Consider the following 57,671-nt stretch of genomic DNA (forward strand, 5'->3'; position numbering starts at 1 on the left):
ATCAGCGCCCAGGCCTGGCATTGGGTCGACGCGGAACGCCGCACCCGACTCGCCTTCGACGCGCTCGCCCCCGGCGGCCTGTTCGCCCCGTTCTGGAACGTCTTCCTCATCCCCGACGAACGACTGCACGCCGAACTGGCCGCGGTCGACGCCCGGCACGGCTTCACCGAGGGTGGGCAGACACCCCACTCGCTGCTGCTCAGTGCCGTACCCGCGACGCCGGTGATGTTCGCCGACGAGTGGCCGACCATGGCCGACGTGCCGGAACACTTCACCGAGACCACCACCCGGCGATACCGGTCGGCGCTCACCTTCACCTCCACCGGATACCGCGAATACCTGGAGTCGATCTCGCTCTACCGGATGCTCGACGACACCGCGCGGACCGCCGCCATCGACGACACCGTCGCGGTGATCGACGCCCACGGCGGGGTCATCGAACTGACCGTCTTCACCGACGTCGCGCTCGCCCGGCGCCCCCGATGACCATCCGGCGGCCCTGGCTCGCCGTCGCCCTGGCGGCAGCCGTCGCGGTCCCGGCCTGGCTGGGCCTCTGGTGGCTGGCGATACCGCGGTACGAGGTGTGCGCAATGGTCATGCCCGCACCGGCCGGCTGCCGGGGCGCCGCCCGGGTGCCCGCGGCGGCGTTCTGGAGCGCGGCCATCGCGGCCCTGTTCCTGGGCGCGGCCGCCGGGGCCCTCACCGGCCGGCGGCGTCCGTGGGCCACGCTGACGGCGGCCCTGTTCGTGGTGTCCGTGACCGGCTTCCTACGGGTCCTCTACTGGCCCTGAACCCCCGTCGCCTCTCGTCACCAGCGCCCCAGCCGAGCGGCCAGCACCGACAAGGCCGCGACACCCGCCGTCGAAGTGCGCAGCACCTCACTCCCCAGCCTCACCGGAACCGCGCCGGCCACCCGGAAGACCTCCAGCTCGGCGTCACTGATCCCACCCTCCGGCCCGACGATCAAGGCGATCGCACCGGTCGACGGCAGAACCGCCGCGCTCAACCGCTCGGTGGCCTCCTCGTGCAACACGAACGCCGCCGCGACCCCGGACAGCCTGGCCGCGACCTGCTTCGTCGAACAGTCCGGCTCGCCACCGACCACCGGCAGCCACGAACGGCGGGCCTGCTTGGCCGCCTCCCGAGCAGTCGACGCCCACTTGTCCCGGGCCTTGAACCCCCGGTCACCCCGCCACTGCGCCACCGACCGGGACGCCGCCCACGGCACGATCTCGTCCACCCCGACCTCGGTCATGGCCTGGACGGCGAGCTCACCCCGATCCCCCTTGGCGATGCCCTGAACGACGATCAGGCGGGGATCCGGGGCGGGCTCGGCGGCCGTGCTGAGCACCGCCACGTCGACGCTGCCTTTGCCGACCGCGGTCACTTCACCCCGCGCGGTGCCACCACGCCCGTCAGCAAGGATCAACCCCTCACCGACCCGAAGCCGCTGCACGGTGGCGGCATGATGCCCTTCCGGCCCGTCCAGCCGAAACGACAGGCCGACGGGAAGACTCTCAACCAAGAACAACGGCGCGGACACCCCGAAACGCTACCGCCATCCCCGACCCGGCCCCGTCGACCCCCACACGACCGCCCCACCGCCTCGCAAAGCCCGTACGACCACCCCACTGATCCCCCGCCCGCACGACCACCCCATCTGATCCCCAGCCCGCACGAAGGGCCCCACCTTCTGCCGCGCCCTCGTACGAAGCGCCCCGCCATCTGCCGCGCCCTCGTACGAAGCGCCCCGCTTCCGTCGCCGCCCCTCGCGGGCCGGGTCGCGGACCCGCCCGCCGGGTGTACTCAGCGACGCACCACGTTGACCCCGTCAGCCGGTCCAGACCGACCACTCACTACCTCACCCACCTACCCCAAGACAGAACGTTCTCCCCCACGCCCCACCCCAAGACAGAACGTTCTCCCTCAAGCCCCACGCCCAAGACAGAACGTTCTCCCCCACGCCACACCCTCAAGACAGAACGTTCTCCCCCACGCCACACCCTCAAGACAGAACGTTCTCCCCCACGCCACACCCTCAAGACAGAACGTTCTCCCCCGCGCTCAACCCCCCAAGACGGACCGCCCAGCCCAGTTCTTGAAGGATTTACCACCCGAAAGAGTCTTCTTCTCGGCTGCTGGCCCGCTCGCGGTCAATTCCTCGCGCGAGTGTCCGCCTTCCAGCCTCCGCCCTGGCGATCTTGGTGGATTTACCACCGAAAACGGTGGTAAATCCACCAAGGTCTCTACTGAGCGGGCCGCCCGCGTGAGGGACTGACCGCAAGTGATCAGACTGCCGAGAACAAGACTCCAAACGGTGGTAAATCCGCCAAGATCGGCCGGATTGAGAGCAGGGAGCGGACACTCGCGCGGGGAAGTGACGGCAAACGGGCAAGGCCGCCGAGCAGAAGGCTCAATCGGGCGGAAGGCGACCCAGGGTGGGAAACGATCCAGGACAGAAGCGACCCAAGACGGAAGCGCCCCAAGACGCGAAGCAACCCACGACGGGAAGCAACCCACGACGGGAAGCAACCCACGACGGGAAGGGACCCAGGACGGGTGGCACGAGCGCCGATCACGAACGGATCAGGATGTCGGCGCACGCGCGCCCACTAACGCACATTTGTCGCTTTTCGCGAGCAGGCGCGGCGACTGGAGCCGCCGCGCCTGTCAGTAGCGAGCCGAACGATCTCAGTGACCACCACGAGGCTTCCCAGAGACCGCGCAAGGCGTCTCAGTGACTGCCCAAGGCGTCTCAGTGACCGTTGAAAGCGTCCCGCATGCGGCTGAAGAAGCCGCCCTGCTTGCTCAGTTCGGCTACGTCCTCGCCGCGTGTCTTGGCGAACTCGCGGAGCATCCGTTCCTGGTCGGCGGTGAGTTTGGTCGGCGTCTTCACGTCCAGGTGGACGAAGAGGTCGCCGCGGCCCTGACCGCGCAGGTGGGGTACGCCCTTGCCACGGATACGGAGCGTGCTGGCCGGCTGGGTGCCCGGCTTGACCTCGATGTTCTCTTCGCCGTCCAGGGTCTTGATGGTCATCCGGGTGCCGAGGGCGGCGGCGGTCATCGGGAGTGTCACCCGGCAGTGCAGGTCGTCGCCCTTGCGGGAGTAGACGTCGTGCGGGCGCTCGTGGATCTCCACGTACAGGTCGCCGGCCGTGCCGCCGCCGGGGCCGACCTCGCCCTGCTGGGCCAGGCGGATCCGCATGCCGTCCTCGACGCCTGCCGGGATCTTGACGGTCAGGGAGCGGCGGGTGCGGATGCGGCCGTCGCCGGCGCAGGTCGGGCACGGGTTCGGGACGGTCGTGCCGTGGCCCTGGCAGTTCTGGCAGGGGCGGGACGAGACGACCTGGCCGAGGAACGTGCGCTGCACCGACTGGACCTCGCCCCGGCCGGAGCAGACCTCACAGGTGGCCAGGTGGGTGCCGGGCGCGGTGCCGGCGCCGGAACACTGGGTGCAGAGCACCGCGGTGTCGACGGTGATCGGCGCCTCGACGCCGAAAGCGGTCTCCACCAGGTCGAGTTCGAGACGCAGGATGGCGTCGGCGCCGGGGCGGGTGCGCGGGCGCGGGCCTCGGGAGCCACCGCCGGCGGCCGTGCCGAAGAACGCGTCCATGATGTCCTGGAAACCGACGAACGGTCCGGCTCCACCGGCGCCGCCGGGCATGCCACCACCGGGCGCGAGCGGGTCACCGCCGAGGTCGACTATCTGCCGTTTCTGCTCGTCGGAGAGCACCTCGTACGCCGCGTTGATCTCTTTGAACTTGTCGTGCGCCTCGGGATCCGGGTTGACGTCCGGGTGGTACTGCCGAGCGAGTTTGCGGTAGGCGCGCTTGATCTCGTCGTCGGTTGCCTCCCGGCTCACACCGAGAATTCCGTAATAGTCCTTGGCCACGGGGTTTGGAGTCCTCAATGTCTGCGCGAATCCGTCAATTCTGTGCCAACAGGTCGCCAACGTAGCGTGCCACTGCACGAACGGTAGCGATAGTGCCGGGGTAGTCCATCCGGGTGGGGCCCAGCACGCCGAGCCCCCCGACGATAGTGGTACCCGGGCCGTAGCCACTGCTCACCACGGACGCCGACCGCAGGTTGTCGATCTGATTCTCGTCGCCGATCAGGACCCGTGTGGTGCGGGGCTCCAGATCGCCGATGAGTTTCAGCAGGATGACCTCCTCCTCGAGGGCTTCGAGGACCGGCCGCAGTGTGCCCTGGAAGTCCAGCACACCGCCTCGTGTCAAGTTTGCCGTCCCCGCGAGGGCGAGGCGCTCCTCACTCCGCTCGACGAGTGTCTCCAGGAGCACCGAGGCCAGGCAGGTCATCGCGGCACGGCGCTCGGGGTCGCAGTCCTCCACCAGTTTCTGCACCAGGGGTGGGGTGTCGGCGAGCCGCTGACCGGCCAATTTCTCGTTGACCCGGCGGCGCAGCTCCCACACGTCGCCGTCCTGCACCGGGCCGGGCATCTCGACCAGGCGCTGCTCGACCCGGCCGGTGTCGGTGATCATCACGAGTGTGAGCCGGGTCGTGGACATCGGCACGATCTCCAGATGGCGCACGGCGGAGCGGGACAGACTGGGATACTGCACCACGGCGACCTGGCGGGTGAGCTGGGCCAGCAGGCGCACCGTGCGGTGCACCACGTCATCCAGGTCGACGGCGCCGACCATGAACCGCTCGATGGCGCGGCGCTCGGCCGGGCTGAGCGGTTTGATCCGGGTCAGGCGGTCGACGAACAGGCGGTAACCAGCGTCGGTGGGCACCCGGCCGGCGCTGGTGTGCGGCTGCCGGATGAAGCCCTCCTCCTCCAGCACCGCCATGTCGTTGCGGACGGTGGCCGGAGAGACGCCGAGCTTGTGCCGGTCCACCAGGGCTTTGCTGCCGACCGGCTCCTGGGTCTCGACATAGTCCTCGACGATCGCCCGGAGCACCTCGAGCTTGCGGTCATCCAGACTCATATGACCCCTCCCTCCGTTGGCACTCCCGCTAATAGAGTGCCAGTCTACGTCCCCGGCGGCGGCAATGCGATGATCGAAAGTACGTAGCGGGCTCAGATCTTGAGGTGGCACCGCCCTCGACCGGTTCGAACCGGGGTCCTAGCGTGTGTTTCATGACTGAGCCGCCCCGCCCGCCGGACGACGATCCGACCGCTCCGTACAACGCGCCGGGAGGCTATCCGCCACCGCCGCCGTACACCCCGCCGCCCACCTCCGGCGCCGGCGGATACCCGCCGCCCACGTCCGGCGCCGGGGGATATCCGCCGCCTCCGCCGTACGGCGATCCCTACGCCCAGCAGCACTACGGACCGCCCCAGTACGGCCCACCCGCCTCCGCCGAGGAGCGCACCTGGGTGCTCGTGGCGCACTTCGGCGGGGCGGCCGCGGCCTTCTTCGGTGGGGTGTTCCTCGGCTGGATCCCGCCGCTGGTGGCATATCTGGCCCGCGGCAACCAGTCCCCGATCGTGCGAGCCGAATCACTCAAAGCGCTGAACTTCCAGCTGGTCTGGACCATCGTGGGCGTGATCGGTTACGTGCTGATCATCTGTGCCGGGCTGGGCCTGCTGGTCACCGGCGCGGCCTGGCTGGTGTCGACCATCTTCGGCGTGATCGCGGGGATCAAGGCGCTGAACAACGAGCCGTACAACTACCCGATGACCTATACCTTCATCAAGTGATCAGAGCACGTCACGGATGACCGCGTCGGCGAGCAGGCGGCCGCGCAGCGTGAGCACGAGACGCCCGTCCTGGTACGGTCCCGGCTCCAGCAGCCCGTCCGCCAGCGCCCGCGCGGCACCCGTGGCGTCCACCCGGCTCAGCGGGATGCCCTCCCGCAGCCGGACCCGGAGCATCACGTCCTCCATGTGCCGGTCGTCGTCGCCGAGCAGTTCGCGCCCTTGGCCGGGTGAGGTGCCGGCGGCGAGGCGTCTGGCGTACGCCGACGGGTGCTTGACGTTCCACCAGCGCACCCCGCCGACGTGGCTGTGCGCGCCCGGCCCGAGCCCCCACCAGTCGGCGCCGGTCCAGTAGAGCATGTTGTGCCGGCATCGGGCGTCGTCGCCGCGGGCCCAGTTGGACACCTCGTACCACTCGAATCCGGCCTCGGTGAGGGCCGCCTCGGCGGCCAGGTAGCGGTCGGCGGCCACGTCGTCCTCCGGGAAGGGCAGCTCACCCCGCCGCATCCGGCCGGCCATCCGGGTGCCGTCCTCGACGATCAGCGCGTACGCGCTCACGTGGTCCACTCCGGCGTCCACCACGGCTCGCAGCGATCCGGCGAAGTCGTCCGCCGACTCACCCGGCGTGCCGTAGATCAGATCCAGGTTGACGTGCTCGAACCCGGCCTCCCGGGCTTCGATCGCGGCCTGTGGCGCCCGGCCCGCGGTGTGTTTGCGGTCCAGCACGCGCAGCACGTTCGGCGCGGTGGACTGCATGCCGAGCGAGATCCGGGTGAAGCCGGCCCGGCGCAGCCGCCGCAGGTACGCCGGGTCGACCGACTCCGGGTTGGCCTCGGTGGTCACCTCGGCACCGGGGGCCAGCCCCCACGTCCGGTCGATGCCGTCCAGGATCCGGCCCAGGTCGTCGGTGCTGAGCAGGGTGGGGGTGCCGCCGCCGACGAAGACGGTGTCGACCGGGCCGGGCTCGATCACCCGGGCGGCCAGGGCCAGCTCGGACAGGACGGTGCCGGCGTACTCGTCGCGGCTCGCCCCGCCGCCCAGCTCGCTCGCCGTGTAGGTGTTGAAGTCGCAGTATCCGCACCGGCTGGCGCAGAACGGGACGTGCACGTAGACGGCGAAGCCGTTCTTGCCCACCTCATGGGTGGCCTCGTCGGGGAGGGACCCGTCGTCGGGTACGGGTTCACCATCGGGAAGAGCGCCGGCCATGGGTCAAGTGTGCACGGCATAGGGTTCCGGGATGGATCTGGTCCAGACCGTCACCGCCGCCGGCGTGACCACGATGACACTCGACAACCCGAAGAGCCGTAACGCGCTCTCCACCGCCCTGCTCGGAAAGCTGCTGACGGATCTCGCCGCGGCCGCCGCCGACCCGGAGTGCCGGGTGGTGGTCCTCTCCCACACCGGCCCGGTCTTCTGCTCGGGTGTCGATCTGCGGGAGACCGCCGCGGCCGGCCCGGGCGACCGGCTGCCCGCCGAGATGCTCGCCGACGTGCTGGCCGTGCTCTGGGAGTTCCCGAAACCGGTGGTGGCCCGGATCGGCGGGCCGGCCCGCGCGGGTGGGCTGGGCCTGATCGGCGCGGCCGACATCGCGGTCTGTGTGCGCTCGGCCACGTTCGCCTTCACCGAGGTGCGGCTGGGCGTCATCCCCGCGGTGATCAGCGCCACCGTGCTGCCGCGCCTGGCGCCGCGGGCGGCCGCCGACCTGTTTCTCACCGGTGACGTCTTCGACGGGGCGCGCGCCGCGGCGATCGGCCTGGTCACCGCGGCGGTCGGGGAGGACGAGCTGGACGGCGCGGTGTCCGGATACTGCGCGTCGCTTCTGCGTGGCGGCCCACTCGCGCTCGCCGGGACCAAACAACTTCTCCGCCGTACGGCCGATCCCTCGATCCGGGTCGACCTGTCGGATCTCGCGAACCGGTCGGCAGGTCACTTCAAATCCGCCGAAGGGCGGGAAGGGGTGGCCGCGAGCAGGGAGAAGCGTGACCCGGACTGGGTTCGATGATCGTCAGGCACAATGATCATCAAGGTCTCGAGTGACGCGGGGGCATGAGCGCTCGTTGTCCAGGCTTGGCGGGAGAGGTGAAGAGAGACGGTGAGAGTGCGCACGCGAACGATCGTGGGTGTGATCGCCCTGCTCTCCGTCGCCGCCGTGGCCGGCGTGGTCGTGCTGATCGACAACCTGGCCGGCCGGATCCAGCTGCCCCGCTTCGATCCGGAGTGCACCGTCGTCGCCGACGGCCGGGTGACCCTCGACTCGGCCCAGATGGCCAACGCGGCCACCATCGCCGCGGTCGGCGTCCGGCGCGGGCTGCCCGAGCAGGCGGTCGTGGTCGCGCTGGCCACCGCGTTCCAGGAGTCCAAGCTGGAGAATCTGGACGACGGTGACCGCGACTCGGTGGGCCTCTTCCAGCAGCGCCCGAGCCAGGGCTGGGGGACGTTCGAGCAGATCAAGGACCCGCGGTACGCCGCCGGCAAGTTCTACTCGGCCCTGCGGAAGGTCAAGGGCTGGGAGGAGATGCGGATCACCGACGCCGCCCAGGAGGTGCAGCGTTCGGCGTACCCGGAGGCCTACGAGAAGTGGGCCGACGAGTCCCGGGTGCTGGCCGCGGCGCTGACCGGGCGGGCCACCGGGGCGGTCGAGTGCAGCGTTCCGGACGATCCGGCGATCCGTGGCGCGGAGGCCGCGGCGGCGCTGCTGACCAGTCTGAAGCTGGACTGGGGCAAGAAGCTGGGCGGGCAGGCCCGCAGCGCGCAGGCGGCCGGGCTGACCGTGGAGGTGGCCAGTTCGGACACCGGTTGGCGATTCGCGCACTGGCTGGTGGCGCACGCTTCCGCCACCGGACTCGAACGGGTACGTTTCGGTGATCTCGAGTGGCACGCCCCCAAGGGAAAGTGGCTTCCGGTCACGGACGGCAGCGGGGGCGGTCAGGCTCAGGTGGTCGCCGAGGTGTTCCGTTGAGACTTCGTCGCAAGTATCGGTGACTACCCGTAATGTCCACCTTGCCCACCGGCAGGTTGCGCTCTGTATATATCGACATGGACAGTCCGCAACCGCCCTGGTACTAAGTAGGTCGTGCTGACGGCGATCGTGTGGGCCCTGCTGGGGGCGGGAAGCGTCGGCGCCATCCTCATCGGTGTGCGCCGTCACCGCCCGATCCGGCGCGCCCCCTGGCTGCTGCTGGCCGGTTCGCTCGCGGCACTGTCCGTCGGTGACGTGCTGTACGAGTACGACCGCCTCCCCGCTCTCGCCGACACCGTCTACCTGGCGATGTTCGCCCTGGTCGCGATGAGCCTGATCCAGTTCACCCGGGCCGGTTCACTGCTTCCCGACCGGGCCCGGCTGATCGACCTGGTCGCGTTCGCCTGCGCCGCGATGCTCGTCCTCTGGGTCTTCGCGATCGGCTCCGGCACCCGGTTCCAGACCGTCCCCGCCGCCGACGTGATCGGCGACCTGCTGCTGATCGCGGTGGCCCTGCGCCTGGTCGCCGCCGACCGGCGCAACGTCTCGGCGTACCTGCTGGTGGGTGGCGGGCTGGCGATGCTGGCCGGCGACGTCCTCTACCCGCTCACCCATGAGAGCCCGGTCGCCGAGTCCGCGTTCGCGCTGCTCTACCTGGCGTGGGGCGCGTCCGCGCTGCACCCGTCGATGGCCCGGCTCACCGAGCCGCACCCGGCCCGGCTGGCGCCGTGGCGGTTCCGGGACACCACGCTGCTCGCCGTCTCCGCCGCCGTCCCGCCGCTCGTGCTGGTGATCGAGGCCCTGTCCGGCCCGGTCCGCAACGGCGTCGTCATCGCGGTGACCGGCGCGGTCACCCTGGTCCTCACCATCACCCGGCTCGCCGACTCGGCCCAGCAGCACAGTCAGGCCCTCACCCGGGAGCGGGCGCTGCGTACCGCGAACACCGCGCTGGTCGCCGCCGCCGACCCGCCCGCCGTGGAGGCCGCGGTCCAGGCGGCGGTCACCCGCCTGCTGCCGGCCGGTGCGGTCCGCCGGGTCGCCCTGGCCACCGACGACGCCGGGCTGACCCGGGAGGGACTGCCGTCGGCGCCCGCCGGTGGCGGCACCCGCAGCTGGTGGACCGGCGCCGCCGAACCCGACGAGCGCACCCTGATCTGCCCGCTCCGGCTGGAGCCGCTCGCGGTGGCCCGGCCCAGCGGCGGGGCGCTGATGGTCACCGGCCGCCGGGAGGCCCTGGTGGCCGGCCGGGACGCGCTGGAGGTGCTGGCCGGTGAGGCCGCCCTGGCCCTGGACCGGATCACTCTGGTCGAGGCGGTCGGCCGGCGGGACAGCGATCTCTATCTGCGGGCGGTCACCGGCAACACCGCCGAGATCATGGCGGTGGTCGACTCCGACCACCGCATCCGGTACGCCAGCCCGGGCCTGCGCAGCCTGACCGGGGTCGCCGAGATGCCGCCGCTCACCGCTTTCGACGAGCTGGTCCACCCCGACGACCAGGAGGCGGTACGCCGGGCCCTGCGCACCGAGGGGGACGGCAAGGTGTTCTGCGCCCTGCCCCGGCCGGACGGCACCCAGGTGCTCGCCGAGGTGCGGTACCGGGATCTGCGCGCCGACCGGCTCGTCCAGGGGCTGGTCGTCACCCTGCGGGTGGTCGCCAGCCGCAGCGACGTGATCGAACCGGCCCCGCATCACGAACATCAGGGTGGATTGCCGGCCTGGGTGAATCGGCGCAGTGCACAGCACAAATTCCGCTATTGATCTTCCGGGCCTTATAGAAAGATCCGCTTATGCCATTCATCTTCTGAAAACGCGAAATGCCGGCACCCCAGGGGGCCGGCATTCGCGTTTTATGGAGTTGTCGAACCGCGGGTCAGCGGGTCAGGCGGCGACGGCCACCGACACCAGCGACCAGGGCGACACCGATGGCGGCCAGAGCGACCTGGAAGGCGAACTCGATCCAGTCGAAACCAGCGGTGTCCGCGACACCGGCAGCGCGGGCGATCACCGTGCCGAGCAGCGCGGCGACCACACCGACGACCATCGTCAGCCACAGCGGGATGTTCTGCTTGCCGGGTACCACGAGCCGGCCGAGCGCGCCGATGACCAGACCGACGATCAGGGCGACGATGATGCCGGTGAGCGTGAACTCCATGGGAATCCTCCTCGGGGGGTGGAGCTTTATGGTTGCGTCCGTCGAGCAACTGGATTCCCGACCCCCCGAGAAATCAAACCGCCCTATTTTTTAGTCGTCCCCTTGGTGTCACCGGCGTCGGAAGTGGACAGCGCGGCGATGAAGGCCTCCTGGGGAACCTCCACCCGGCCGACCATCTTCATCCGCTTCTTGCCTTCCTTCTGCTTCTCCAGCAGCTTGCGCTTCCGGCTGATGTCACCGCCGTAGCACTTCGCCAGCACGTCCTTGCGGATGGCGCGGATCGTCTCGCGGGCGATGATCCGGGAGCCGATGGCCGCCTGGATCGGCACCTCGAACTGCTGCCGTGGGATCAGTTTCTGCAGCTTGGCCGCGATCGTGGTGCCGTAGGTGTACGCCTTGTCCTTGTGCACGATCGCGCTGAACGCGTCGACCGGCTCGCCGTGCAGCAGGATGTCCACCTTCACCAGGTCGGCGACCTGCTCACCGGAGGGCTCGTAGTCGAGTGACGCGTACCCCTTGGTCTTGCTCTTCAACTGGTCGAAGAAGTCGAAGATGATCTCCGCGAGAGGCAGCGTGTAGCGCAGTTCCACTCGTTCGGAGGACAGGTACTCCATGCCGAGTAGGCTGCCCCGGCGGCTCTGGCACAGCTCCATCACGGCGCCGACGTACTCGTTCGGCACCAGCACCGTCGCCCGGACCACCGGCTCGTGGATCTCGGCGATCTTGCCGGACGGGAACTCGCTCGGGTTGGTGACGATCGAGTCCTTACCGTCCTCGGTGAACACTTGATAGACCACGTTCGGCGCGGTGGAGATAAGGTCCAGGCCGAACTCGCGCTCCAGCCGCTCACCGATGATCTCCAGGTGCAGCAGGCCGAGGTAGCCGACACGGAACCCGAAACCGAGCGCCGCCGACGTCTCCGGCTCGTAGGTGAGCGCCGCGTCGTTCAGCTTCAGCTTGTCCAGGGCGTCCCGCAGCGCCGGGTAGTCCGAGCCGTCGATCGGGTACAGGCCCGAGTAGACCATCGGCTTCGGGTCCTTGTAGCCGCCGAGCGCGTCCTTGGCCGGACGGTTGTTGCCGGTGACCGTGTCGCCGACCTTCGACTGGCGGACGTCCTTCACACCGGTGATCAGGTAGCCGACCTCGCCGACACCCAGCGCCTTCGCCTTCTCCATCTCGGGCGAGACGACACCGATCTCCAGCAGCTCGTGCACCGCGCCGGTGGACATCATCTTGATCTTGTCGCGGGCCTCGATCCGGCCGTCCACCACCCGGACGTAGGTGACCACGCCGCGATACACGTCGTACACCGAGTCGAAGATCATCGCCCGGGCGGGGGCGTCCGCGTCACCGACCGGCGGCACGAACTGGCGGACGATCTCGTCCAGCAGGTGATCCACCCCGACACCGGTCTTGCCGGACACCCGGAGCACGTCGGACGGCTCACAGCCGATCAGCTTCGCCAGCTCCTCGGCGTACTTCTCCGGCTGCGCCGCCGGTAGGTCGATCTTGTTGAGCACCGGGATGATGTGGAGGTCGTTCTCCATCGCCAGGTACAGGTTGGCGAGGGTCTGCGCCTCGATCCCCTGCGCGGCGTCGACGAGCAGCACGGCGCCCTCACAGGCGGCCAGGCTGCGGGACACCTCGTAGGTGAAGTCCACGTGACCCGGGGTGTCGATCATGTTGAGGACGGCGGTCTCGCCCTGCTTGTCACCCTCCCGGACCGTCCACGGCATCCGAACGGCCTGCGACTTGATGGTGATGCCGCGTTCGCGTTCGATGTCCATCCGGTCCAGATACTGCGCACGCATCTGGCGCGGGTCGACCACCCCGGTGATCTGCAGCATCCGGTCGGCCAGCGTCGACTTGCCGTGGTCGATGTGGGCGATGATGCAGAAGTTGCGGATGCGGCCGGGATCGGTCGATCCGATCACGTTCACGCCGGGGTCGAGCGGTCCAGGCACGGTCTTCCGTTCTTCTCGGGCTGCGGGCGCTCTCTCGGGCCGCAGGTGGACGCCGGAGCCAGGCCGGCGCGGGGTGATGCCGGAGCCAGGCCGGCGTCCCCTATCGTCCCACGTCCGCGAGGGAAGCTCCGATCACACCCGTCAGGGGCGCTCACATCGGCGGCTCCAGGAAGAGCGCGGACAGCTTGGGCAGGCGGCGGCGCATCTCGTCCTCGTCGTCGAAGTCCCACAGATCGGCCACCTCCGGCCGGGTCCGTGGTCGCTCCCCCACCGGCATCGCCGCGCCGGTGGCCTGCTCGTAGGCCCGCGCCGCGATGCCCAGCACCTCCTCGGCCTCGAAGACCGCCCCGGTGTCGGCCGCCGCCTTGATCACCGCCACGTTGGCGAGCACGTCGGGCCGCTGCACCGCCGCCGCCACCGCCTTGCGCCCGTGCGCGATCAGCCAGCCCCGGAACGCGTCGAACCCGGCCTCGTCGGCCCCACTGTTGATCAGATAGGCGGCGGCCCAGAGATCCTCGGTGCCGGAGGCGACCATCACCTTCTCCAGGTGCCGCCCCCAGGCGACGATCTCCTCGGGATCGCAGCCGGCCAGCTCGGCGACGGCACGCTCGGCCACCGCGGCGGGTGAGGCCGGCCGGTCGGCGGTGGCACGGTCGATGACCGCCCAGAAATCGTCGGTTCGCATACCGAGATCCTGCCAGTGGGGTACGACAATTCCACGGACGGCAGGATGGGGACATGCGGCCGATCACTCTGCCCGAGGTTCCGTACGACGCCACCGCCGTACGCCCGCAATGGTCCGACCTGCCGGAAACCGTGCGCGAATCGATCACCGCGCGCCTCGGCTCGCCGGTCTCCGTGGCACGCGGCGCCGGCGGCGGATTCACCCGGGCCTTCGCCGCCCTGCTGGAGACCGAGGACGGGACCAGGGCGTTCGTGAAAGCGGCGCCGTCGAACGACCCGACCGCCGAGTGGTACGCCCGGGAAGCCGCCCTCACCGCCGCCCTCCCCGCCGAGGTGACCGCCGCGCGCCCGCTCTGGACCATGACCGCGTCTGATCACTTCGTGCTCGCCCTGGAGCCGGTCGACGGCCGGATCCCGGCGCTCCCCTGGTCGCAGGCCGACCTGGACACCACGCTGCGCACCTGGTCGTCGGCGGCCACCGCGCTCGCCTACCCGTCACCACGGCTGCTGGAGATCGGCATGCCCACCCTGCCGGACATCCTGCGCGACGAGATGTCGTGGTGGTCACTGATCGCCAAGCGGCGGGAACCGATGCCCGAGGCGGCCCGCGCCACGATCGCCCCGGACCGCCTCGCCGACCTGGCCCGCCTCGAACGTGCCCTGCCGGAGATCGCCGCAGGCGACGGGATGTGCCACGGCGACCTGCGGGTCGACAACGTGCTGATCGACACCGGCGGCCGGGCCTGGCTCTGCGACTGGACCTGGCCGTGCCTGGGCGCGCCGTGGTTCGACACGGTCACACTGCTGGTCAGCGCACACGCCAGCGGCCTGGACACGGACGCGGTGCTGCGGGCGTGGGGCGCGCCGGACGAGGGGGTGGACGGCGCGCTGGCAGCCCTGGCCGGGTACTGGCTGGTCCGGGCCTCCGGCGGGCCGAGCAGCGCGTCCCCGCACAGCCGTCAGCACCAGCGGTTCAGCGGCGGGCAGGCACTCGCCTGGCTGTCCGAACGCCGCGGCTGGACACCCGGCAGGCGCCGCTGGCTCCGGCGGTGATCCCGGCCGTTTTGGCGGCTCGGAGGGGTGCTGGTAGTCTGATTCCTCGCGTGTGGTGACACGCTGTTGTTTCCTGCCCCGGCCTAGCCGGGTGAGACGGCCGCGCGGTGACCACTCGTTTGGACCATTTTTCCGAACTAGTCAGGACAAGGCTGTCGCGTGGCGAACATCAAGTCCCAGATCAAGCGCAACCGGCAGAACGAGAAGGCCCGTCTGCGCAACAAGTCGGTCAAGTCTTCGCTGAAGACCGTGATCCGCAAGCTGCACGAGGCGAGCGACTCGGGCAACGTCGAGTCGGCCACCGCGCTGCTGCGTGACGCCTCGCGTCAGCTGGACAAGGCTGTCAGCAAGGGCGTCATCCACAAGAACCAGGCGGCCAACCGCAAGTCGGCCATCGCCAAGAAGATCGCCACGCTGTCCGCCTGATCCTCGCCGGATCAGATCGGCCGCCGCACTGTTGCGGTCGGTGATCTAAAGCCCGCTTCCGTAGCGGGCGGCTTCAACGAACCCGGGCACCGCCGGACCTTCCACGGTCCACAGCGGTGCCCGGTGGCATTTCCCACCAGAACCCGATTGCCGCGGTACGCCACCCCAGCCTCCCGCCGCCCACCTCACCACCACCCGCGGGCCTCGTCCCCGGCCCCGCCGGCACACTCCCACAGCCGTCGCCCGGCATGGCGCCCCAAGTCACGACAGCTGCCTCCCGAGTAGCCGCACCGCGATGCCGCGCCCCTGACAGCCGCCGCGCCACAAGCCGCACCTCCCGGCAGCCGCCGCGCCCACAAGCCGCACCTCCCGGCAGCCGCCGCGCCCACAAGCCGCACCTCCCGGCAGCCGCCGCGCCCACAAGCCGCACCTCCCGACAGCCGCCGCGCCCACAAGCCGCACCTCCCGACAGCCGCCGCCCACCGCCATCCGGCAACCGTCGCGCATCGCGGACACGGCCACTCACAGCCTCCGCGTCTTGTCTTGCCCCGTTCACAGAGCTCCCGCAACCGCCTCGATCACCGGCCCGATCGCCATGAGTCTTGTTCTCCACGGTCGGCCCGCGCGGCCAGTTCCCCACACAAGCGCCCGATCTCGGGTGATTCATCACCCTTCTGAGCATTCCTCTCGGTCGGCGGCTCGCTCACCGCCGACGCTTCACAAAGGCGACCGCAAACTCTGCAACCTCGGCCGACTCACCACCAATACGAGTCTTCGCCCTGGCCGCCGACCCGCTCACGGTGCCACTGGCCGCCAGCCCCACTCACGGTGCCACTGGCCGCCAGCCCCACTCACGGTGCCACTGGCCGTCGGCCCGCTCGCGGTCCACTCCCCGCGCGAGTGGCCGTCTTTCCGGCCCCACCCTGGCCGATCTTGGTGGATTTTCCGCCGCTTTCGCGGCTTGTTTCTCGGCTGCCTGATCACTTGCGGTCAATTCCTCGTGCGGGCGACTCGCTCAGCCGAGATCTTGGGGGATTTACCACCGTTTCCGGTGGTAAATCCCCCAAGATCGGCCAGGGCGGAGCCGGAAGGCGGACACTCGCGCGGGGAATTGACCGCGAGCGGGCCAGCAGCCGAGAAGAAGGCTCCATCCGGTGGAAAATCCGCCAAGATCTGCCAGGGCCAGGGCCAGGGTCGGGGCCAGGGCCAGGGCCAGGGCCAGGGTCGGGGCCAGGGTCGGGGCCGGGGCCGGAAGGGGGACACTCGCGCGGGAACTGACCGCGGACGGGCCAGCAGCCCAGAGGAAGACTCTTTCCGGCGGTAAACCCACCAAGATCTCGGCCGAGCAGCTCGCCCGCGTGAGGGATTGACCGCGAGTGATCCGGCGACCGAGCAGACGCCAGCCGGAGTGTCGGCCTATCAATCGGCCGAGCAGCTCACCCGCGTGAGGGATTGACCGCGAGTGATCCGGCGACCGAGCAGACGCCAGCCGGAGTGTCGGCCTATCAACCAGCAGCCGGGCGACCGGAATGCCCGAAGTGCCGACCGGTCATTCGTAGCGACGGGCCGCGGCCTGCCGAGCCACCTGCTGCCGGACGTCGAGTTGATCCGCCCATGGTCGGCGAGCAGCCGTGTTACCGCCGGACGGCCGGGGCTCCCCGCCCTGGCCGTCGTGTGGAGCTCCACCGGACGGGGCGTAGGGATGCCCGTATCCGGACGCCCCCGCCATGAACGTGCCCGGTGCGAGGGTGCCCGCCGCAGGCACATCGGCCAGCCCGTCGTTCCGGTACCCACCGGTCATGAACTCGGGCGACACCGTCGGCCCGTATCCCACCGCCGCCGGATCCCGCGAGACGATCGGCGCGAGTCTCGCCGGCCGGCCGAGGTCGTCATTCCTCGTGACAGACGGCTCCTCGTAGCCTCTTGCCGCGGCGGGCTCCGCATACCCCCGCGTGGTAGGCGGCTCCGCAAACCCGCCGCCCGGGCCGGAGAACGCCCCGTATCCACCGCCGGCCTGCTCGAGACCGCCGGCAGTCCCGGAAGACATCCCGTAACGCCCACCCTGCCCGGCGAACTCCTCGGGAGAAGCCCCGTATCGGCCGCCACCCTGCTCGGCGAATTCCTCGGGCGAAGCCCCGTATCCCACGCCGGCCTGCCCGGCGAACTCCTCGCGCGCTCCAGGAGAGGTCCCGTATCCCCCAGCCGGGCCGGTGGACGCCTCACGACCGGTCTCTCCGGCGGGCACCCCGTAACGCCCGGCTTGACCGGCGGACGCCCCGGCACCACCCCGGGCGAAGATCGAGGTGACCGCCGTCTCCGCCCCCGGGTCATCGGCCGGGCTGAAGGAGTAGGTCGTCCCCCTCCGCGCCCCGTCACCGGACGGCCGAGTGGCCGGCCAGTCTCGGGGTGGCGAACCCACCGGGCGCCCGCCGGAGGCAACCCCGGGCGGGGCGGAATCGGTGGCACCCCGCGCGGCATACCCCTCGGAATCGTTGAAATCCGACGCCGCATAGCCCTGGGAGCCGGTGGAAGCCGACGCCGCATAGCTCTCAGAGCCGGTGGAAGCCGACGCCGCATGACCCTCGGAGTGCGTGATCCGGGCCGGGCGCAGCACGGCGGCACGAGCCGACGCCGTCTCGCCGGCCACCGGGCGTGGGGTGAACGCACCGGCGACCAGATCGTTGAACTTCACCATCAGTGCGACCGTGAACGGCAGGACCAGCACACCCCACCAGCTGACCAGCTCGGCCAGGGCCAGCAGGACGCCGAGCACCAGCGCGCCCTCCAGGAAGACGAAGCAGAGCAGTCCGCTGGGTGCGAGGTGACGCAGGCGCAGCACCCGAGCGTACAGCGGCTGGCCCGCGATGGGCTGGGACCGAACCGTCCGGGTCATCGGGATCCCCCGCCCTGCCGGGCCGCCGCGATGGCGAAGACCGTCTGCTCCAGGGCGTAACCCCGGTCCTCGGCACCGCCCTTGACGGCGGCGTTGCAGTCGGCGGCCGCGCGCATCGCGTCGACCAGGCCCTCGGGGGTCCAGCCGCGGCTGCGGGCCTGTGCCTTCTCGATCTTCCACGCCGGCATGCCGAGAGTGCCGGCCAGCTGGTACGGGTTGCCGCGCCCGGCTGACGCCACCTTCGCGACGGTCCGCACGCCGTCGGCGAGGGCGTCGGCGATCGGCACCGGATCGACGCCGACGTGCAGTGCCCAGCGCAGGGCCTCCAGCGCGCCCGGCAGGTCGCCGACCATTGCCGCGTCGGCCACCGCGAACCCGGTGACCTCGGCCCGGCCCTTGTAGTAGCGCGCGACCACCGCCTCGGTGATCTTGCCGTCGGTGTCGGCGAGCAGCTGCGAACAGGCCGCCGCGATCTCCCGAAGGTCGTTGCCGACCGCCTGGAGCAGCGCGGACGCGGCCGAGTCGTCGCAGCGCGCCCCGTTGCGGCGGAACTCGTTGCGGACGAAGGCGATCCGCTCAGCGTCCTTCTTCAGCTTCATCACCGGGACGACGGTGGCGCCGGCCGCCCGGAGACCGTCGGCGAACGCCTTGCCCTTGGCCCCGCCCACGTGCGTCACGATCAGGGTGACATCGGGGTCGGGGCTCTTCGCGTAGGCCAGCAGGGTGGCGCTGAGGTCCTTGCGCACGTCCTGCCCGTTACGGATAGTGAGGACCCGGCGTCCGCCGAACAGCGAGGGGCTCAGCATCTCGGCGACCTCACCGGGCACGAGGGAACCGGCCTCGTACTCCCGGACGTCCGCTCCCGGGTCCGTGGACCGCGCCGCGTCGACCGCCTCGGCGACGGCTCGGGCGGCGAGTAGCTCCTCATCACCTTGGACGAGCAGCAACGAGGGGGGCGGCGCGGCATTCACGTGCAACATCGTCGCACGGGGGACCGACAGTTCCGCGAGCCTCACTCGTTAGCGCAGACGGCTGATCACCAAACACGAAACCAGACATATCGGCAACCTGATATCCCTTCACGCCCGTAGAGTCGCCTGCTCAGGCCTAACACACTCGTCAGCGACTTGTACTATTTCGCCCTTTATTGAGACTTATCAGGGGTAAACTCGACCTCGATCGCGTTACTCCTCCGGCGTGTCGCACCCCTCATGGCGGTGGGTCACCGCGCCCGGCCACCGCCAGGCCGCCGTCGACCGTGACAACCGCGACATCCCCCAATTCATCGGTACGTGTGATCGTGGCCCCGCCCCGGGCGATGCGGCCCAACAACGACGGGTTCGGGTGCCCGTAGTCGTTGTCCCGCCCGACCGACACCAGCGCCACCGCCGGATCCACCGCGTCCAGCAGTTCCGGATCCTGCAGAGCACTCCCGTGGTGGGCGACCTTCAGCACGTCGGCCCGCAGCCCGGCCCCGTACACGCCCGTCAGTTCCTCCTGCTCCTCCGTCTCGGCATCCCCCAGCAGCAGCACCGAACGGCCACCGGAGACCGCCCGTACGATCAATGAGTTGTTGTTCGGGTCCGAGTTCGTCCCCCGCATCGGCGTGACCGGGCCGAGCACCTCCAGCCGCAGGTCACCGACCGTCCAGACCCAGCCCGGACCGGCCGCCCGCACCGCGATCCCGGCCCCGGCGGCGGCCTCCTCGACGGCGGCCCGGCCACCCGCGGGCTCCGGCCAGTCCGGTCCGATCACGGCGCCCACCTCGCGGTCCCGGAAGACTCCGGTCACCCCACCGATGTGGTCGGCGTGGAAGTGGCTGACGATCAGGATCACCACGGTACGAACCCCGAGCCGGCGCAGACAGTGGTCGACCGCGTTCGGCTCCGGCCCGGCGTCCACCACCACCGCCCGTCCCGCCCCGGCCGCCAGCACCAGCGCGTCACCCTGCCCGACCGCGCAGGCCACCACCAGCCAGCCGGGCGGTGGCCAGCCGGAGGCGAGCAACCGCACCGGAAGAGCCCCGATGATCGCGCCGAGAGCGATGACGAGCGCCAGCCGCCGTACGATCACCCGCCGCGCCGCGAACAGGAACGCCACCGTCAGCACCGCGAGCAGGATCCCGCCGAAGGTCCCGCCCGGCCACGGCAGCGCCCCCGACGGCACCCGGGCGCCGGTGTGCGCGATCAGCACCAGCCACTCGGTCGGCCAGTGCCCGATCCACGCCGCGAACTCGGCGGCCGCCGGCCACACCGGGGACAGCATCGCCGCCGCCACCCCGAAGACCGTGGCCGGGGCGATCGCCGGAACCGCGACCAGATTCGCCGGAACCGCGACGAGACTGACCGTCCCGGAGATGGCCGCGACCACCGGGCCGCAGGCGACCTGGGCCGCGGCCGGCACCGCCAGAGCCTCCGCCACACCCGCCGGGCAGCCCCGCCTCCGCAGCCCGTCGCGCCAGACCGGGGCGATCAGCAGCAGCCCGGCCGTGGCCAGCACCGACAGCGCGAACCCGGCGTCCGACGCCAGCTCCGGATCGGCGATCAGCAGCACCACGGCGCCCGCCGCCAGCGCCGGAACCGCCACCCGTGGCCGTCCGGCGGCCAGCCCGATCAGCCCGATCGTGCCCATCGCCGCGGCTCTGATCACACTGGGCGAGGGCCGGGCCAGGATGACGAAGCCGACGAGCGCCACCGCGCCGGCCAGCGCGCAGAGCATCGGACCGGCGCCCACCCGCCGCGCCACGAAGAGCACGACGCCGACCACGATCGTGATGTTGGTACCTGACACAGCGGTCAAATGCGTCAATCCGGTGGTACGGAAATCCTCCTCCAGCCCCGGATCCAGTCGGCTGGTGTCGCCGACGACCAGGCCTGGGAGCAACCCGCCGGAGTCGTCCGGCAGTGGTTCACAGGCTTTCTGGAGCCCCGCGCGCAGCACACCGGCCGCCCGCTGCGCCCACGACGGCTGCCCGATCGGCTCGGGCGCTTTCCGGGCCGAGAGCACCGCGGCCCGCAGGTCACCGGGCCGGGGAGGCATCAGCCGTCCACCGGCGGCGACCCGCTGACCCGGAAGCAGCCCCCGCCACCCCGGATCCGACCCCAGCACCAGTCCCCGAGCGGCCAGCCGGATCGGCGCGGCCCCTTCCGCCACGACGGTCTCGAAGTCGACGGCCACCAGGAAGGTGGGTGGCCCCGCGGTCCGTGCGAGCGGCCGCGGGTCGTCCCGGACAACCAGTTCCGCTCGTACGGTGGCACCGCTCGCCACCAGTTCCGCCAGCATCGGAGCCTCCCGCACCGACACCCGAGCCGCCGTGGCCACAGCCCCACACCCCACCCCGAGCAGCACCGCCACCCCGATCCACCGAACCGCGCCCGCCCAGCCCTCCGCCGCCCCGCGCCGGGAAGAGGGCATCGCCCCCGCCGCCCATCGACCTCCGCCCCACGAAGAAGGCCGCACCCTGCCCGCCCACCGACCCCCGCCCCATGAAGAAGGCCGCACCCTCTCCGCCCACCGGCTCCCGCCTCGCGAAGAAGGCCGCGCCCTCTCCGCCCACCGGCCCTCACCCCGCGAAGTGGGCAGCAGCGGCACCACGACGGTCAGGATCGCTGCCGTCAGGGCGGTGACCCCGATCGCCGAGCCCCAGACAGCCGGAACGTGCAACGCGGCCAGTGCCGCCATCCAGAGACCGATGGCGAACCCGGCCAGCCGCAGATCCGGGACCTTTCGCGAGTCAGGCGCCGGCCTGGCCATCAGACCGTCACCAGGTCCTTGAGCTGTTCGTAGCGGGAGTCGCCGATCCCGCTCACCTTCCGCAGATCGCTGACCGCCCGGAAGCCACCCTGCGACTCCCGGGCGTCGAGGATCCGCTGGGCGAGCACCGGCCCCACCCCGGGAAGCCCGTCCAGCTCGGCGAGGGTGGCGGTGTTGAGGTTCACCGGTGCGCCGCCGGGGCCGGGCGCTCCGGTGCCGGCGGGTGGGCCGGTGATGGCGCCCGGCGGCGGGGTGACACCGACCATGATCAACTCACCGTCGACGACCCGCCGGGCGAGGTTGAGGACGGCCACGTCGACCCCCGGGTTCGCCCCACCGGCTGCCTCCAGAGCATCGGCGACCCGGGCACCCGGGCTGAGACGCACCAGTCCCGGCTTGCGCACCTTCCCGCCGACCGCCACCACCACCTCGACCGCCGAACCACGCGCCGCCCCAGGCACACCCGTCCCGCCAGGAACCCCGATCCCACCGGTCGCACCGGTCCCGCCCAGCGTGCCGATCTCGCCGGGTCCACCGGCCGCACCGTCGTCAACAGCGGCGACGCCGCCGGGGCCGGCCACCTCGTCGAGCCGGGGCCGGGCCCGCCACGCCAGAAAAGCCGCCACCAGCACGACCACCACCGCGACGGCGGTCAGCGCCCGAACCCCGGGCCGCCCCGGATCGAAGGCGTGCAGCCACTGACGGCGCTCACCCTCGAACGCCCCCGCCGAACTGAGCCCGCCACCACCTCTGGCCCCATCAAGATCGTCCGCAGACGCCTCCTCCCACTGAACAGAGAAATCGGAGTCCCCCGACGTGTTAGCCATCGGCACAGCCGGCTCCGGCCGAGATGACATCGGCGCAGCGGATGACCCTGAAGGTGACGGCGACACGCGCCGGAACGACTCCGTCGTGTGAGAGCCATGAGCCGGAGCCGGTCTGGAAACCGGTGTCACACCGGGATGACCGCCCTGCTCTTTCTCGAAGCCATCCCCAGAACCGCGCTCAACGCCGAACCCGAGGCCATCCGTAGACGAATGACCCGACTCGGATGCCGGTCCAGCCGGAAGGCCCGGTCCCGTCGAAAAGTCCGGACCCGTCGAAAGGCCCGGTCCTGCCGGAAGACCCGGTCCGGCAACGGACGGCCTCCGCGCCGGAGAGCCCGGCCCGGGAGTAACAGCGCGCACCACCCCTGGTGCATCCCAGGGAAAGCCTGCTCCGGGTCCCGGAACAGCTCCGGACGGCTCAACAGCCCCGGACGGCTCACCTGAAGAGCCGTCGAAGACGCCACCGGGCGGACCGCCGTCCCGATCCGGCCCGGCGGAGAAACCGGACGCACCGGACGGCGGCGAACCGGTCCCGGAATCCGCCCCGAAAGGGGTGAGGTCATCCTCCTCCGAGCCCCAGGCCGGGACGATGTCAGCCCATTCCAACGGCCCCTCGTCGGGCACCGGCCGCCGCCCCGGCCCAGCGGCGGAAACCGGCTCCGGGGAGGAGCCGGCCCCTGGATGAAGACCGGTGGGAGGAACCGCCCCACGGCGGACACCCGTGGCAGGCGCCTGCCTCCGGCCAGCCCCGGAGGAGAGCACCGGCCCCCGGCCCGTACCTTCGGAGAGCACCGCCCGCAGCCGCGCTCCCACCACGTCACCGCTATCCTTCGCCTCTCGCACGGCCTGACCGTAGGAGCCTGGAAGCTCCGCCGCTCACACCCCTGTGGACAACTCGTCACTGTGGACAACCGAAGGACGCCCGTGCCCGAACCCGATACGCTTGCCTCGGTGGTGCTCCGGCTGCGGGCCGCCGGCTGCGTCTTCGCGGAGGACGAGGCGGCGATCCTGATCGAGGCGGCCACCGCCACGAAGGCGACCACCGGCGTGGAGGCGACCACCAGCACGGAGGCGGCCCTCACCGTGAGGTCGGTCACCGGCACGGAGTTCTTGGACACCCTGGTGGCGAGGCGCGTCTCCGGCGAGCCCTTGGAGCAGGTGGTCGGCTGGGCGGACTTCTGCGGGGTCCGGGTGCGCCTACGCCCCGGCGTCTTCGTCCCCCGGGTCCGCAGCGAGCTGCTGGTTCGGCTGGCCGCCGCCGAGATCGGCCCGCGGGCAGTGGTGGTGGACCTGTGCTGTGGTTCCGGCGCTCTCGGCCTCGCACTCCGAAGCCGCCGACCGGACATCCGCCTGCACGCCGCCGACCTGGACCCGGTCGCCGTGACCTGCGCGGCGGAGAACCTGGGCGTGGCACCGAACCCAGGCACGGCACGAAACGCGGGGGCGGCAGGGAGCCCGGGCACAGCACAAAACCCGGGCGCGGCACAGAACCCTGGCACAGCAGGAAACCCGAACACAGCACAGAACCCGGGCGCGGCACAGAACCCTGGCACAGCAGGAAACCCGAGCACGGCACAGAACCTGGGCACGGTAGGGAACCCGGACACAACACAGGACCTGGGCACGACAGGAAATCCGAGCACGCCAGGGAAGCCGGGCGCACCGGAGGACCACGACGAACAGCCACCCCCGGAAGCCTGGGACGAATCCGGCGTTCAGCAGCGGCCGGACCCCTGGGCGGAGGCGGGCGGACAGGACCGGCCGCGAGTTCATCAGGGCGACCTATTCCACGCCCTGCCACCGCGTCTGCGCGGGCGCATCGACCTGCTGCTGGCCAATGTCCCCTACGTGGCGACCCGCCACATCCCGTTTCTGCCCGCCGAAGCCCGCGATCACGAACCGCACACGGCGCTGGACGGCGGCGACGACGGGCTGGCGATCTTCCGCCGGGTGGTCGCGGGCGCCGCCGACTGGCTGTCCCCCACCGGCCTGCTCATCTCGGAGATCACCGAGGCGCAGACGCGGGCCGCGATCGAGGTGGTGGAACGTCACGGATTGACTGCCACGGTGCTGACCGACGATGATCTCGACGCTCGCGCGATCCTGGCGAGACGCCGGTGATGGGACGGCCGCCGGTGACAGATAACCGCAGGTCATAAGCGCCCACTGATAGGAGGCGGTGACCGGAAGGGAGGATCCCGTGGGCCTGCTCCGCAGGATCGCCCGCGCCCGCCTGGCCGGCCGGATGCTTCGCCGCCTGCGCCGGGCCGGTGTCACGGACGCCCGCTATCTGTCCCGCCCGTTCGAGATCCGTTTCACCGCGCCGGGTGACGCGGAGCCGACGATTCTGCCGCTGGCCCCGTTTCTGTCCGGCCGCCGTACCCCGGACGATCTGATCGCCGAGTTGTTGCGGGTCCCGGTGTCGTGGCGGGAGGCGGCGCCTCTGTTGCGCCCGGTGTTGCGGGGCTCGGTCCCGGGTTCCCCGCTGCACCGGCCGGTTCTGCCGTTCCTGTCGGAGTTCGTGGTCGTCGATCAGCCCGACACGATGACGTACGTGACCGAGGCCCAGTCCGCCACCTGGCGCTCCACCGCGGACCTCATCTTCGCCACCGCCCGGGCGAATCTGACCGGCGCCACCATCCAAGGCGATGTGACGACCGTCCGTTTCGTGGATGACGGCGACGCCTACTGGACCTCGCATCTGCTGCTCCCGGGCTGGCTGTCCCGTCTGGCGGAGCAGTTGGGCGGCGCCCCGGTGGCGTTCGCCCCGGAGCGCGGCACCCTGCTGGTGACGGCGGCCGGCAGCCCGCACCTGCCGGCCCTGTTCGCCGAGGTGGAGCGGTTGTTCGTGACGTCGCCGCACCCGTTGAGCCCGATGGCGTACGTGAGTGACGAGAACGGCTGCACGGTTCCCTACCGGCCGGGTCCGGACGACGAGCTGTTCCGGGCCACGCGGCGGGCGGAGTGCCTGCTGGCCATGCACGAGTACGCCCGGCACCCGGCCCCGGGGGAGGCCGCGCTGACGATGGTGGACGGCTGGCGCACCCGGGCGCTGTGGCCGGCGGACGGGCCGATCCTGCTGCCGGAGGCCGACGAGGTGACGTTCGGGGACCGTACGGTGCCGTGGGCGGATCTGCTGCCCCATCTGACCCGTACCGGGCACGAGCCGCCGCGCTGGTCCGCGAGTTCGTGGCCCGTACCGGATGATCAGGGTCTTTGATGAACGACGACGCCGGCCAGCCCTGGTCCGGTGTGTGCCGCGACGACCGCGCCGACCTCGGTGAGGTAGCAGTCGCGCAGCCGGTCGCCGAGCCGGTCGCCGAGTGCTCCGGCGAGGGCTGACGCCCGGGCGGGGGTGCCCAGGTGGTGGACCGCGATGTCGGCCTCGCCGGTGCCGGCGGCTTCGACGGCGAGGTCGACGAGGCGGGTGAGGGCCCGTCCGGCGGTCCGGACCCGGTCGCGGACGGTGACCGCGCCGTCTTCCACGTGCAGGATCGGTTTGACCGACAGGGCGGTGCCGACGAGGGCGGAGGCGGCGCCGATGCGGCCGCCGCGGCGCAGGAATTCCAGGGTGTCGACGTAGAAGAGGGTGGTGACCCGGCCGGCGACCGCGCTCGCCGCCCGGGTGACGGTGTCGAGGTCTCCGCCGTCGCGGGCGGCCGCGGCGGCGGCCAGCGCGGGGAAGCCGAGGCCCATCGCCGCGGTGCCGCTGTCGACGACCCGGACGCGGGGCCCGACTTCGGCGGCGGCGAGCTGGGCGGCCTCGTGGGTGCCGGAGAGTTTGGCGGACAGGTGTACCGAGACGACACCGTCGGCGCCGGCGTCGAGCAGGCGGCGGTATTCGGCGGTGAACTGGGCGGGTGCCGGCCGGGAGGTGCTGACGGCGGCCCGGCGGGCGGTGAGCGCGCCGGCCACCTCGGCCGGGGAGACCTCGATGCCCTCCAGCCCGTCCCAGCCGTTGATCACGACGGTGAGCGGCACGATGGTCAGGTCATACGTGCCGCTCAGCTCGGCCGGCAGGTACGCGGTGGAGTCGGTCACAACCGCGATGGTCATGCAGGCAAGGTACTCGACTCAGTTGACGGTGAGCGACGTGACCTCGAACGGTTGCCCCTGCTGGCAGGTGGTCATCAGGCCGGGCTGGGCCTTGCCGACGACGGTGACCGAGGCCCCGGGGCGGAGTTTGGCGCGCAGGCTCTCGTCCCTGATGATCAGCTGGTGGTCGCCGGTGCCGTCCTTGAGCAGGACGCATTTCGGTTCGACGCCGGCGCTCACCGTGCCGGTCAGGGTGACCGACCCCGGTTCCGCGGAGCCGTCGGCCGACGGCGCGAGCGAGGGCGGGGCCGAGGCCGGGGCCGAGCTCGAGAAGGCGGGCTCGGGGACTCCGCCCGCGTCGATCGGAGCGTTGTTCGCGCAACCGGCGGTGAGCGCCAGGAACAGCGCGGCGGGGACGACGGTCTTACGGATCAGCATGGTGATCAGACGTTACCGGAACGGATCCGGTTCCCTCAGAGAACCCCGACGTTGTACGCCGCCAGCTGCCACCCACGGGAGTCGTCGTGGGTCAGGTCGACCCAGTGACAGTTCTGCAGGGCCCGCAGGGTGCGCATCTGCTCCCGTGGCCAGCCGAGCAGCTGGCCGACACCCTGCCGGGCCGCCCCACCGTGGGAGGCGACCACGACGGTGCCGCCGGGGGCGAGACGGGCCGCGTCCTGCAGCCCGTCGCCGACCCGTTTGCCGAGGTCGTCGAGGGACTCCACGCCGCAGCCGAGGTCGTCGTCGCCGGCTTTCCACCGGGCGTGCTCCGCGGGGTGTGTGGCGCGGATCTCGTCGGTGGTCAGGCCCTGCCACTCGCCGAAGAACCGCTCCCGCAGCCGCTGGTCGGGCCGGATGTCGAGCCCGGTGCGGGTGGCCAGCGCGGTGGCGGTCTCGTACGCCCGGCTCAGGTCGCTGGCGACGATCACGTCCGGGGACAGCCGGGCCAGCAGATCGGCGGCGTCGGCGGCTTGGCGGCGGCCCAGCTCGTTGAGCGGGATGTCGGCCTGGCCCTGGAACCGGGAACTCGCGTTCCAGTCGGTGTTGCCGTGCCGCCAGACGATGAGGCGGGTCACGGTGCCTCGGCGCCGGCTTCGGCCAGGTCCCGGTCGACGAACGGGATGATCGGGCAGTCCTTCCAGAGGCGGTCGAGGGCGTAGAACTCGCGCTCCTCGGCATGCTGGACGTGCACCACGATGTCGACGAAGTCGAGGAGCACCCAGCGGCCCTGGCGCTCGCCCTCGCGCCGCACCGGCTTGGCCTTCTCCGGGAGGTGGACCAGTGCTTCCTCGATCGCGTCGACGATCGCGATCACCTGCCGCTCGTTGGAGGCGGAGGCGATGACGAACGCGTCGGTGATGTAGAGCTGCTCGGCGACGTCGATGATGGAGATGTCGTGCGCCTTCTTGTCCGCTGCGGCCTGTGCGGCCGCCAGGGCTAGTTCGAGAGCGCGTTCGGTGACGGGCAAAAGGGGTCCCCTCGGTCGGGTGTCAGGACATCAAGCGTCTCACACCGGGTCGGCAGTCCCCGAGTCCCGATACAGGCCCCGCTTGTTGATGTACTGCACGACACCGTCCGGTACCAGGTACCAGACCGGCAGCCCGGCTGCCACCCGGTTTCGGCAGGCGCTGGACGAGATGGCCATCGCCGGGACCTCGACCAGGGTCACGCTGTCGGCCGGCAGGTGCTCGTTGCTGAGTTCGAAACCCGGCCGGGTGACGCCGATGAAGTGCGCCAGGCCGAGCATGGTCAGCGCGTCCTTCCACGACATGATGCGGGCCAGGGCGTCGGCGCCGGTGATGAAGTACAGCTCGGCCGACTGCCCGTAGACGGCACGCATGTCCCGCAGCGTGTCGACGGTGTAGGTGGGACCGTCCCGGTCGATGTCGGCGCGGCTGACGTGGAAGCGCGGGTTGGAGGCGGTGGCGACGACCGTCATCAGGTAGCGGTCCTCGGCGGGCGAGACCCGGCCCTTCTCGTACGGCTGGCCGGTGGGGACGAACATCACCTCGTCCAGATCGAATCGCGCCTGGACCTCGCTCGCCGCGACCAGGTGCCCGTGGTGGATGGGGTCGAACGTCCCACCCATGATCCCGATACGCTTACCCGACATATGGTGAATATATTTCAACCATCCAGACGACGTCGTACGGCTGTGAGCAGGTCGTTGGCCGTGAAGGGTTTCTCCAGCAGCGCTACGCCAGGATCCAGGGTCCCCTGCGACGCCAGTACCGGCTGGGCGTACCCGGACATGTAGAGCACCCGTGTGCCCGGCCTCACTACGACGAGCCGTTCGGCCAGCTCCTTGCCCAGCATCCCGGGCATCACCACGTCACTGACCAGCAGATCGATCTCCCCGTCGTGCCGGGCGGCCAGTTCCAGCGCCTGCACCCCGCCCTCCGCCGACAGCACCCGGTACCCGGCCCCGCTGAGGATCCGCCCGGCCACGTCCCGCAGGGCGTCCTCGTCCTCGACGACCAGCAGGGTCTCCCCGCGGGCCCCGGTCCCGGCCGGCTCCTCCGGGCTCGGCGCCACGGCGACCGGCTCCCCGGCCGGCAGCAGCACGGTGATCGTGGTGCCGATCCCGACCTCGCTGGTCAGGGACACCTCCCCGCCGGCCTGGGTGACGATGCCGTAGACGGTGGCCAGCCCGAGTCCGGTCCCCTCGCCGCTGCCCTTGGTGGTGTAGAACGGCTCGAACGCGCGCTCGGCCACCTCGGCGGTCATGCCCCGGCCGGTGTCGCTGACCCGCAGCACCACCCGGTCGCCGAGCAGTGCCGTGCCGATCTCCAGCCGGCCGCCGCCGGGCATCGCGTCGCGGGCGTTCTGGGCCAGGTGGATCAGCATCTGTTCGAGCTGGCCGGGATCGCAGGTGACGGTCGGCAGGTCGGGGCCGGGTTCGACGGTCAGCACGATCTGGTCGCCGACGGTCCGGCGCAGCATCTCCCGGGTCTCGGCGATCCGGCGGTTCAGGTCGACCGGCTGGGGGCGGACCACCTCCCGCCGGGCGAAGGAGAGCAGCTGGTGGGTGAGGTCGGTGCCGCGCTCGCCGGCCCGGACCACCTGGGCGGCGTCGGAGGCGATCATCGCGAGGTCCGGCTGCTCGGACTGCGCCTCCTCGATCACGAAGTGCGCGTAGTTGAGGATCACCCCGAGCATGTTGTTGAAGTCGTGGGCGATGCCCCCGGCGAGCTGGCCGAGGCTCTCCAGGCGGCGGCTGCGGTGGGCGTGCGCCTCGGCCCGCAGCCGGTCCTTCTCCTGTTCGGCCCGGAGCCGTTCGGTCACGTCCCGGACCACCGCGACGGCGAGCCGGCCCTGGGCGGTGTCGATGACCGTGGTGGACGACTCGACGGGTAGTTCGGTGCCGTCGCGGCGGCGGACGGTGGTCACGATATGGCCGATCGAGCCCGGTTCGCCCTCCAGGATCCGCCGCTGCCGTTCCGGGTAGTGGGCGGTGGAGTCGGCGGTCAGCAGCACCTCGACGGACTGGCCGACGAGTTCGGCGCGGGGCCAGCCGAACATCTGCTCGGCGCGGTCGTTGGCGAGCACGATGCGGCCGCCGTCCAGGACCAGGATCGCGTCCGGTGCGGCCTGCAGCAGGCCACTGGACAGCTCCTCGGACCACTCCACCCTTCACCCCCGTGGCCTCAGGCTACGAGGCCGTACGGGCACGGGGGTGCCGGACGGGCGAATCCGGTCAGCGGCGGGCGAGCAGTGCGCGCCGCATGTCGTCGTCCCAGTCCTGGACCACACGGTGCAGGATCTGGTTCAGGCCGGGCGTCGCGAGCAGGCCGGCGGCGAGCTGCCGGGTCCGCTCCGAGACGAGCAGTGCCGGGTACGCCGAGATGGCGATGTGCTCGGCGCTCATCCCGCCCCGGATCCGCAGCATGCCCGGCATGTCGGCGAAGTAGCGCTCGGCGTACGGGGCCAGCAGGTCCAGCTGTTCGGGCTGCCAGAAGCCGCTCGCGGTGAGATCGGCCAGCCGGTTGGAGAGGGTGCCGTCGCCGACGATCGCGGTCCAGGCGGCCTCCTTGGCGGCGGCGTCCGGGCGGGCGGCACGGCAGCGGGCGGCCCACTGCTCGCCGGTGGCGCTGCGGTCGTTCGCCAGCTCGGCCTCGATCACCTCGGCGCCGATCTCGCCCAGGATCGCCAGCCGGTAGTGGATCAGCCAGCGCAGGTCGGCGTCGACGGCCAGCCCGTCCGGCACGTTCGCGCCGGCCAGCCAGCCGCGCAGCCGGTCGGCGTCGACGGTCGCGCCGATCAGGCCGCGGGCCGCGGCGAGCTGCCGGGAGTCGCCGGCCGGGGCGACCGCGAGCAGCCGGTCGGCGGCCTCGGCGAGGGTGGCCAGGACGGCCGGCCGGGTCTGCGCGGTGGTGTACCGGTCGACCAGGCCGCGGGTGGCCCGCAGCACGTCCTCGATCACCGCCACCTCGGATTCGGCGGGCAGCGCGGCCAGCACCAGGCCGGCCAGTTCGGTGACCGGGCGTTCGCCGTCGACCACCGAGTCCAGCACCGACGCCCAGATCACCGCGCGGGCCAGCGAGTCGTCCAGGCGCGGCAGCAGCTCCGGCACGGCGGCCGCGGAGTCCTCGTCGAGGCGGATCTTCGCGTACGTCAGGTCACCGTCGTTGAGCAGCAGCAGATCGGCCGCGGGCTGCCCGGTCAGCGCGGTCAGCACGGTGCGCCCGGTGGCGGCCAGTTCGACGTCGTGGCGGGCCCGCAGCACCACGGTGCCGTCGGCGGTCCGGTCGTAGAGGCCGACGCCGATCCGGTGCGGGCGCGGGGTGGGGTACGCCTCGGGGGCGGTCTGCACCACGGCCACCTCGGCGTAGCCGGCCCCGTCCCGGGTCACCTCGGCGCGCAGTGTGTTGACCTGGGCGCGGCGCAGCCACACCTCGGCCCAGCCGGACAGGTCCCGGCCGCTGGCCTCGGAGAGGGCGCCGAGCAGGTCGGCGAGCGTGGCGTTGCCGTACGCGTGGGTCTTGAAGTGGTCGTTGAGCCCGGCCAGGAACGCCTCGTCACCGAGCCACGCGACCAGCTGCTTGAGGATCGCGGCGCCCTTGGCGTACGAGATGCCGTCGAAGTTGAGCAGCGCCTCCTCGGTGTCGCGGACCTCGGCCGGCGCCACCGGGTGGGTGGAGGGACGCTGGTCGGCGCGCAGCCCCCAGGCCTTGCGCTGCATCGCGAAGGTGGTCCACGCGCCGGTGAACCGGGTGGCCTCGGCGGTGACCCGGGAGCCCAGGTACTCGGCGAACGACTCGTTCAGCCACAGGTCGTCCCACCAGGCCATGGTGACCAGGTCACCGAACCACATGTGGGCCATCTCGTGGGCGATGACGTTGGCCCGGCGTTCCCGCTCGCTCTCGGTGACCGCCGAGCGGGGGATCAGCTCGTCCCGGAAGACGACCAGGCCCGGGTACTCCATCGCGCCGAAGTTGAACTCCGGGGCGAACGCCTGCTGGTACTGCCCGAACGGGTAGCGGACCTCGAACATCTCGTGGAACCGGTCCAGCGACTGCCGGGTCAGTTCGAGGATCTCCGGCGCCTGCTCGTCCAGGTGCTCGGCGAGGGAGGCCCGCGCGTACAGGGCGAGGGGGATGCCGTCGTGTTCGGCGGTGACCGCGTGGTACGGCCCGGCGATCAGCGTGGCCAGGTAGGTGGAGATCCGCTTGGTGGGGGCGAACTCCCAGCGGCCGCCGTCCCGGGAGATCAGCACGCCGTTGGTGGCGACCAGCCACTCCGGCGGCGCGGTCACGCTGACCCGGAAGACCGCCTTGAGGTCGGGCTGGTCGAAGGCGGGCAGCACCCGGCCCGCGTTGTTGATGAAGACGTGCTGGTAGAGGTACGTGTTGCCGTCCGCCGGGTCGACGTAGCGGTGCAGGCCCTCGCCGTCGTTGCGGTACCGCATGGTCGCGTCGACGACCAGCTCGTTCTCCTCGGCCAGGCCGGTCAGCTCCAGGCGGTCGCCGGTCGAGGCCTCCGCGGGGACGGCCACGCCGTTCAGGGTGATCGAGGCGACCGCGGCGGGCTCGAACTCCAGGAAGGTGGCGGCGCCGGCACGGGCGCGGAACCGGACCACCGCGCGGGATCGGAAGGTGTCCCCGGAGCCGGTCAGGTCCAGGTCGACATGGTACTCCTCGACGTCGACGAGGGATGCTCGCTCGACGGCTTCGGCACGGGTGAGGGTGGGCATGCCGACCATCATGCCGTTCCGGCTCCGCAGGCCGGGTGCCGGGCGGGGTACGCTGGGCGACATGCGCGCGCTGTGCACGAACTGGTGGCTGCCCTGACGGGGCGGCTCACCCACGCGCGACTTCCTTCCGCGGCCGTCCGACTCCGGGCGGCCGTTTCGTGTTCTCACGTCTCCCGGGGCAGGGCGGTCTCCCGTACCCAGTCTGGAGATCTGAAATGACGACCACCCGCCGCCTGACCGGCTTCAAGCCCACCGGCCACCTGCATCTCGGGAATCTGCTGGGCGCTCTGCGCCCGCTGCTCGCCGCCCAGGCGCACACCGACTCGATCGCGATGATCGCCGATCTGCACGCGCTGACCATGGATCACGACCCCGCGCGGGTACGGGCCCTCACTCTCGAACAGGCCACCGTCCTGCTGGCCGCCGGGGTCGACCCGGACCGCACCCCGATCATCGTGCAGTCACAGGTCCCGGAGCACACCGAGCTGCACTATCTGCTGGAGTGCGTGGCCGGGTTCGGTGAGGCGGCCCGCATGATCCAGTTCAGGGAGAAGTCTGCCGGCGGCGGTCACGTGCGGCTCAGCCTGCTCACCTATCCGGTGCTGATGGCCGCCGACATCCTGCTGCACGACATCGATCAGGTGCCGGTCGGTGAGGACCAGAACCAGCATCTGGAGCTGGCCCGCACCCTCGCGACCAGGTTCAACACCCGCTACGGGAAGACCTTCACGGTGCCCGAGGGGGTGCGCCCGGAGGCCGCCGCCCGCGTGATGGACCTGGCCGAACCGTCCGCCAAGATGGGCAAGAGCGGCAGTACCGGGCGGATCGCCCTGCTCGACCCGCCGGAGGTGGTGCACCGGACCATCGCCCGCGCGGTCACCGACGAACTGGCCGTCGTCCGCCGCGATCCGGACCGGCAGCCGGGCGTCACCAACCTGATCGACATCCTGGCCGCCTGCTCCGGGCGGGCGCCGGGTGACGGGCACTCCTACGGCAAGCTGAAACGGGAGGTGACCGACGCGGTGGAGGCGCTGCTCACGCCGATCCGGGCGCGGCACGCCGAGCTGTCCGCCGACCCCGGGCACGTCCGCGAGATCCTGGCCGCGGGCGTCGCGGCGGTCCGTCCACGAGCGATTGCCGCGGTACGCCGGACCCGCACCGCCCTGGGCCTACTGAACTAGCGCCGGCAGCTGTTTGACGAAGGTCACCCGGTCCGGGGCGGCCGACCGGACCGGCCGGTAACCGGACGACTGGAACAGGGCGATCGCCGCGGGCTGCCCGGACTCCAGCTCCAGCCGGAGCACCGGCCGGTCCACGGCGAGCGCCTCCTCCTCGACCGCCACGATCAGCTGGCGGGCCAGCCCCCGGCCGCGAAAGGCGGGACGCACATAGATCCGCCGCACCTCGGCCTCGCCCGGGCCCAGCGGCCGCCACGTGGCGCACGCCACCGCCCGGCCGTGCACCACGCCGACCAGGTGTTCGGCGTCGTCGTGGGGCTCGAATATCCGGCTCCCGGCCCGGAGCCCGGCGTCGGCCAGCTCCCGCTGCGCGGCGGTGGCCAGAACGCCCAGTTCCGGGTCCAGGGAGGTTCGGAATTCGATCAGCACGACGGTGACTCTAGGTGACGACCGTTTCCGGCGGGTTGCGCTGATCTGGCCGTCCGCCTATTGGTCGGTGTCCTCATCGAGGTCGTCCTCGCTGACCAGCACCGGCAGCTTCGAGTTGGTGACCGTGCTGACCGTGCCGTCGGCCGCCATGTGCACCATCTCGTCGTCGTTGCGGATCCGCCGGGCCTTACGGGCCGCGAGCCGCTGCGCCGCCGACGGGCGGGTGTCCAGCTCCTCCAGACGGGAGTCGGTGCCGCGCGGGCCGGAGACGTACTCACCGGCGTTGGGCGCCCAGTCGAACTCCCGCAGCCCGATCCGGACCGGGCTGCCGGTGACCGCGCCCGCCTTGCCCAGGGCGGTCTCCACCCCGAGCCGCTCCAGCCGGTCGCCGAGGTAGCCGATGGCCTCGTCGTTGTCGAAGTTGGTCTGCCGCACCCAGCGTTCCACCTGGGTGCCCTTGACCACGAAGACGCCGTCCTCGTCCTGCTCGACGGTGAAGCCGGTGTCGTCCACCGCCCGGGGGCGGATCACGATCCGGGTCGCCTCCTCGACCGGCTTGGCCGCACGGTAGTCGGCGACCATCTTGGCCAGGGCGAACCCGAACTCGCGCAACCCCTCACGGGTCATCGCGCTGATCTCGAACACCTGGTAGCCACGGGCCTCCAGGTCGGGGCGGACCATCTCGGCCAGGTCGCGCCCGTCCGGGATGTCGACCTTGTTGAGCACCACGATCCGCGGCCGGTCCTCCAGGCCACCGTAGGCGGACAGCTCCGCCTCGATCGCCTCCAGGTCGGCGAGCGGGTCACGCTCGATCTCCGGGGCCGCCGCGTCCAGCACGTGCACCAGCACCGAGGTCCGCTCGATGTGCCGCAGGAACTGCATGCCCAGGCCCTTGCCGGTGGCCGCGCCGGGGATCAGGCCGGGCACGTCGGCGATGGTGTACGTCTCCTCACCGGCCTGCACCACACCCAGGTTCGGCACCAGGGTGGTGAACGGGTAGTCGGCGATCTTCGGCTTGGCCGCGGACATCACCGCGATCAGCGACGACTTGCCGGCCGACGGGAAACCGACCAGGCCGACGTCGGCGACGCTCTTCAGCTCCAGCACCACGTCCAGCCGGTCACCCGGCTCACCCAGCTCGGCAAACCCGGGCACCTTGCGGCGGGCGTTGGCCAGCGACGCGTTGCCCCGGCCACCCCGGCCACCCCGGGCCACGGTGAACTCGGTGCCGGCGCCGACCATGTCGGCCAGCACCTCGCCGTCCTCGGTCTGCACGACGGTGCCGTCCGGAACCTTGAGGATCAGGTCCCGGCCGGTCGCGCCGTCCCGGTTCGCCCCGGCGCCACCGCCGCCGCTGTTGGCCTTGATGTGCGGGTGGAAGTGGAAGTCCAGCAGGGTGTGCCGCTGCGGGTCCACCACCAGGGTGATGCTCCCGCCGTGCCCGCCGTTGCCGCCGTCCGGCCCGCCGAGCGGCTTGAACTTCTCCCGGTGCACGGAGGCACAGCCGTGCCCGCCGTCACCCGCCTGCAGGTGCAGCACTACCCGGTCGACGAACGTGGTCACTTCGACTCCCACTTCACTTCCTGTGTGGTGACGTGCGGCTCGATCCTCACCGCAACTCACCACAACTCTCATGAACGTGGTGAGTTGCGGTCCGATCCGCACCACAACTCACCACGCGAACCCGAGCCAGACGACCCGTGGCGACTTACGGTCCGATCCGCACCACAACTCACCACGCAAACCCGAGCCAGACGACCCGTGGCGACTTACGGTCCGATCCACACCACAACTCACCACGCGAACCCGAGCCAGACGACCCGTGGCGACTTACGGTCCGATCCACACCACAGGTCACCACGCGAACCTGAGCCAGACGTCACGTGGCGACTTACGGTCCGATCCGCACCACAACTCACCACGCAAATCCGAGCCAGACGACCCGTGGCGACTTACGGTCTGGTTCGCACCACAGGTCACCACGCTACGTGTGTAAAACGACAGCGGGNGCGGGCCGTGGACCCGAGGTCCACGGCCCGCTGTAGAGAAAACTACTGCGCGATCGGCACGATGCTGACGGTCTTGCGACCACGCGCGGTGCCGAACAGGACGTTGCCCGCGGCGAGCGCGAACAGCGTGTCGTCGCCGCCACGGCCGACCAGGTCGCCGGGGTGGAACTTCGTGCCCCGCTGGCGGATCAGGATCTCGCCGGCGTTGACGAGCTGGCCACCGAACCGCTTGACGCCGAGTCGCTGGGCAGCGGACTCACGGCCGTTACGCGAGCTGGATGCACCCTTTTTATGAGCCATGGCGCGCCTACTTCCCGGTCTTGATGCCGGTCACCTTGACGCGGGTCAGCGGCTGACGGTGCCCCTGGCGCTTGTGGTATCCGGTCTTGTTCTTGAACTTGTGGATCCGGATCTTCGGACCCTTGGTGTGCTCGGCGATCTCGCCGGACACCGTAACGTTGGCAAGCTTGGCCGCTTCGGTCACCAGGTTGTCACCGTCGACGAGAAGCACCGCGGCCAGGGTCAGAGCGTCGCCGGGCTGCCCCACGAGCTTCTCAACCTCGATCACGTCGCCCTCGGCAACCTTGTACTGCTTGCCGCCGGTCTTGACGATCGCGTACATCGACGCGGACTCCCTGAGACTTACGCAGCCGCATGGCTGCTGGCGGATGTTGCTGAGAATCCGGCGGCCACTCAGGTGTTGCTGGAGCGCGCACGGAACTCACGCCGAAAAGGCGCCGTCGGAAAGACTACTTCATCGCAGGGCCGAGACCCAAACCAGGGCCGTCACCCGCGCCCACAGGCCTTGTCCAGGGTGCTCTTCAGCTGCGCCAGCTTCTTGTCGTCGATCTTCGTGACGTCCCCCTTGAGCGCTGTCACCTGGGCACCCATCGTGGCGAGGGCCTTCTTCACCGCCGGGTCGCCGGCCAGCTTCGACATGTCCAGCAGCGCGAAGGAGAAGTTCTCCACGTCCCGGGTGGCCTTCTCCCTGGCCCGCGCCTTCGCCTCCGCACCCTCACCGGCCGCCTGGGCCAGCAGCCGGGAGTCCTCGGCGACGGTCTTGCCGAAACTCGCACTGGTCCGGCCCGCCTGGGCACAGATGGCCTCGGTGTCCTCGGAGAGCGCGGCGTCGGTGGGCTTCTCGGTCTGCCGCGCCGACTCGGCCACGACCGGATCCGGCGTCTCGGACCGCGCGGAGGTCACGCCACCGGCGGCGGCCGGAGTGGCGGCCGGGGAGCCCGGGTCGGCGCCGCCTGAGCAGCCGGTCAGGAGCGCGGTGGTGATCGCCACCGCGACGAGGGCAGGAGTACGCATAGCCGGTCTCCTCGGGGGACAGGGATCGATCCCGCCGAGGGTAACGGAAGAACCGGCCCGGCAGTTAACTTTCTTTACAAGTAACTGCCGGGCCGGTTCACACAGCTCAGGGCCGGGTACGCCGGCGCGCGCCGCCCCGCCTCGACCGGCGCCGGGTGCCGGTGCCGGCACCCACCGCGTCGTCGTCCTCGTCCTCGTCGTCGTCGGCCGCGTCCGGGTCGTCCGCCCCGGCCAGCCGCATCGGCTCCGTCTCGGTCCCGTTCGAAGCCTCGGACCCGTACGAGCCGTTGGGCTCGGCCGGCGCATCGTACCGGGACAGGTCGTAGCCGCTCATGTCGTAGTCGTCGTCATCCGAGGTGGTCAGCACCGGCTGCACCCGGCGGACGATCCCGGACCCCGCGACCGGCGCGGGCGGAGCCACCGCGGCGGGCGGCGTGACCGGAGCAGCGGGCGGCGTGACCGGAGCGGCGGGCGGCTCGGCCACCGGCGGCACCTCGGCCACCTCAGCGGCCGGACCGGCCTCCTCGACGGCCACCGGCTCGGCCGGCGCGGCCACCGCCTCGGCGGGCGGCGCCACGACCTCGGCCACCGGCGTCACGGTCTCGGCCGGCGTCTCCACCGGCGCGTTCTCCGCCCCACCACGGCGGCGCCGCGACCGGGACGAGGACTGCGCCGGCTGCTGCTGGACCGGAGCCTCGGTGCGGACCGCCGCGGCGACCACCTTCACCTGGCCGCCGGCCGCGTTGCCGTTGTTGCCGCCGCCCCCGCCACCGTTCGACCGCTTCTCCGGCACCGGCTCCGGGTGGATGATCAGACCGCGGCCCTTGCAGTGGTCGCAGTTCTCGCTGAACGCCTCCAGCAGGCCGGCGCCGATCCGCTTCCGGGTCATCTGCACCAGGCCGAGCGAGGTGATCTCGGTGACCTGGTGCTTGGTCCGGTCCCGGCCCAGGCACTCGGTCAGCCGGCGCAGCACCAGCTCCCGGTTGCTCTCCAGCACCATGTCGATGAAGTCGATCACCACGATGCCACCGAGGTCGCGCAGCCGCAGCTGGCGCACGATCTCCTCGGCCGCCTCCAGGTTGTTGCGGGTGACCGTCTCCTCCAGGTTGCCGCCCGCACCGGTGTACTTACCGGTGTTGACGTCGACCACGGTCATCGCCTCGGTGCGGTCGATCACCAGGTGGCCACCGGACGGCAGGAACACCTTGCGGTCCAGGCCCTTGAGGATCTGCTCGTCGATCCGCCACTCGGCGAAGACGTCCGCCGCACCGGTGTGCCGCCGCAGCCGCTCCACCAGGTCCGGAGAGACCGAGTCCAGGTAGTTCTCGATCTCGCCGTACGCCTGCTCGCCCTGCACCACCAGGTCGTTGAAGTCCTCGTTGAAGAGGTCCCGGACCACCCGGATCACCAGGTCCGGCTCCTCGGACAGCGCCCTCGGGGCGTTGCCGTCGGCGGCCCGCGCCTGGATGTCCTCCCACTGCGCCTGCAGCCGCTTGACGTCACGCGCCAACTCGTCCTCGCTGGCGCCCTCGGCCGCGGTCCGGACGATCACCCCGGCGCCGTCCGGCACCAGCTTCTTCAGGATGTCGCGGAGCCGCTTGCGCTCGGTGTCCGGCAGCTTCCGGCTGATCCCGGACGCGTTGCCGTTCGGCACGTAGACCAGGTGCCGGCCGGAGAGTGCGATGTGGCTGGTCAGCCGGGCACCCTTGTGCCCGATCGGGTCCTTGGTGACCTGCACCAGCACCGAGTCGCCGGAACGCAGCGCCTGCTCGATCGAGCGGGCCCGGCCCTCCAGCCCGGTGGCGTCCCAGTTGACCTCACCGGCGTAGAGCACCGCGTTGCGGCCACGGCCGACGTCGACGAACGCCGCCTCCATGCTCGGCAGCACGTTCTGCACCTTGCCGAGGTAGACGTTGCCGACCATGGTGCCGGACGTCGACCGGGACACGTAGTGCTCGACCAGGATGCCGTCCTCGAGCACCGCGATCTGGGTACGGTCCGCCTTCTGCCGGACCACCATCACCCGGTCGACGGCCTCGCGGCGGGCCAGGAACTCCGACTCGCTCAGGATCGGCGGGCGGGTCCGGCGCTGCTCCCGGCCGTCCCGGCGGCGCTGGCGCTTGGCCTCCAGCCGGGTCGAGCCGGACACCCCCTGCACCTCGTCGGAGCTGCGGCGGGGCTCGCGGACCCGCACCACGGTGTGCACGCCGTCCTCGATGCCACCGGTATCGGAGTCACCGCTGGAGCCCTTGCGACGCCGGCGGCGACGGCGGCGGGTGACACCGTCACCCTCGCCGTCCTCGCTCTCCTCGTCGTCGTCGCCGTCCTCGGCGGACGCCTCGGCGCTCTCCTCGGTGTCGCTCTCGTCACCGTCGGCGTCGTCGGCCTCGTCGGACGGGCCCTTGCCACGTCCACGGCCCCGGCGGCCCCGGCGACGGCGGCGGCGGCCGGCGGCGCCGTCCTCGTCATCGTCGTTGTCGTCACCGTCGCCGTCCTCGACGTCGTCGGCGGTCTCGTCGGCCTCCTCGAGGACCGGCTCGGCCTCGGTGATCGCGGCCTCGGCGGTCTCCTCGGCGGCGCCCCGGCGGCGGCGACGGCTGCGGCGCGAACCCTCGGCCGGCTCGGCGGCGACCACGGTGGTCTCGGCCTCGGTGGCGGTGGCGTCGGTGCCCGGCTCGGTCACCGGCGCGGCCGGGAACTCGGCGGCGGCGACCGACGGCGGCTCGGCGACCGGGCGGCGGCGACGGCTCGCCGGGGCGGCCGGCGCGGCCTCGGTGGCTTCCGGGGGCATGAAGAGTACGGCGGGCGGCAGCGCGCCACGGCGGGAGCGGGACGGGCGGGCCGGCTCCTCCTCGACGAAGTCGTCGTCGAGCGGCAGGATGCCGACGACCGGGACGGCGGTGGCCCGCGCGGCCGAGGCGGCCTGCACGGCGGCGTCCTCGACTAGGGCGGCCTCGTCCTCGTCCTCGGCGACCGGCTCCTCGACGACGGCCGGCTCGGGCGTCACCGTCTTCGCGGCGGGCTCGGGGGTAGCGGCCGGCTCGGGGGTCACCACGACCTCGGCCGGGACGTCGGCCGGAGTCGGGTCCTCAGCCGGCGTCTCCAGCAGCGAGGGCTGCTCAGCGACGGGCTCCGCCTTCTTCCGGCGGGCCCGGGTGGCCTTCTTCACCGGCGCGACCGGAGCGTCGGCGACCTCGGCGGCCGGACCGTCCGGGGTCTCCGTGGCGGCCGGGGCCTCCACGGTCTCCTCGGCCACCGGCTCCACCTTCTTCCGGCGGGCCCGGGTGGCCTTCTTCACCGGCGCGACCGGCTCGGCCGGAGCCTCAGCCGGGGCGGAGGCATCGGCCGGAGCCTCGGCGGCCTCCGGGGGTGGCGCTACCGCTTTGCGACGCGGGGCCCGCGTCCGGCGAGCGGGGGTGGTACCGGCGGCGGCGTCCGCGGGTGGAGTGGTGACTCCATCCCGTTCACCGCCCTGATCTCCCAGGTTGACTGGGGGCTCGTTATCGAGCATGGGGCGCTCTCCAGTTCTCGGCGACCCCGGGCGCGGGTGAGCGCTGCCACGCAGGGTCGCTGCAAAGTTTTTCGGGCCCGGCCGGCTGGGCCGGGCTTACCGAAGTCTGCCAACGAACACGGGCCGATACTTCCGGCTAGCGTTCTCCGATGCCGACATCCCCGCGATCCGCGTCCAACGGATCGACGATCTCCCCCTGCGCGGTGAGTGTGCCCTGGGCCAGCCGGGTCACCCGTGGGGGCACCGGCGGCTCCAGGCCGGCCACCACGCGCAGGCCGGAGAGGACGTCATCGGGCCGAACGGCGGGCGTTACCTGCCGTACGACAAGGTCGATTATCGCACACGGTACCGCAACGGCCCCGGAAGGTAGGTCCGGCTCATCTGTCACCGCGCACCGGGACACCGCGGCGCGGGCGTCGAAACTGCGCTTGCCCTGCTTGGTCATGCGCTCCACCAGGACTTCCGGCGAGTCGAGGAACGCGGCCACCGCCTTCTCGGCCTCGTCGGGCCCGATGCCGGGCAGTTCCAGACGCCAGTGCGAGGCGTTGATCCGGTCGGCGAGGCTGCCCTCACTCGCGATCACCGCCTCCAGCACGTCCAGTCCCGGGGAGAGCGCGGCGTCCAGCGCGACGCGCAGCTCCGCCGGGTCGACCGGGGCCTGCAGGCCGATCTCCAGGTACTCCGCCTCGCTGCCGACACCGGTCGGGGCGGCACTGGCGTACGAGATCTTCGGGTGCGGGGTGAATCCCTGGGAGAAGGCGATCGGTACGGCGGCACGGCGCAGCGCCCGTTCGAAGGCACGGGCGAAGTCCCGGTGTGACGTGAAGCGCAGTGGGCCGCGCTTGGCGTACCGGAGGCGGATCCGCTGGACGACCGGGGCCTGGCCGCCGACGGGTTGGTTCTTCGGAGGAATCGTCGATCTCCTAAGCGGGGACCCGCAAGCTTTTCACGGGTGTCAGGGGAAGAAGCTTCTTGCCGGTCGGGCCGATCTGGATCTCGGTGTCCATCGACGGGCACACGCCGCAGTCGAAGCACGGGGTCCAGCGGCAGTCGTCCTGCTCGTACTCGCTCATCGAGTCCTGCCAGTCCTGCCAGAGCCAGTCCTTGTCGAGGCCGGAGTCCAGGTGGTCCCAGGGCAGGACCTCCAGTTCCTCGCGCTCGCGGGTGGTGAACCAGTCCAGGTCCACCCCGAACTCGGGCAGCACCTCGGTGCTGGCCTCGACCCACCGGGCGTACGAGAAGTGCTCGGACCAGCCGTCGAAGCGGCCGCCCTTCTCCCAGACCCGGCGGATGACCTTGCCGACCCGGCGGTCGCCGCGGGACAGCAGGCCTTCGATCAGTGACGGCTCACCGTCGTGGTAGCGGAAGCCGATCGCCCGGCCGAGCGAGCGGTCGCTGTTGATCGCGTTCTTGAGCATCTTCAGGCGGCCGTCGATGACCTCCGGCCGGTCCATCGGCGCCCACTGGAACGGGGTGTGCGGTTTCGGCACGAATCCACCGATCGACACGGTGCACCGGATGTCCTTGGTGCCGGCGGCCTCCCGGCCGGCCCGGATCACCTCGTGCGCCATCTCGGCGATCTCCAGCACGTCCTCGTCGGTCTCGCTGGGCAGGCCGCACATGAAGTACAGCTTCACCTGGCGCCAGCCGTTGGAGTACGCGGTGACGACCGTCCGGATCAGGTCCTCCTTGGTCACCATCTTGTTGATGACCTTGCGGATCCGCTCCGAGCCGCCCTCCGGGGCGAAGGTGAGACCGGTCCGCCGCCCGTTGCGGGACAGCTCCTGGGCCAGGTCGATGTTGAACGCGTCGACCCGGGTGGACGGCAGCGACAGCGACACGTTGGTGTCGGCGTACTGCTCGGCCAGGCCGGAGCACATGTCACCGATCTCGGAGTGGTCGGCGCTGGAGAGCGAGAGCAGGCCGACCTCGCTGTAGCCGGAGAACTCCAGGCCCTCCTTGACCATCTGGCCGACCGTGGTGATCGACCGCTCCCGCACCGGGCGGGTGATCATGCCGGCCTGACAGAACCGGCAGCCCCGGGTGCAGCCGCGGAAGATCTCCACGGCGTACCGCTCGTGCACCGTCTCGGCGAGCGGGACGAGCGGCTTCTTCGGGTACGGCCAGGCGTCCAGATCCATCGTGGTGCGCTTGGCGACCCGGAACGGCACGTCCGGCCGGTTCGGCACGACCCGCTGGATCCGGCCGTCCGGCAGGTAGTCCACGTCGTAGAACCGGGGGACATAGATGCTTTCGGTACGGGCCAGGCGCAGCAGCAGCTCGTCCCGCCCGCCGGGGCAGCCCTCGGCCTTCCACTCCCGGATGATCCCGGTGATCTCCAGGACCGCCTCCTCGCCGTCACCGAGCACTGCGGCGTCGATGAAGTCGGCGATCGGCTCCGGGTTGAAGCTGGCGTGCCCGCCGGCCAGCACGATCGGGTGCGTCTCGTCCCGGTCGGCGCTGTCCAGCGGGATGCCGGCCAGGTCCAGCGCGCTGAGCATGTTGGTGTAGCCCAGCTCGGTGGCGAACGACAGCCCGAACACGTCGAACGCCTTGACCGGCCGGTGGGCGTCGACGGTGAACTGCGGGACGCCGTTCTCCTTCATCAGCGCCTCGAGGTCCGGCCAGACCGAGTAGGTCCGCTCGGCGAGCACGTCCTCCTGCTCGTTGAGCACCTCGTAGAGGATCTGGACGCCCTGGTTGGGCAGGCCCACCTCGTACGCGTCCGGGTACATCAGAGCCCACCGCACGGTGGTCTCGTCCCAGTCCTTGACGACGGCACCGAGCTCGCCGCCCACATACTGGATCGGTTTGCTGACCCGGGGCAGCAGCTGCTCGAGCTGCGGGAAGACGGAACTCACGCTCATGAGGATCCAGAGTACGCGGCTACCCGTCGACTTCCTCGGTGGCCCGGTCCAGATCCGTCGTCAGCAGGTCGTTGCGGAACGCGCAGAGCTGGAGGGTCATCCGGGCGGCCCCGCGTTCGCCGACGACCAGGCGGATCGGCTTCCCCCGGTCGTCCAGGTCGCCGACGATGAAGTCGAGCAGCCGCACCCCGGCGCTGTCCAGGAACGAGACGGCGGTCAGGTCGATCACCACCGCGTCCGCCGTGGTGGTCCGGGCCACGATCGCCCGGCCGATGTCGTTGGCGTTGGCCAGGTCGATCTCACCCTTCAGATGGACGAGTTCGGCCACGCCCCGCCGGGAGAAGCTCACCCACTGGTCGGTCACCTGTCGTCCTCTCTGTGCCGGCGCATCGTCACCGTCGTCCCCTGGTGTCCCCGATCGAAGACCACCTCGTCCATCGACTCGTAGATCAGCTGCAGGCCCCGCCCGCGGGCGGTGTCGCTGCCCGGGCCGCGCCACCCGCCCCGGTCGGTCACCCGGATCTCCACCGTCCCGGCGCTGATCGTGGCGGCCACGTCGACCACCCCGAACGGGTCCTCCCGGTAGCCGTGCTCGATCGCGTTGGCCACCGCCTCGGAGCAGGCCAGCAGCACCGCGTTCAGGCAGTCGGTGTCGACCCGGTGGCCGGCCAGCCAGCCGCGCATGTCGGCGCGCAGCAGGGCGATCTGCAGCGGGTCGGCGCCGATCGAGCGTTCCAGCCGGTCCTCGGTGCCGAGGGTGAGGCAGAGCATGCACACGTCGTCGCCGTGGTCCTTGCCGACCAGGGTGTCGGCGAGTCCCGCGGTCAGGCCCTTGAGCGGGGCGTCACGCAGCCGGGCGTACTCCCGGGCGAGGATCTCGAATCCCCGGTCGATGGCCCGGCCGCGGCGCTCGATCAGCCCGTCGGTGTAGAACAGCAGGCGGCTGCCGGCGGCCAGGCGCATCCGGTGCTCGGCCCGGCGGCGGTCACCGGCCCGGGACCCGATCGGGGCCGAGCGGGCCTGCATCAGGTACTGCGGGGAGCCGGCCGGCTCGTGCAGCAGCGGTGGGAGATGACCGGCGCAGGCGTACGCCACCTCGCTGCTGAGCAGATCGACCTCGGCGTAGACCACTGTCGCCATCCGGGCCGACTCGACCCGCTCGCAGAACCGGTCCAGGCCCTCCAGCAGCCGGGCCGGGCCGTTCTCGGCCGACGCCAGCGCCCGGATCGCGCTGCGCAGCTGGCCCATCGTGGTGGCCGCCTCGATGCCCCGGCCGACCACGTCGCCGACCACCACGGCCAGTTTGTTCGCGGTGATCAGGAAGGCGTCGTACCAGTCGCCGCCGACCTCCATGTCCTGGGCGGCGGCCTGATAGTGGGTCTCCATCGCGAACCGCGGGTCGGAGCCGGGCACCGCGTCGGCGAGCAGGCTGCGCTGCAGGGTCCGGGCGATGGCCCGCTCCTGCTCGTACAGCCGGGAGTTCTCCAGCGCCAGCGCGGCCCGGTCGGCCAGGTCGGTGAGGAAGCCGTGTTCGGCCTCGCCGCCGCGCGGGTCGGGGATCATCCGGACGGCCAGCGTGCCCAGCACGTCACCGCGGACGGTGAGCGGCAGGACCGTACACCCGAGGCCGTCGCCGTCGGCCGCGAAGACCGGCGCGGCCGTCTCGATCGCCTCGGCGGTCCGGGCGTCCAGGCGCGCCTGGTCGGGGGCCGGGCCGCCGTGGTACTCGACCAGGCCGGCCGGGCCGACCTGGAGCCGCACCATCGCCCAGTCGGCGATCTCCCCGGCCACCCGCTCGACCAGCCGGCGGGCCCGCTGCAACAGCCGGTGTTCCTCGTCCAGCGCGCGGGTGACGTCGGCCAGGAACGAGGACCACCGCTCGCGCTGACGGGCCTCGTCGTAGAGCCGGGCCCGGTCCAGTGCCTGCCCGGCCTGCTGGCCGAGCAACCGGATCATCCCCGTCTCACTGTCGGTGAGGGCGCGCTCCTCCCGGAAACTGAACGCGAGGACGCCCAGCACCACCGGGCCGTCCTCGCCGTCGGACGGGCCGGTGGTCAGCGGCAGCAGCACCACGCTCCGGCGCTCCGACCGGCGCATCGACTCGGCCAGATCCGGGAAGTGCTCCTCGGCCTCGGCCAGGGTGCCGACCACGTGCAGGTCGCCACGCCGGGCCACCTCGGCCACCGCCCGGCTCGACGACCGGGGCATGTCGTCCCAGTTGCCGGTGGTCGGGTCGGTCGAGGTGACCGCCTCCAACTGGTCCCGTTCGGCGTTGACCAGGTAGATGCTGGTGCTGGCGGCCTGGAAGGCCGGTTCCGGGGCGCGCACCACCACCTCGGCCACCTCGGCCACGGTCGGCGCCGCGGCCAGGTCCGCCACGATCTGCTGGAGCACCTGGAGCCGCTGTTCCGAGGACTCCGCCGCGCGCCGGGCGTGCAGCAGCTCCTTCTCGTAGCTGCGCCGCTCGGTGGCGTTGAAGACCATCGTGCGGATGATCCGGGGCGACCCGGTCGGCCCCCGCTCCAGCACCGAGTTGACCAGGGTGGGCAGCCGGCGCCGGTCCGGGCAGACCACCTCGAGCGCGATCTCGTGCACCTCGCCCTGCATCTGCAGCAACGGTGCGTAGTGCGTCTCGTGGTAGATCTGGTCACCCGGAGTCAGCAGGTCACGGAACCGTTTGTGACCGATGAGGTCCGCCCGGGAGTACCCGGTCCAGGTCAGGAACGTCTCGTTGACCCGGACCACGGTGCCGTCCGGGAGCGTCGTCAGATATCCGCACGGCGCATGCTCGTACAGGTCCTCGGGATCGTCGTCCCAGGGCAATCGCAACTCTTGTGTCACGTCCGGCACGCCTGATTCACTCACGCCAATGCTCCGCCGATCATGCCCGCTGTCTTACAACCAGGACTTGATCGCGTCAACCGTTTCCTCGGGAGCACTCAGATTCGGGCAGTGCCCGGTCGCGTTCAGCGCGGTGAACGTGCTGCCCGGAGTGTGCTTGTGGACGTACTCACCGACCACCGTGGGCGCGATGACGTCATCCGCGCACTGCAGGATCAGCGAGGGCACCCGCAGTTTCGGCAGATCGGCCCGGTTGTCGGAGAGGAACGTGACCCGGGCGAACTTCTTGGCGATCGCCGGGTCGGTGCGGCAGAAGCTGTTCGTCAGCTCCTCCCCCAGCTCCGGGCGGTCCGGGTTGCCCATGATGACCGGGGCCATCGCGCTCGACCAGCCCAGATAGTTGCTGTCCAGCGACTCCAGCATCTGTTCGATGTCGACCCGCTCGAACCCGCCGACATAGCCGTCGGTCTCGTCGTCGATGTAGCGCGGCGACGGGCCGACCATCACGATCCCGGCGAACCGGTCCGGCTCCCGGTTCGCCGCCAGCACCCCGACCATCGAGCTGACCGAATGGCCGACGAACACCACGTCACGCAGATCGTGCTCGCGCAGGATGTCCAGGACGTCCTCGGCGTACCCCTCCAGGGTCCCGTGCCGGGCGTCACGGTAGGCCGACAGATCCGACCTGCCGTTGCCGACATGGTCGAACAGGACGACGCGGTGGGTGTCCCGGAACGCCGGGGTGACGAAACGCCACATGTTCTGGTCGCAGCCGTACCCGTGTGCGAACAGCATCGGGCGATGCGAATCGGCGCCCTCGATCGTCACGGCGTTTCTCTGCTTCGTACTCATGTGTCTGCGGCGCACACCCGAGCCCGCGGGGGCGCCCCTCCCTCCCTGCACGCGAATGATGTGTCACACACCAAGAACGTGACCCAGGGCACGATCCCGCCCTTCCGGGTCATCTGACGCCGGGTCCGGGTAACCATACGACTCCGGAGCGTTTCGCACATCGCCCTCCTTGTCCGCCATTCGTGTCCGGCGTCCCCATCGGGACACCCCGTCCCACTGGCGCACCCGGCCTAACCTGGGAAAGGAGTCTCATGTCCGGACCACGGGAGGAGATCGATCTCATGGCCGACCAGCAGCCGGGCGACACCACGCCGGCCGCCGGAATGCCCGACCCCACCCGGTTCGCCGGATCCGGCGAGGGTGAACCACCGACCGCCGACCTGCCCGGCCGATGGAGCGGAGCCGCGGCGGTCCCCGAGCCCGGTGGGCCGCGCCGCTCCCGGTTCGCCCGTGTCCTGGACAAATTGGGGGGTACGCGTCCAGCAGCGGCCGATCTCGACGACCGCACCGCGGTGCCGGCCGTCGACCCGTGGGCCGATCAGGACACTCCGGTCTGGCCGGGCGCCTACACCACCCCGGCGGCCGACCCCACTCTCTTCGACAGCGCACCGCCTGAGCCGACCCTCTTCGAGACGGCTCCGGCCGCCACCCCCGCGCCGTCCCGCCCGGCCGGCCCGCCGGCATCGACGACGGCCGGTCCAGGGGCGACGGCGGGCGATCCGGGGACAATGGCCGGCGGTTCGGGAGCGACGGCTGGCGGTCCGGGGACGACGGCGGGTGGTCCAGGGGCGACGGCTCCTCGCCGGCCGACCCTGCTCGAGCGGGTCCGGCGCGAAACCGAGCGGCTACGCCAGGAGTCCGCGGCCGGCCGAGGACCCGGGGTCGCCGGAGCTGCCGGAGCCGGAGCTGCCGGAGCTGCCGGAGCCGGATCCTCCCGGGCCGGTTCGGCTGCCGCCGGCACCGCCACCCGGGCCGGTTCTCCACCCGGCAGTCCCGCCATTCCGGCGCCCGGCACATATCCGCCGCCGGCTGGTGGCTCCGGCCTGCCCCCGATGACACGGCCGAAGTGGCGGGTGTGGGGTGAGCGGGCCGCGGCCGGCGGCCGCCAGGCCGCGACCGACGCCCCCGAGCGGCTCCGTTCCTGGGGCCGGCAGGCCGCGGAGAAGGGCCGGGCCCTCGGAGCCCAGGGCCAGAACCCGCCCCCGGGACAGCCCACGCCCGCCGCGGGCCGCCCGGTCACCGGCCGGGGGGCCCCGGCACCCGCCGCGTTCACCGGCCGGGGAGATCCGGCACCGGCCGGCACGGGCACCAGGCTGCGCCCGTGGAAGCGGAAACCCGCCCCGGAGACGGCCGCGCCACGGATCCCGGTCCAGTCACGGCCGCCGGCCCGGCCGTGGGCGCCCACGCCTCCACGGCCCCGGCGCCGGCTCCGCCGGTTGCGGCGGCTGGTGCTGGTCGTGGCGGTGGTGGTGGCGCTGTTCACCGTCGGGCCGTACCTTCAGCCGCACATTCCGGTGCTCAACCAGTACCCGGTGACCGCGGCCCTGCCGACCGACTTCTCCGACCTGTCGTTGCGGGACACCGCGGCCGGTCAGCGGGCCGCCGAGAAGTTGGCCGAGCAACTGTCCGGGGTCGGCGCGGCCGCGGACACGTTCGCCGGGATCTACGCGGACGGACGGGGCAAACGGGTCACCGTCTTCGGGGTGACCGGCTTGCGGCTGACTCCCGGCTCGGACGTGGCGGCCCAGCTGAGCCGCCTGTCCGGCACCCTGAACCTGACCGACATCCGGGACTTCGACACCGGCGTCTTCGGGGTGCACCAGCAGTGCGGCACCGGCCGCCTGGACGGCACCTCGGTCGTCGCGTGCACCTGGGCCGACCACGGCAGCCTGGCCACGGTCCTGCTCACCCGCCGCAACATGGACGAGAGCGCCGACCTGGTAACCCGTCTACGCTCCACAGTCCTGACCACCTCGGGCGGCACCCCACTGGTCTAGAGAGCAGTTCGTGTGCCGATTTCCGACTCGATCCGAGCCGGAAATCGGCACACGGTGTGGCCCTCCGAGACTGGACCGCCGGGCCTCGGCCATCGCATTCGGCCCGGCGGTCGCCGGTCGGCCCGGTGTGCCGCCCACCTCGCGCGGTGGCCACGGGGCACGTGGATCGGCGAGGAGTGGTAGGCGTACCGGATCTCAGGTGGGGTTTTCTTCTCGTTTCGGGGCGTACCGCGGGATGTACTCCTGCCCGGTGAGCCGCTGGATGTCCGCCATCACCTGGTCGGTCAGCTCGCGAAGGGCGTGCCGGTCGTCGGATCGACCGGTCGTCTCGATCGGCTTGCCGAACTTGATGCTGATCACCCCGCGCATCGGGCTGGGGTACAGCTGGCCGATCGGCTGGACCTTGTCGGTGCCGGTGACGCCGACCGGGATGATCGGCACCCCGGCGGCGACCGCGAGGCGGGCCACGCCGGTCCGGCCGCGATAGAGCCGCCCGTCCGGTGACCGGGTGCCTTCGGGGTAGACGGCGACCAGGTCTCCGCCGCGCAGGGCGGGGATGGCGGCGTCGAAGGCGGTGAGTGCGGCCCGCCCGCCGGCGCGTTCGACCCGGATGGCGCCGACTCCGGCCATCAACTGGCGGAAGAAGATCCCCTTGATGCCGGTACCGGTGAAATAGTCGGACTTGGCCCAGAACGCCAGGTGCCGGTCCATCACCGCGCCGAGGAACAGCTCGTCGGAGACGGACAGATGGTTGCTGGCGAAGATCGCACCGCCGGTCTGCGGTACGTGCTCGATGCCTTCGACGTGCGGCTGCCAGCCGGCCATCAGAACTTTGCCGAGCGTGAGCTTGCCGAACGAGTAGAGCAGCGGCAACTTCGTCCTCCGGGACGTAACGGGGCGCAGGAAATGGTGTGCTGTGAGGTTAGCTGACAGTCGCGGCGAAGAGTCTAGTGCCGTCTGACCGGCCCGGACATCCGCCCACGCTTGGCGAACATCCGGGCCAATCGGATCGGTCACACTGCCGTAACGGTCACCGTCACCTGGTCGCCGTCGCCGACCTCCCCGGTAAAGCCGGCACCGCGATCGATGAGGCCCGCGCTGAGATCGGCGAACTCCACTGCCGTGGCGAGCGTCTCACCCGCGACGAACTCCCGGTAGGCCTCGACCGCGGCCCGGACCCCGTCCGGCGCCGACAGCACCAGCGTGATCCGGTCGCTGACGTCGAGGTCGGCGTCCCGGCGGGCCTGCTGTACGACGCGGATCACGTCGCGGGCCAGGCCTTCGGCGGCCAGTTCCGGCGTGACGGCGGTGTCCAGCACCACGACACCGGCACCGGCCGGCAGCGGCGCGGAGTTGTCCACGTCGGCGGCGACCAGTTTCAGCTCGTACTCACCTTCGGCGAGGGTGACGCCGGCCGCGACCGGCGCGCCGTCGACGAGCTGCCAGTCACCCGACTTGACCGCCTTGATGACCTGCTGGACCTGCTTGCCGACCCGGGGGCCGAGGGCCCGCGGTACGACGGTCAGGACCTGCTGGCAGTACGCGGCGACGTCGTCGGTGAAGACCACGTCCTTGACGTTGACCTCGTCCTTGAGCAGGTCGCCGAGCCCGGTCAGGGAGCCGCCCCGGTCGGAGGCGACGGTCAGCGTGGCCAGCGGCAGCCGGACCCGCAGGCCCTTCGCCTTGCGCAGCGACAGGGCCGCCGAGGCGACGTCCCGGATGGCGTCCATGGAGGCGACGAGTTCGTGGTCGGCCGGGTACACGTCGGCGGACGGCCAGTCGGTCAGGTGCACCGAGCGGCCGCCGGTCAGGCCGCGCCAGATCTCCTCGGTGGTGAGCGGCGCGAGCGGCGCGACCACCCGGGTGAGGGTTTCCAGCACGGTGGCCAGGGTGTCGAAGGCGTCCTCGTCGCCGGCCCAGAAGCGGTCCCGGGAACGGCGCACGTACCAGTTGGTCAGTGCGTCGAGGTAGGACCGGACGCTGGCCGCGGCGCCGGAGATGTCGTAGTCGTCCATCTGAGTCTGGACCTGTGTGACCAGCTCGCCCGTCTTCGCGAGGACGTACCGGTCAAGCAGGTGTGTCGAGTCTGTCCGGAATTTCGCCTCGTAGCCCGAAGCATTGGCGTAAAGGCTGAAGAAGTACCAGACGTTCCACAGCGGCAGCAGCACCTGACGTACCGAATCCCGGATCGCCACCTCGGTGACCGGCATGTCACCACCCCGGAGAACGGGCGAGGACATCAGCATCCAGCGCATGGCGTCCGAACCATACGTATCGAAGACTCGGTAGACGTCGGGATAATTGCGCAAAGACTTGGACATCTTGCGACCGTCCTCGCCCAGCAGGATGCCGTGGCTCAGGCAGTTGCGGAACGCCGGCCTGTCGAACAGCGCGGTGGCCAGCACGTGCATGGTGTAGAACCAGCCGCGGGTCTGCCCGATGTACTCGACGATGAAGTCGCCCGGGTAGTGGTCCTCGAACCAGTCCTTGTTCTCGAACGGGTAGTGCACCTGGGCGAACGGCATCGACCCGGACTCGAACCAGCAGTCCAGCACCTCGGGCACCCGGCGCATCACGGATCTGCCGGTCGGGTCGTCCGGGTTGGGCCGGGTCAGCTCGTCGACGTACGGCCGGTGCAGGTCCGCCACGCGAACCCCGAAGTCGCGCTCCAGCTCCTCGTAGGAGCCGTAGACGTCGACCCGCGGGTACTGCGGGTCGTCGGACTTCCACACCGGGATGGGCGAGCCCCAGAACCGGTTGCGGGAGATCGACCAGTCGCGGGCGTTGGCCAGCCACTTGCCGAACGAGCCGTCCTTGATGTGCGCCGGCGTCCAGTTGATCTCCTGGTTCAGCTCGACCATCCGGTCCCGGAACTTCGTCACCGCGACGAACCAGGACGACACCGCCTTGTAGACGAGCGGGGTGTCGCAGCGCCAGCAGTGCGGGTACGAGTGGACGTACCCGTCGTGGCGCAGCACCACGCCACGCTCCTTCAGCGTGGCGATCACCGGCTTGTTGGCGTCGAAGACCTGCAGGCCCTGGTAGTCCGGGACGAGCGAGGTGAAGCGGGTGTGCTCGTCGACGGTCACCACGGTCGGGATGCCGGCCGCGTTGCAGGCGTTCTGGTCGTCCTCACCGAAGGCCGGGGCCATGTGGACGACTCCGGTGCCGTCCTCGGTGGTCACGAAGTCGGCGCCGAGCACCTGGAAGGCGTTCTCGCCGCCGGCCTCGACCAGGAAGTCGAACAGCGGGGTGTACCGCCGGCCGACCAGCTCGGACCCGAGGAGCGTGCCGACCTGCTCGTAGCCTTCGAGCTCCTTGGCGTAGGCAGCGAGCCGCGACGCGCCGAAGAGCACCTTCTGCCCGGACTCGTCCGCCATGACGGCGTATTCGATGTCCGGCCCGACCGCCAGCGCCAGGTTCGACGGCAGCGTCCACGGCGTGGTGGTCCAGACCGCGATGTCCTCACCGGAGTCCAGCCGGAACCGCACGGTCAGCGCCGGGTCGGTCCGGTCCCGGTAGACGTCGTCCATCCGGGTCTCGGTGTTGGACAGCGGGGTCTCACAGCGCCAGCAGTACGCCAGCACCCGGAAACCCTCGTACACCAGTCCCTTGTCATGCAGCGTCTTGAACGCCCACATGACCGATTCCATGTACGCCGGGTCCAGCGTCTTGTAGTCGTTCTCGAAGTCCACCCAGCGGGCCTGCCGGGTGACGTACTTCTCCCAGTCCTTGGTGTAGGCGAGCACCGACGCCCGGCAGGCCTCGTTGAACTTCTCGATGCCCAGGTCGACGATCTGTGCCTTGCTGGTGATGCCGAGCTGTTTCTCGGTCTCCACCTCGGCGGGCATGCCGTGGGTGTCCCAGCCGAACCGCCGCTCGACGTGCTTGCCACGCATCGTCTGGTAGCGCGGGACCAGGTCCTTCACGTACCCGGTGAAGAGGTGCCCGTAGTGCGGCAGCCCGTTGGCGAACGGCGGGCCGTCGTAGAAGACGTACTCGTTCGCGCCGTTGTCCCCGGCCGGGCGCTGTGCGACGGACGCCTCGAAGGTCTTGTCCGCGGCCCAGTGCTCCAGGACCGCACGCTCGACCCCGGGAAGATCAGGGCTTGCCGGTACGCCGGAGGCGCCGGAGTGTTTCGGATAGGCCATCTGGTAGTCCCCTCAAGCAGTTCACATCACGTGACTGCGAGGACGAGCCCTCAGGGGAGGACCCGCGGTACCACCTCGCTTGACGGTTCGTGGAGACCCGCCCGCTCATTCGCCGGATGATCTGCGCGGTCCGGTGTCCGCCCGGTTCTACTCAAGCTGTCGCTGGTTCTAGACAAGCTGTCGCTGGTTCTAAACAAGCTGTCGCTTTTTCTTCCGGAGGCTCCCCGGTGATGGCCGGTTCAAAGCCTGCGTGCGCACAACGATACCGGCCCGGTCGCGATTCCCTCGACCGCATTACCGGGCCGGCGTCGACAGCCGTCAGGCGCTCAGATCTTGGGGAACCAGAGGGCCAGCTCGCGCTCGGCGCTCTCCGGCGAGTCGGAGGCGTGCACCAGGTTCTCCCGGTTGGAGAGGGCCAGGTCGCCACGGATGGTGCCGGCCGCGGCCTTCCGCCCGTCGGTGGCGCCGATCATCGCCCGGACCACCTCGATCACCGAGTCACCGGAGAGGACCAGGGCGGCCAGCGGCCCACTGGTCATGAAGTCCTTCAGCGGCGGGTAGAAGGCCTTGTCCACGTGCTCCGCGTAGTGCGCGTCGGCGAGCGTGCCGTCCATCGTGCGCAACTCCAGCGCCTCGACCACCAGGCCCTTACCCTCGAAACGGGACAGAATCTCGCCGAGCAGGCCGCGGCGGACCGCGTCAGGCTTGATGAGGACGAGCGAACGTTCGGTGGTGCTGGACACGCAGTTCCTCCGTTGCAAGGGCAGGCCGACACGCGGTGTGTTCAGCCTATCGGTACCAGGATCGGGGCGAGCGGCGATGTCCGGACTGGCGCACTTTCGCGGATACACCGCCGGGTCATAACCTGACGGGAACTACCGGGAGGTCCACAGTGGCGAACCAGACCGGCCGGCCCATCGCCCCGGCACGCAGACTCGTGGCGAGCATCGTGGCCACGCTGGCGGTCTTCGTGATCGTTTTCGGTCTAGGCATGGCGAGCGTACCGGTCGCCATCTTCGGCCTCGTCGTCCTCGGCCTGGCCGTGGCCGTGGGCTTCATGAACGTGTCCCGCAGGGGCGGCCGGGCCACCGTCGCCGGCACCGCCGAGGTGAACGCGATCAGCCCGCCGCCGGCCGCCGGCGCCTACGGCCGCGCCACCATCGAGCTGGTCGTGGTCGCCCCCGGCCTGGGCGCCTTCGAGACGATGATCCGCGAGTCCCGGGTCCCGGTCGACAAGTGGCCGCAGCCCGGCACCACCGTGCCGATCACCGTCGACGTCGACGACACCCGCCGGGTGCGGGTCAACTGGCGGGACGCCCCGGCCCGGATGGAGGGCGGCGACCCACCGCCACCACCGCCGCCGGCCGCTCGCGCCGACTCCGGCGACCTGGACGACGAGCTGCTCGGCGGCGTGGACCCGGCCCCGTGGGAGGGCCGCCACGACTGGGACATGGACGGCGACGGCGTCTCCCCGGCCCGGGGCGGCACCACGACGACGTACGCCCGCCGCACCGCCGCACCGGTGGTGGTCCGGGACACACCCGCCGGAACCATAGTCGAGGGCCACGTGGTCGACACCGAGGAGGAGCCGCCGCCCCTGCCCCGCCGGGCCGGCAACGCCCACCGCTTCGACCAGCCGCCACCCGCCGACGACCTGTTCCCCCCGCCCACCACGGTCCCCGACGACCCCTATGCCACGCGGACCGCCACCACGGACGAGCCGGGCACCTCGCCCACCGCCGTTCCGAGTTCCGGCCGCACCTCCGGAACCGACGAGGAGTCGCTGACCACCCGCTCCACCGCAACCGTGGACGACGACACGTCCGGCGACGACCGCTACTCCCGGCACCCGGACCGCACCGCCACCTCCGACGACCTGCTCTCCGGCCCCGGCCAGGCCCGCCCGGCCAGCCCGGTCGAGTGGAGCGCGGTCCCCTCGGACTCCCCGTTCGTCGCTCCGGGCGACGACACCCGGAGCGGCGCGAGCCCTACCCGAGGCGACGCCCCGCCGTCCCGGAGCACCGCGTCTCCGGTCTCCCCAGCCCCGGTGACTCCGGTCTCCCCGGCGTCCGGCGGCCCGGCGACGTCACCGTCCGCCTTCTCCGGCCCGGCCCCACGCCCACCGGGTTCCCGCCCGAGCCCACGCCGACGATCAAACCCCGACACGCTTGCCGGTACGTCTCCCGTCAGCGCGCCCCCGGCCGACTCCTCTCCCGACCCCTCAGCAGGTCCACCCACCACGGCCACCGCGACAACGGCGACCACCGCCGGCAGCACGACGGCCACCGTCCCGCAGACGACGACGGCCCCGCCCACGACGGCGACCGCACCGCCCCAGCGCACTCCGGCCGATTCCCGCACCGCCTCCGACACCGACCCGGACGCGGCCATCGACCTGGACCTGGACGGCCCTCCGACCGCTCCACCGACCACTCCGCCTACCGCCGGAGCCTCCGCACCCCCCGTCCCGCCCGCCCGGTCCACGGCCGGTCCCACCGACAGCCCCGAGGCGACCAGCACGACGGATTCCCGCTCCACGGCCACCGAACCGCCGCGCCCCGCCTCCCCCGGCCCGGTCATCGTCACCCCGATGGGCTCCGCCCCCGCCACCCGGGACCACCCGGACACGCCCTCGACGGACGAGCCGAACGGCCCCCGCCGCACGCGTGCCGCTGACCCGGTGTCGCCGTCGCCCTCCGGCGGCACCCGGCCCACCGACCCGGTGTCGCCCGCGGCCGGCCGGCCCCGCTACATCGGGGAGATCCCGCCGCCGCCCCCGGTCCCGCGCCCGGCCGGTTCGCCGCTGCCTCCACCACCGCCGGCAGCCCGCCCAGGACATGCCGCACCGCCCCCACCGCCGGCAGCCCGTGCGGGGCATGCCGCACCGCCCCCACCGCCCGCACGCGCGTCCCGCCCGTCCACGCCTTCCCGGGGAGACACCACTCCCCCGTCTCGGGAGGAACAGGACCAGCAGGCATGGTCCCGACCGGCCGGGAGCGCACCGGTCCCGCCGCGGACACCATCACCCCAGCCCGCTCCGGCACCACGCGTGTCCCGCGAGGACGAGCGCTGGGCCGCACCGGTCGCCGAGCGGACGGCCCCGCCGCGATCCCCTCGCCCGGCGCCGACCCAGAACCGGGACGAACCGGAAACCTCGCCAGGCAGCCGGCCGTCACCCGGCGGCGGCGACGCGGATCCCGGCCGGACCACCGGCACCCCTGCCGCCGCCCAGCCCCCACTGACGACATCGCCGGTCGCTGAGCCGCCGCAGGACATCGCGACACCGCGAGCCACCGGGAAGTCCCGGAGCGCCGGGGCTCCTCCCGCCGCCGGGACATCGCCGGTGACCGAAGCCTCGGCCCCTGACGAAATCCCGTGGGCTCCGTCCGCCGGCCACTCCGCGACAGGAACGACGCCGGTCCCGCCGAATGTGGATGCCCGCCCGCTGGGCAGCCGCACCCGCTTCTTCATGCAGCCGGGCGAATCACCACAACCGGACGAAGAGCGGCAATCGGGCAGCCCTCAGCAATCAGCCGGGCCTCAGCGACCGGACACCTCCCGCCAAGAGGACGGCTTCCACCAAGAAGCCGCATCCCCGCGAAACGGCGAACCACGGCGAAACGGCGAATCCCGACAGAACGACGGACCCCGGCGGAGCGACGAACCCCGGCAGAATGACGGATCGCAGCCGGTGACCGGAACCTCCTCGGCCGGGCTGCCGGGCATCCGCCAGGAACCGACTCCATCGTCCGTGCGCCCCGAACCACAGCCGGACCGCACCCCGTCATCGACCCCGCACCCGGTCACGTCGCCACCGGCCGCCCCGGAGCCGGATCGCCCGTTCCCGAGCGCTCCGCCGCCGACCGCCCGGCGCGCCGGCGAACCCCGCCCGGTGCCCACCGGTCCCCGCCGGGCACCGGG

43 protein-coding genes and 1 pseudogene (1 of these 44 running past the window's edge) are annotated in these 57,671 nt (G+C 71.4%); 12 read left to right on the forward strand and 32 right to left on the reverse strand.

Annotated features, from left to right (window positions below; all coding sequences use genetic code 11):
- Positions 1–486, forward strand: the 3' portion of a protein-coding gene (locus tag ACQ0O7_RS12590) for a class I SAM-dependent methyltransferase (protein ID WP_430782197.1). It extends 303 nt beyond the left edge of the window; the window shows 486 of its 789 coding nt (coding positions 304–789); the start codon falls outside the window, past its left edge; it ends in the stop codon at positions 484–486.
- Entirely contained in the window at positions 483–791 is a 309-nt protein-coding gene (locus ACQ0O7_RS12595; RefSeq protein WP_430782198.1) for a hypothetical protein, read from the forward strand. The genes ACQ0O7_RS12590 and ACQ0O7_RS12595 overlap by 4 nt, the downstream gene beginning before the upstream one ends.
- A 17-nt stretch (positions 792–808) precedes the next feature.
- Here the strand turns inward: ACQ0O7_RS12595 and ACQ0O7_RS12600 are convergent, their stop codons facing one another.
- From ACQ0O7_RS12600 to hrcA, 3 genes are all read right to left on the reverse strand, one after another.
- The gene (locus ACQ0O7_RS12600) at positions 809–1,543 is read right to left on the reverse strand and encodes a 16S rRNA (uracil(1498)-N(3))-methyltransferase (RefSeq protein WP_430782199.1); all 735 of its coding nucleotides are present in this window, start codon (positions 1,541–1,543) and stop codon (positions 809–811) included.
- Between the two features lie 1,212 nt (positions 1,544–2,755).
- Complete coding sequence (gene dnaJ, locus ACQ0O7_RS12605; protein WP_430782200.1) at positions 2,756–3,892, reverse strand: molecular chaperone DnaJ; 1,137 nt, start codon at positions 3,890–3,892, stop codon at positions 2,756–2,758.
- Positions 3,893–3,926: 34 nt separating this feature from the next.
- The gene (gene hrcA, locus ACQ0O7_RS12610; RefSeq protein ID WP_430782201.1) at positions 3,927–4,949 is read right to left on the reverse strand and encodes a heat-inducible transcriptional repressor HrcA; all 1,023 of its coding nucleotides are present in this window, start codon (positions 4,947–4,949) and stop codon (positions 3,927–3,929) included.
- 152 nt (positions 4,950–5,101) lie between these two features.
- On the opposite strand from hrcA, the gene ACQ0O7_RS12615 reads away from it, so the two are divergent.
- The gene (locus ACQ0O7_RS12615; RefSeq protein ID WP_430782202.1) at positions 5,102–5,665 is read left to right on the forward strand and encodes a DUF4870 domain-containing protein; all 564 of its coding nucleotides are present in this window, start codon (positions 5,102–5,104) and stop codon (positions 5,663–5,665) included.
- On the opposite strand, the gene hemW is transcribed toward ACQ0O7_RS12615, so the two are convergent.
- On the reverse strand, positions 5,666–6,868 hold the full coding sequence (gene hemW, locus ACQ0O7_RS12620; RefSeq protein ID WP_430782203.1) for a radical SAM family heme chaperone HemW: 1,203 nt from the start codon (positions 6,866–6,868) through the stop codon (positions 5,666–5,668).
- Positions 6,869–6,899: 31 nt separating this feature from the next.
- Between hemW and ACQ0O7_RS12625 the strand changes: the two genes are divergently transcribed.
- The 3 genes from ACQ0O7_RS12625 (at position 6,900) to ACQ0O7_RS12635 (ending at position 10,379) form a co-directional block, all read left to right on the forward strand.
- On the forward strand, positions 6,900–7,664 hold the full coding sequence (locus ACQ0O7_RS12625; RefSeq protein WP_430782204.1) for an enoyl-CoA hydratase-related protein: 765 nt from the start codon (positions 6,900–6,902) through the stop codon (positions 7,662–7,664).
- 90 nt (positions 7,665–7,754) lie between these two features.
- A complete protein-coding gene (locus tag ACQ0O7_RS12630) occupies positions 7,755–8,621 on the forward strand; it encodes a hypothetical protein (protein ID WP_430782205.1) in 867 nt (288 codons plus the stop codon).
- 114 nt (positions 8,622–8,735) lie between these two features.
- Complete coding sequence (locus ACQ0O7_RS12635; RefSeq protein WP_430782206.1) at positions 8,736–10,379, forward strand: diguanylate cyclase; 1,644 nt, start codon at positions 8,736–8,738, stop codon at positions 10,377–10,379.
- 112 nt (positions 10,380–10,491) lie between these two features.
- Here the strand turns inward: ACQ0O7_RS12635 and ACQ0O7_RS12640 are convergent, their stop codons facing one another.
- The 3 genes from ACQ0O7_RS12640 to ACQ0O7_RS12650 all read right to left on the reverse strand — a co-directional run bounded on the left by ACQ0O7_RS12640 (position 10,492) and on the right by ACQ0O7_RS12650 (position 13,422).
- The gene (locus ACQ0O7_RS12640) at positions 10,492–10,773 is read right to left on the reverse strand and encodes a GlsB/YeaQ/YmgE family stress response membrane protein (protein WP_430782207.1); all 282 of its coding nucleotides are present in this window, start codon (positions 10,771–10,773) and stop codon (positions 10,492–10,494) included.
- A gap of 83 nt (positions 10,774–10,856) precedes the next feature.
- Positions 10,857–12,737 (reverse strand): translation elongation factor 4, encoded by a 1,881-nt coding sequence (gene lepA, locus ACQ0O7_RS12645; protein ID WP_430782208.1) that lies wholly within the window; start codon positions 12,735–12,737, stop codon positions 10,857–10,859.
- Positions 12,738–12,888: 151 nt separating this feature from the next.
- Positions 12,889–13,422: a DUF4240 domain-containing protein gene (locus ACQ0O7_RS12650; protein ID WP_430782209.1), complete on the reverse strand. Its 534-nt coding sequence runs from the start codon at positions 13,420–13,422 to the stop codon at positions 12,889–12,891.
- Between the two features lie 53 nt (positions 13,423–13,475).
- On the opposite strand from ACQ0O7_RS12650, the gene ACQ0O7_RS12655 reads away from it, so the two are divergent.
- Together ACQ0O7_RS12655 and rpsT are read left to right on the forward strand one after the other, a co-directional pair.
- On the forward strand, positions 13,476–14,474 hold the full coding sequence (locus ACQ0O7_RS12655) for a phosphotransferase family protein (protein WP_430782210.1): 999 nt from the start codon (positions 13,476–13,478) through the stop codon (positions 14,472–14,474).
- A gap of 159 nt (positions 14,475–14,633) precedes the next feature.
- Positions 14,634–14,900, forward strand: coding sequence for a 30S ribosomal protein S20 (gene rpsT / locus ACQ0O7_RS12660; protein ID WP_430782211.1), 267 nt, complete (start codon positions 14,634–14,636; stop codon positions 14,898–14,900).
- A gap of 2,668 nt (positions 14,901–17,568) precedes the next feature.
- On the opposite strand, the pseudogene ACQ0O7_RS12665 reads toward rpsT, so the two are convergent.
- The 4 genes and pseudogenes from ACQ0O7_RS12665 to ACQ0O7_RS12680 form a co-directional block, all read right to left on the reverse strand.
- Positions 17,569–17,793: pseudogene (locus tag ACQ0O7_RS12665) on the reverse strand (hypothetical protein); the annotation flags it as partial.
- Complete coding sequence (gene holA / locus ACQ0O7_RS12670; protein ID WP_430782212.1) at positions 17,790–18,773, reverse strand: DNA polymerase III subunit delta; 984 nt, start codon at positions 18,771–18,773, stop codon at positions 17,790–17,792. The gene holA and the pseudogene ACQ0O7_RS12665, both read right to left, overlap by 4 nt.
- A 229-nt stretch (positions 18,774–19,002) precedes the next feature.
- Positions 19,003–21,207 carry a ComEC/Rec2 family competence protein gene (locus tag ACQ0O7_RS12675; RefSeq protein ID WP_430782213.1) on the reverse strand — a complete coding sequence of 735 codons (2,205 nt, stop codon included), beginning with the start codon at positions 21,205–21,207 and terminating at the stop codon, positions 19,003–19,005.
- Between the two features lie 338 nt (positions 21,208–21,545).
- Positions 21,546–22,403: a helix-hairpin-helix domain-containing protein gene (locus tag ACQ0O7_RS12680; protein ID WP_430782214.1), complete on the reverse strand. Its 858-nt coding sequence runs from the start codon at positions 22,401–22,403 to the stop codon at positions 21,546–21,548.
- 894 nt (positions 22,404–23,297) lie between these two features.
- Between ACQ0O7_RS12680 and ACQ0O7_RS12685 the strand changes: the two genes are divergently transcribed.
- Positions 23,298–24,494 carry a methyltransferase gene (locus ACQ0O7_RS12685; RefSeq protein WP_430782215.1) on the forward strand — a complete coding sequence of 399 codons (1,197 nt, stop codon included), beginning with the start codon at positions 23,298–23,300 and terminating at the stop codon, positions 24,492–24,494.
- Positions 24,495–24,573: 79 nt separating this feature from the next.
- A complete protein-coding gene (locus ACQ0O7_RS12690) occupies positions 24,574–25,593 on the forward strand; it encodes a hypothetical protein (RefSeq protein WP_430782216.1) in 1,020 nt (339 codons plus the stop codon).
- Here ACQ0O7_RS12690 and ACQ0O7_RS12695 read toward each other — a convergent pair.
- The 7 genes from ACQ0O7_RS12695 to pepN form a co-directional block, all read right to left on the reverse strand.
- A complete protein-coding gene (locus ACQ0O7_RS12695; RefSeq protein WP_430782217.1) occupies positions 25,581–26,429 on the reverse strand; it encodes a DegV family protein in 849 nt (282 codons plus the stop codon). The two genes, ACQ0O7_RS12690 and ACQ0O7_RS12695, sit on opposite strands and share 13 nt — an antisense overlap.
- Before the next feature lie 18 nt (positions 26,430–26,447).
- Positions 26,448–26,846: a hypothetical protein gene (locus ACQ0O7_RS12700; protein WP_430782218.1), complete on the reverse strand. Its 399-nt coding sequence runs from the start codon at positions 26,844–26,846 to the stop codon at positions 26,448–26,450.
- 35 nt (positions 26,847–26,881) lie between these two features.
- The gene (locus ACQ0O7_RS12705) at positions 26,882–27,484 is read right to left on the reverse strand and encodes a histidine phosphatase family protein (protein ID WP_430782219.1); all 603 of its coding nucleotides are present in this window, start codon (positions 27,482–27,484) and stop codon (positions 26,882–26,884) included.
- Complete coding sequence (rsfS, locus tag ACQ0O7_RS12710; RefSeq protein WP_430782220.1) at positions 27,481–27,876, reverse strand: ribosome silencing factor; 396 nt, start codon at positions 27,874–27,876, stop codon at positions 27,481–27,483. The genes ACQ0O7_RS12705 and rsfS overlap by 4 nt, the downstream gene beginning before the upstream one ends.
- Positions 27,877–27,915: 39 nt before the next feature.
- Complete coding sequence (nadD, locus tag ACQ0O7_RS12715) at positions 27,916–28,521, reverse strand: nicotinate-nucleotide adenylyltransferase (protein ID WP_430782221.1); 606 nt, start codon at positions 28,519–28,521, stop codon at positions 27,916–27,918.
- Between the two features lie 14 nt (positions 28,522–28,535).
- Entirely contained in the window at positions 28,536–30,038 is a 1,503-nt protein-coding gene (locus tag ACQ0O7_RS12720; RefSeq protein WP_430782222.1) for a hybrid sensor histidine kinase/response regulator, read from the reverse strand.
- Positions 30,039–30,105: 67 nt separating this feature from the next.
- On the reverse strand, positions 30,106–32,601 hold the full coding sequence (pepN, locus tag ACQ0O7_RS12725) for an aminopeptidase N (protein WP_430782245.1): 2,496 nt from the start codon (positions 32,599–32,601) through the stop codon (positions 30,106–30,108).
- Between the two features lie 215 nt (positions 32,602–32,816).
- Here pepN and trpS point away from each other — a divergent pair, with 215 nt between their 5' ends.
- Complete coding sequence (trpS, locus tag ACQ0O7_RS12730; RefSeq protein WP_430782223.1) at positions 32,817–33,782, forward strand: tryptophan--tRNA ligase; 966 nt, start codon at positions 32,817–32,819, stop codon at positions 33,780–33,782.
- Here trpS and ACQ0O7_RS12735 read toward each other — a convergent pair.
- The 11 genes from ACQ0O7_RS12735 to ACQ0O7_RS12785 form a co-directional block, all read right to left on the reverse strand.
- Positions 33,771–34,208 carry a GNAT family N-acetyltransferase gene (locus ACQ0O7_RS12735; protein WP_430782224.1) on the reverse strand — a complete coding sequence of 146 codons (438 nt, stop codon included), beginning with the start codon at positions 34,206–34,208 and terminating at the stop codon, positions 33,771–33,773. The two genes, trpS and ACQ0O7_RS12735, sit on opposite strands and share 12 nt — an antisense overlap.
- Positions 34,209–34,265: 57 nt before the next feature.
- The gene (obgE, locus tag ACQ0O7_RS12740) at positions 34,266–35,771 is read right to left on the reverse strand and encodes a GTPase ObgE (RefSeq protein WP_430782225.1); all 1,506 of its coding nucleotides are present in this window, start codon (positions 35,769–35,771) and stop codon (positions 34,266–34,268) included.
- Positions 35,772–36,259: 488 nt separating this feature from the next.
- Positions 36,260–36,517 (reverse strand): 50S ribosomal protein L27, encoded by a 258-nt coding sequence (gene rpmA, locus ACQ0O7_RS12745; protein WP_430782226.1) that lies wholly within the window; start codon positions 36,515–36,517, stop codon positions 36,260–36,262.
- A gap of 7 nt (positions 36,518–36,524) precedes the next feature.
- Positions 36,525–36,839 (reverse strand): 50S ribosomal protein L21, encoded by a 315-nt coding sequence (gene rplU / locus ACQ0O7_RS12750; RefSeq protein WP_430782227.1) that lies wholly within the window; start codon positions 36,837–36,839, stop codon positions 36,525–36,527.
- Between the two features lie 164 nt (positions 36,840–37,003).
- Positions 37,004–37,531, reverse strand: coding sequence for a hypothetical protein (locus tag ACQ0O7_RS12755; RefSeq protein WP_430782228.1), 528 nt, complete (start codon positions 37,529–37,531; stop codon positions 37,004–37,006).
- Between the two features lie 106 nt (positions 37,532–37,637).
- Positions 37,638–41,042: an Rne/Rng family ribonuclease gene (locus ACQ0O7_RS12760; RefSeq protein WP_430782229.1), complete on the reverse strand. Its 3,405-nt coding sequence runs from the start codon at positions 41,040–41,042 to the stop codon at positions 37,638–37,640.
- 136 nt (positions 41,043–41,178) lie between these two features.
- Positions 41,179–41,904 carry a TIGR03936 family radical SAM-associated protein gene (locus ACQ0O7_RS12765; protein ID WP_430782246.1) on the reverse strand — a complete coding sequence of 242 codons (726 nt, stop codon included), beginning with the start codon at positions 41,902–41,904 and terminating at the stop codon, positions 41,179–41,181.
- A gap of 61 nt (positions 41,905–41,965) precedes the next feature.
- Entirely contained in the window at positions 41,966–43,909 is a 1,944-nt protein-coding gene (locus ACQ0O7_RS12770) for a TIGR03960 family B12-binding radical SAM protein (protein ID WP_430782230.1), read from the reverse strand.
- A gap of 19 nt (positions 43,910–43,928) precedes the next feature.
- A complete protein-coding gene (locus tag ACQ0O7_RS12775; RefSeq protein WP_430782231.1) occupies positions 43,929–44,273 on the reverse strand; it encodes an STAS domain-containing protein in 345 nt (114 codons plus the stop codon).
- A complete protein-coding gene (locus tag ACQ0O7_RS12780) occupies positions 44,270–46,774 on the reverse strand; it encodes a SpoIIE family protein phosphatase (RefSeq protein WP_430782232.1) in 2,505 nt (834 codons plus the stop codon). Before ACQ0O7_RS12780 ends, ACQ0O7_RS12775 begins: the two co-directional genes overlap by 4 nt.
- Before the next feature lie 30 nt (positions 46,775–46,804).
- Positions 46,805–47,578 (reverse strand): alpha/beta fold hydrolase, encoded by a 774-nt coding sequence (locus ACQ0O7_RS12785; protein ID WP_430782233.1) that lies wholly within the window; start codon positions 47,576–47,578, stop codon positions 46,805–46,807.
- A gap of 275 nt (positions 47,579–47,853) precedes the next feature.
- On the opposite strand from ACQ0O7_RS12785, the gene ACQ0O7_RS12790 reads away from it, so the two are divergent.
- Entirely contained in the window at positions 47,854–49,599 is a 1,746-nt protein-coding gene (locus tag ACQ0O7_RS12790) for a hypothetical protein (RefSeq protein ID WP_430782234.1), read from the forward strand.
- Between the two features lie 195 nt (positions 49,600–49,794).
- On the opposite strand, the gene ACQ0O7_RS12795 is transcribed toward ACQ0O7_RS12790, so the two are convergent.
- The 3 genes from ACQ0O7_RS12795 to ndk all read right to left on the reverse strand — a co-directional run bounded on the left by ACQ0O7_RS12795 (position 49,795) and on the right by ndk (position 54,493).
- Complete coding sequence (locus ACQ0O7_RS12795) at positions 49,795–50,472, reverse strand: lysophospholipid acyltransferase family protein (RefSeq protein ID WP_430782235.1); 678 nt, start codon at positions 50,470–50,472, stop codon at positions 49,795–49,797.
- Between the two features lie 140 nt (positions 50,473–50,612).
- On the reverse strand, positions 50,613–53,750 hold the full coding sequence (gene ileS / locus ACQ0O7_RS12800) for an isoleucine--tRNA ligase (RefSeq protein ID WP_430782236.1): 3,138 nt from the start codon (positions 53,748–53,750) through the stop codon (positions 50,613–50,615).
- Between the two features lie 326 nt (positions 53,751–54,076).
- Entirely contained in the window at positions 54,077–54,493 is a 417-nt protein-coding gene (gene ndk, locus ACQ0O7_RS12805; protein WP_430782237.1) for a nucleoside-diphosphate kinase, read from the reverse strand.
- Positions 54,494–57,671 lie beyond the last annotated feature (3,178 nt).

Origin of the sequence: Actinoplanes sp. G11-F43 (assembly GCF_050589265.1) — a bacterium.
GTDB lineage: Bacteria > Actinomycetota > Actinomycetes > Mycobacteriales > Micromonosporaceae > Actinoplanes.

Excerpts from the sequence above, each read along its gene's own strand:
- ACQ0O7_RS12790 (WP_430782234.1), top strand. The coding sequence starts at position 47,854 with ATGTCCGGACCACGGGAGGAGATCGATCTCATGGCCGACCAGCAGCCG.
- holA (WP_430782212.1), bottom strand. The coding sequence starts at position 18,773 with ATGTTGCACGTGAATGCCGCGCCGCCCCCCTCGTTGCTGCTCGTCCAA.
- pepN (WP_430782245.1), bottom strand. The coding sequence starts at position 32,601 with ATGCCCACCCTCACCCGTGCCGAAGCCGTCGAGCGAGCATCCCTCGTC.
- ACQ0O7_RS12655 (WP_430782210.1), top strand. The coding sequence starts at position 13,476 with ATGCGGCCGATCACTCTGCCCGAGGTTCCGTACGACGCCACCGCCGTA.
- hrcA (WP_430782201.1), bottom strand. The coding sequence starts at position 4,949 with ATGAGTCTGGATGACCGCAAGCTCGAGGTGCTCCGGGCGATCGTCGAG.
- hemW (WP_430782203.1), bottom strand. The coding sequence starts at position 6,868 with ATGGCCGGCGCTCTTCCCGATGGTGAACCCGTACCCGACGACGGGTCC.
- ACQ0O7_RS12695 (WP_430782217.1), bottom strand. The coding sequence starts at position 26,429 with ATGACCATCGCGGTTGTGACCGACTCCACCGCGTACCTGCCGGCCGAG.
- ACQ0O7_RS12675 (WP_430782213.1), bottom strand. The coding sequence starts at position 21,207 with ATGCCCTCTTCCCGGCGCGGGGCGGCGGAGGGCTGGGCGGGCGCGGTT.
- ACQ0O7_RS12650 (WP_430782209.1), bottom strand. The coding sequence starts at position 13,422 with ATGCGAACCGACGATTTCTGGGCGGTCATCGACCGTGCCACCGCCGAC.
- ACQ0O7_RS12640 (WP_430782207.1), bottom strand. The coding sequence starts at position 10,773 with ATGGAGTTCACGCTCACCGGCATCATCGTCGCCCTGATCGTCGGTCTG.
- ACQ0O7_RS12615 (WP_430782202.1), top strand. The coding sequence starts at position 5,102 with ATGACTGAGCCGCCCCGCCCGCCGGACGACGATCCGACCGCTCCGTAC.
- ACQ0O7_RS12770 (WP_430782230.1), bottom strand. The coding sequence starts at position 43,909 with ATGAGCGTGAGTTCCGTCTTCCCGCAGCTCGAGCAGCTGCTGCCCCGG.
- nadD (WP_430782221.1), bottom strand. The coding sequence starts at position 28,521 with ATGTCGGGTAAGCGTATCGGGATCATGGGTGGGACGTTCGACCCCATC.
- trpS (WP_430782223.1), top strand. The coding sequence starts at position 32,817 with ATGACGACCACCCGCCGCCTGACCGGCTTCAAGCCCACCGGCCACCTG.
- rplU (WP_430782227.1), bottom strand. The coding sequence starts at position 36,839 with ATGTACGCGATCGTCAAGACCGGCGGCAAGCAGTACAAGGTTGCCGAG.
- ileS (WP_430782236.1), bottom strand. The coding sequence starts at position 53,750 with ATGGCCTATCCGAAACACTCCGGCGCCTCCGGCGTACCGGCAAGCCCT.
- ACQ0O7_RS12700 (WP_430782218.1), bottom strand. The coding sequence starts at position 26,846 with ATGCTGATCCGTAAGACCGTCGTCCCCGCCGCGCTGTTCCTGGCGCTC.
- ACQ0O7_RS12755 (WP_430782228.1), bottom strand. The coding sequence starts at position 37,531 with ATGCGTACTCCTGCCCTCGTCGCGGTGGCGATCACCACCGCGCTCCTG.
- ACQ0O7_RS12595 (WP_430782198.1), top strand. The coding sequence starts at position 483 with ATGACCATCCGGCGGCCCTGGCTCGCCGTCGCCCTGGCGGCAGCCGTC.
- ACQ0O7_RS12680 (WP_430782214.1), bottom strand. The coding sequence starts at position 22,403 with ATGTCATCTCGGCCGGAGCCGGCTGTGCCGATGGCTAACACGTCGGGG.
- ACQ0O7_RS12760 (WP_430782229.1), bottom strand. The coding sequence starts at position 41,042 with ATGCTCGATAACGAGCCCCCAGTCAACCTGGGAGATCAGGGCGGTGAA.
- rpmA (WP_430782226.1), bottom strand. The coding sequence starts at position 36,517 with ATGGCTCATAAAAAGGGTGCATCCAGCTCGCGTAACGGCCGTGAGTCC.
- ACQ0O7_RS12625 (WP_430782204.1), top strand. The coding sequence starts at position 6,900 with ATGGATCTGGTCCAGACCGTCACCGCCGCCGGCGTGACCACGATGACA.